The sequence below is a fragment of the Cupriavidus sp. SS-3 genome (genome assembly GCF_035818815.1).
Lineage (GTDB): Bacteria > Pseudomonadota > Gammaproteobacteria > Burkholderiales > Burkholderiaceae > Cupriavidus > Cupriavidus taiwanensis_C.
On sequence record NZ_JAYLVT010000012.1, the window covers coordinates 169,058 to 212,738 of the forward strand.

The 43,681-nt window shown below is 63.6% G+C and carries 50 protein-coding genes and 4 tRNA genes (1 of these 54 only partly in view); 1 reads left to right on the forward strand and 53 read right to left on the reverse strand.

The window, feature by feature from the left end; translation table 11 throughout:
• The 34 genes from dsbD to U9J39_RS19705 form a co-directional block, all read right to left on the reverse strand.
• On the reverse strand, window positions 1-1,297 hold the 5' portion of the coding sequence (dsbD, locus tag U9J39_RS19540) for a protein-disulfide reductase DsbD (protein ID WP_326347810.1). It extends 620 nt beyond the left edge of the window; only the first 1,297 of its 1,917 coding nucleotides appear in the window; it begins with the start codon at window positions 1,295-1,297; the stop codon falls past the left edge of the window.
• A complete protein-coding gene (gene cutA / locus U9J39_RS19545; RefSeq protein WP_116313196.1) occupies window positions 1,294-1,698 on the reverse strand; it encodes a divalent-cation tolerance protein CutA in 405 nt (134 codons plus the stop codon). The genes dsbD and cutA overlap by 4 nt, the downstream gene beginning before the upstream one ends.
• Before the next feature lie 124 nt (window positions 1,699-1,822).
• Window positions 1,823-2,218, reverse strand: a complete 396-nt coding sequence (rplQ, locus tag U9J39_RS19550; RefSeq protein WP_010812373.1) for a 50S ribosomal protein L17 — start codon at window positions 2,216-2,218, stop codon at window positions 1,823-1,825.
• A 135-nt stretch (window positions 2,219-2,353) separates the two neighbouring features.
• The gene (locus U9J39_RS19555; protein WP_010812374.1) at window positions 2,354-3,334 is read right to left on the reverse strand and encodes a DNA-directed RNA polymerase subunit alpha; all 981 of its coding nucleotides are present in this window, start codon (window positions 3,332-3,334) and stop codon (window positions 2,354-2,356) included.
• Between the two features lie 165 nt (window positions 3,335-3,499).
• Window positions 3,500-4,123, reverse strand: a complete 624-nt coding sequence (gene rpsD / locus U9J39_RS19560; RefSeq protein ID WP_063241270.1) for a 30S ribosomal protein S4 — start codon at window positions 4,121-4,123, stop codon at window positions 3,500-3,502.
• A 303-nt stretch (window positions 4,124-4,426) separates the two neighbouring features.
• Window positions 4,427-4,825 carry a 30S ribosomal protein S11 gene (gene rpsK / locus U9J39_RS19565; RefSeq protein WP_010812376.1) on the reverse strand — a complete coding sequence of 133 codons (399 nt, stop codon included), beginning with the start codon at window positions 4,823-4,825 and terminating at the stop codon, window positions 4,427-4,429.
• Between the two features lie 24 nt (window positions 4,826-4,849).
• Window positions 4,850-5,215 (reverse strand): 30S ribosomal protein S13, encoded by a 366-nt coding sequence (rpsM, locus tag U9J39_RS19570; protein ID WP_010812377.1) that lies wholly within the window; start codon window positions 5,213-5,215, stop codon window positions 4,850-4,852.
• A 19-nt stretch (window positions 5,216-5,234) separates the two neighbouring features.
• Complete coding sequence (rpmJ, locus tag U9J39_RS19575) at window positions 5,235-5,351, reverse strand: 50S ribosomal protein L36 (protein WP_008642959.1); 117 nt, start codon at window positions 5,349-5,351, stop codon at window positions 5,235-5,237.
• Between the two features lie 30 nt (window positions 5,352-5,381).
• The gene (gene infA / locus U9J39_RS19580) at window positions 5,382-5,600 is read right to left on the reverse strand and encodes a translation initiation factor IF-1 (RefSeq protein WP_010812378.1); all 219 of its coding nucleotides are present in this window, start codon (window positions 5,598-5,600) and stop codon (window positions 5,382-5,384) included.
• Window positions 5,601-5,623: 23 nt separating this feature from the next.
• The gene (gene secY, locus U9J39_RS19585) at window positions 5,624-6,967 is read right to left on the reverse strand and encodes a preprotein translocase subunit SecY (protein ID WP_062801963.1); all 1,344 of its coding nucleotides are present in this window, start codon (window positions 6,965-6,967) and stop codon (window positions 5,624-5,626) included.
• Between the two features lie 47 nt (window positions 6,968-7,014).
• Window positions 7,015-7,449 carry a 50S ribosomal protein L15 gene (gene rplO, locus U9J39_RS19590; protein WP_012354135.1) on the reverse strand — a complete coding sequence of 145 codons (435 nt, stop codon included), beginning with the start codon at window positions 7,447-7,449 and terminating at the stop codon, window positions 7,015-7,017.
• A gap of 19 nt (window positions 7,450-7,468) precedes the next feature.
• Window positions 7,469-7,651, reverse strand: coding sequence for a 50S ribosomal protein L30 (rpmD, locus tag U9J39_RS19595; RefSeq protein ID WP_010812381.1), 183 nt, complete (start codon window positions 7,649-7,651; stop codon window positions 7,469-7,471).
• 10 nt (window positions 7,652-7,661) lie between these two features.
• The gene (rpsE, locus tag U9J39_RS19600) at window positions 7,662-8,180 is read right to left on the reverse strand and encodes a 30S ribosomal protein S5 (RefSeq protein WP_006160449.1); all 519 of its coding nucleotides are present in this window, start codon (window positions 8,178-8,180) and stop codon (window positions 7,662-7,664) included.
• A 21-nt stretch (window positions 8,181-8,201) separates the two neighbouring features.
• Window positions 8,202-8,558, reverse strand: coding sequence for a 50S ribosomal protein L18 (gene rplR / locus U9J39_RS19605; RefSeq protein ID WP_026164029.1), 357 nt, complete (start codon window positions 8,556-8,558; stop codon window positions 8,202-8,204).
• An 11-nt stretch (window positions 8,559-8,569) separates the two neighbouring features.
• The gene (rplF, locus tag U9J39_RS19610) at window positions 8,570-9,103 is read right to left on the reverse strand and encodes a 50S ribosomal protein L6 (RefSeq protein WP_012354137.1); all 534 of its coding nucleotides are present in this window, start codon (window positions 9,101-9,103) and stop codon (window positions 8,570-8,572) included.
• A 10-nt stretch (window positions 9,104-9,113) separates the two neighbouring features.
• Entirely contained in the window at window positions 9,114-9,509 is a 396-nt protein-coding gene (rpsH, locus tag U9J39_RS19615) for a 30S ribosomal protein S8 (RefSeq protein ID WP_010812384.1), read from the reverse strand.
• A gap of 27 nt (window positions 9,510-9,536) precedes the next feature.
• On the reverse strand, window positions 9,537-9,842 hold the full coding sequence (rpsN, locus tag U9J39_RS19620) for a 30S ribosomal protein S14 (RefSeq protein ID WP_010812385.1): 306 nt from the start codon (window positions 9,840-9,842) through the stop codon (window positions 9,537-9,539).
• Window positions 9,843-9,851: 9 nt separating this feature from the next.
• Complete coding sequence (gene rplE, locus U9J39_RS19625) at window positions 9,852-10,394, reverse strand: 50S ribosomal protein L5 (protein ID WP_010812386.1); 543 nt, start codon at window positions 10,392-10,394, stop codon at window positions 9,852-9,854.
• Between the two features lie 25 nt (window positions 10,395-10,419).
• Window positions 10,420-10,728 (reverse strand): 50S ribosomal protein L24, encoded by a 309-nt coding sequence (gene rplX, locus U9J39_RS19630; RefSeq protein ID WP_010812387.1) that lies wholly within the window; start codon window positions 10,726-10,728, stop codon window positions 10,420-10,422.
• Between the two features lie 9 nt (window positions 10,729-10,737).
• On the reverse strand, window positions 10,738-11,106 hold the full coding sequence (rplN, locus tag U9J39_RS19635; RefSeq protein ID WP_010812388.1) for a 50S ribosomal protein L14: 369 nt from the start codon (window positions 11,104-11,106) through the stop codon (window positions 10,738-10,740).
• Window positions 11,107-11,386: 280 nt separating this feature from the next.
• Entirely contained in the window at window positions 11,387-11,665 is a 279-nt protein-coding gene (gene rpsQ, locus U9J39_RS19640; protein WP_010812389.1) for a 30S ribosomal protein S17, read from the reverse strand.
• The gene (gene rpmC, locus U9J39_RS19645; RefSeq protein WP_008642937.1) at window positions 11,662-11,856 is read right to left on the reverse strand and encodes a 50S ribosomal protein L29; all 195 of its coding nucleotides are present in this window, start codon (window positions 11,854-11,856) and stop codon (window positions 11,662-11,664) included. The genes rpsQ and rpmC overlap by 4 nt, the downstream gene beginning before the upstream one ends.
• 11 nt (window positions 11,857-11,867) lie before the next feature.
• A complete protein-coding gene (rplP, locus tag U9J39_RS19650; protein WP_006576240.1) occupies window positions 11,868-12,284 on the reverse strand; it encodes a 50S ribosomal protein L16 in 417 nt (138 codons plus the stop codon).
• A 2-nt stretch (window positions 12,285-12,286) separates the two neighbouring features.
• A complete protein-coding gene (gene rpsC / locus U9J39_RS19655) occupies window positions 12,287-13,084 on the reverse strand; it encodes a 30S ribosomal protein S3 (protein ID WP_063241274.1) in 798 nt (265 codons plus the stop codon).
• A 9-nt stretch (window positions 13,085-13,093) separates the two neighbouring features.
• A complete protein-coding gene (rplV, locus tag U9J39_RS19660) occupies window positions 13,094-13,423 on the reverse strand; it encodes a 50S ribosomal protein L22 (protein ID WP_003271370.1) in 330 nt (109 codons plus the stop codon).
• A gap of 9 nt (window positions 13,424-13,432) precedes the next feature.
• Window positions 13,433-13,708, reverse strand: a complete 276-nt coding sequence (rpsS, locus tag U9J39_RS19665; RefSeq protein WP_012354138.1) for a 30S ribosomal protein S19 — start codon at window positions 13,706-13,708, stop codon at window positions 13,433-13,435.
• A 22-nt stretch (window positions 13,709-13,730) separates the two neighbouring features.
• A complete protein-coding gene (rplB, locus tag U9J39_RS19670; protein ID WP_115660935.1) occupies window positions 13,731-14,561 on the reverse strand; it encodes a 50S ribosomal protein L2 in 831 nt (276 codons plus the stop codon).
• Window positions 14,562-14,563: 2 nt separating this feature from the next.
• Window positions 14,564-14,878 (reverse strand): 50S ribosomal protein L23, encoded by a 315-nt coding sequence (rplW, locus tag U9J39_RS19675; protein WP_006576245.1) that lies wholly within the window; start codon window positions 14,876-14,878, stop codon window positions 14,564-14,566.
• Entirely contained in the window at window positions 14,875-15,495 is a 621-nt protein-coding gene (gene rplD / locus U9J39_RS19680; RefSeq protein WP_022536862.1) for a 50S ribosomal protein L4, read from the reverse strand. Before rplD ends, rplW begins: the two co-directional genes overlap by 4 nt.
• 12 nt (window positions 15,496-15,507) lie before the next feature.
• Window positions 15,508-16,158: a 50S ribosomal protein L3 gene (rplC, locus tag U9J39_RS19685; protein WP_010812397.1), complete on the reverse strand. Its 651-nt coding sequence runs from the start codon at window positions 16,156-16,158 to the stop codon at window positions 15,508-15,510.
• 289 nt (window positions 16,159-16,447) lie between these two features.
• Window positions 16,448-16,948, reverse strand: coding sequence for a flavin reductase family protein (locus U9J39_RS19690; RefSeq protein WP_326347817.1), 501 nt, complete (start codon window positions 16,946-16,948; stop codon window positions 16,448-16,450).
• Between the two features lies 1 nt (window position 16,949).
• The gene (locus U9J39_RS19695; RefSeq protein WP_326347819.1) at window positions 16,950-18,191 is read right to left on the reverse strand and encodes a styrene monooxygenase/indole monooxygenase family protein; all 1,242 of its coding nucleotides are present in this window, start codon (window positions 18,189-18,191) and stop codon (window positions 16,950-16,952) included.
• Between the two features lie 33 nt (window positions 18,192-18,224).
• Window positions 18,225-19,013 carry an SDR family oxidoreductase gene (locus U9J39_RS19700; RefSeq protein ID WP_115711148.1) on the reverse strand — a complete coding sequence of 263 codons (789 nt, stop codon included), beginning with the start codon at window positions 19,011-19,013 and terminating at the stop codon, window positions 18,225-18,227.
• Window positions 19,014-19,103: 90 nt separating this feature from the next.
• Window positions 19,104-20,333, reverse strand: coding sequence for a dienelactone hydrolase family protein (locus U9J39_RS19705; RefSeq protein WP_326347821.1), 1,230 nt, complete (start codon window positions 20,331-20,333; stop codon window positions 19,104-19,106).
• 281 nt (window positions 20,334-20,614) lie between these two features.
• On the opposite strand from U9J39_RS19705, the gene U9J39_RS19710 reads away from it, so the two are divergent.
• Complete coding sequence (locus U9J39_RS19710; RefSeq protein WP_326347823.1) at window positions 20,615-21,628, forward strand: AraC family transcriptional regulator; 1,014 nt, start codon at window positions 20,615-20,617, stop codon at window positions 21,626-21,628.
• Window positions 21,629-21,730: 102 nt separating this feature from the next.
• Here the strand turns inward: U9J39_RS19710 and rpsJ are convergent, their stop codons facing one another.
• The 19 genes from rpsJ to U9J39_RS19805 all read right to left on the reverse strand — a co-directional run bounded on the left by rpsJ (window position 21,731) and on the right by U9J39_RS19805 (window position 43,364).
• Window positions 21,731-22,039 (reverse strand): 30S ribosomal protein S10, encoded by a 309-nt coding sequence (gene rpsJ, locus U9J39_RS19715; RefSeq protein WP_006160488.1) that lies wholly within the window; start codon window positions 22,037-22,039, stop codon window positions 21,731-21,733.
• Between the two features lie 77 nt (window positions 22,040-22,116).
• A complete protein-coding gene (gene tuf / locus U9J39_RS19720) occupies window positions 22,117-23,307 on the reverse strand; it encodes an elongation factor Tu (protein ID WP_062801974.1) in 1,191 nt (396 codons plus the stop codon).
• An 82-nt stretch (window positions 23,308-23,389) separates the two neighbouring features.
• Entirely contained in the window at window positions 23,390-25,498 is a 2,109-nt protein-coding gene (gene fusA / locus U9J39_RS19725) for an elongation factor G (protein WP_115711154.1), read from the reverse strand.
• Between the two features lie 117 nt (window positions 25,499-25,615).
• On the reverse strand, window positions 25,616-26,086 hold the full coding sequence (gene rpsG / locus U9J39_RS19730) for a 30S ribosomal protein S7 (RefSeq protein ID WP_012354147.1): 471 nt from the start codon (window positions 26,084-26,086) through the stop codon (window positions 25,616-25,618).
• 224 nt (window positions 26,087-26,310) lie between these two features.
• Window positions 26,311-26,688 (reverse strand): 30S ribosomal protein S12, encoded by a 378-nt coding sequence (gene rpsL / locus U9J39_RS19735; protein WP_006576501.1) that lies wholly within the window; start codon window positions 26,686-26,688, stop codon window positions 26,311-26,313.
• A 335-nt stretch (window positions 26,689-27,023) separates the two neighbouring features.
• Window positions 27,024-28,871 (reverse strand): DNA helicase RecQ, encoded by a 1,848-nt coding sequence (recQ, locus tag U9J39_RS19740; protein WP_115711156.1) that lies wholly within the window; start codon window positions 28,869-28,871, stop codon window positions 27,024-27,026.
• 184 nt (window positions 28,872-29,055) lie between these two features.
• On the reverse strand, window positions 29,056-33,297 hold the full coding sequence (gene rpoC, locus U9J39_RS19745; RefSeq protein ID WP_115711158.1) for a DNA-directed RNA polymerase subunit beta': 4,242 nt from the start codon (window positions 33,295-33,297) through the stop codon (window positions 29,056-29,058).
• 114 nt (window positions 33,298-33,411) lie between these two features.
• On the reverse strand, window positions 33,412-37,518 hold the full coding sequence (gene rpoB / locus U9J39_RS19750; RefSeq protein ID WP_115681338.1) for a DNA-directed RNA polymerase subunit beta: 4,107 nt from the start codon (window positions 37,516-37,518) through the stop codon (window positions 33,412-33,414).
• 428 nt (window positions 37,519-37,946) lie between these two features.
• Window positions 37,947-38,321, reverse strand: coding sequence for a 50S ribosomal protein L7/L12 (gene rplL, locus U9J39_RS19755; protein WP_012354151.1), 375 nt, complete (start codon window positions 38,319-38,321; stop codon window positions 37,947-37,949).
• Between the two features lie 69 nt (window positions 38,322-38,390).
• On the reverse strand, window positions 38,391-38,912 hold the full coding sequence (gene rplJ / locus U9J39_RS19760) for a 50S ribosomal protein L10 (protein WP_092317648.1): 522 nt from the start codon (window positions 38,910-38,912) through the stop codon (window positions 38,391-38,393).
• Between the two features lie 410 nt (window positions 38,913-39,322).
• Window positions 39,323-40,018: a 50S ribosomal protein L1 gene (gene rplA, locus U9J39_RS19765; RefSeq protein WP_115711160.1), complete on the reverse strand. Its 696-nt coding sequence runs from the start codon at window positions 40,016-40,018 to the stop codon at window positions 39,323-39,325.
• Entirely contained in the window at window positions 40,019-40,450 is a 432-nt protein-coding gene (gene rplK, locus U9J39_RS19770) for a 50S ribosomal protein L11 (RefSeq protein ID WP_010810467.1), read from the reverse strand.
• A 162-nt stretch (window positions 40,451-40,612) separates the two neighbouring features.
• A complete protein-coding gene (gene nusG / locus U9J39_RS19775) occupies window positions 40,613-41,194 on the reverse strand; it encodes a transcription termination/antitermination protein NusG (RefSeq protein WP_012354154.1) in 582 nt (193 codons plus the stop codon).
• A 10-nt stretch (window positions 41,195-41,204) separates the two neighbouring features.
• Complete coding sequence (secE, locus tag U9J39_RS19780; RefSeq protein ID WP_116313200.1) at window positions 41,205-41,585, reverse strand: preprotein translocase subunit SecE; 381 nt, start codon at window positions 41,583-41,585, stop codon at window positions 41,205-41,207.
• A gap of 59 nt (window positions 41,586-41,644) precedes the next feature.
• A tRNA-Trp gene (locus U9J39_RS19785) sits at window positions 41,645-41,720 on the reverse strand.
• Window positions 41,721-41,803: 83 nt separating this feature from the next.
• Window positions 41,804-42,994, reverse strand: coding sequence for an elongation factor Tu (gene tuf, locus U9J39_RS19790; RefSeq protein ID WP_062801974.1), 1,191 nt, complete (start codon window positions 42,992-42,994; stop codon window positions 41,804-41,806).
• A 45-nt stretch (window positions 42,995-43,039) separates the two neighbouring features.
• Window positions 43,040-43,114: transfer RNA gene (locus U9J39_RS19795), tRNA-Thr, on the reverse strand.
• Window positions 43,115-43,153: 39 nt separating this feature from the next.
• Window positions 43,154-43,227: transfer RNA gene (locus U9J39_RS19800), tRNA-Gly, on the reverse strand.
• Between the two features lie 51 nt (window positions 43,228-43,278).
• Window positions 43,279-43,364: transfer RNA gene (locus U9J39_RS19805), tRNA-Tyr, on the reverse strand.
• Window positions 43,365-43,681: the final 317 nt, after the last annotated feature.

The window sequence follows — 43,681 nt, forward strand, 5'->3', positions numbered from 1 at the left end:
ACGCCGGCAGCACCGGCCCCAGCATCCACAGCGCCACGCCCAGCAGCAGGAAGCCGAAGAAGCGCTTGGTCACCTCCATCCAGCGGCCGGCGCGCGGCAGCAGGTTGCCTGCACCCACGCCGACCAGCACCAGCGGCACGCCCATGCCCAGCGCCATCGCGAACAGCGCGGCCCCGCCGGTCACCGCGTCGCGGCTCTGTGCGATATAGGCCAGCGCGCCCGCCAGCGGCGCCGTCACGCACGGCCCGACGATCAGCGCGGAGATCGCCCCCATCGCCGCGGCGCCGGCCACTTGCCCGCCCTGGCGGCGGTTGGACGATTCCGTGAGCCGGGTCTGCCAGCGCTGCGGCAGCTGCAGCTCGTACAGGCCGAACATCGACAGCGCCAGCGCCACCATCAGCGCCGCGAAGGCACCGAGCACCCAGGGCTTCTGCAACGCGGCGGAGAGCCCCTCGCCCAGCAGCCCCGCGGCCACGCCAACCGCGGTGTACACCACCGCCATGCCTAGCACATAGGCCAGCGACACCACCAGCGCGCGGCTGCGCGTGACGTGCTCGCCGACCACGATCGATGACAGGATCGGCACCATCGGCAGCACGCACGGCGTAAAGGTAAGCAGCAGGCCCAGGCCGAAGAACAGCGCGGCGATCAGGCCCAGGTTGCGGCTCGCCAGCGCGCCGGCGATGCGGTCACTGTCGTCGGCGCGCAGGGTCGCGGCCGCGCCCGGCACGGCGGGTGTTGCCGGTGCGGGGGCCGGCGCGGCCGCGGGCGCATCGCTGCGGCCGCGCTTGCCGAACAGGTCGGCCAGGGCGCTGCCGCCCACCTTGTGGACGCTTTCCATCGGCGGATAGCACAGGCCCTTGTCGGCGCAGCCCTGGGAAGTCACCGTCAGCGTCCATTTGCCGTCGGCGGGCGCTGCCTCGACCGGGATGCGGATGACCACGCTGTCGCGGTAGGTCTCCATTTCCTTGCCAAAGGTCTCGTCGAACTTGACCTTGCCCTGCGGGTAGGCCGGCGCGCCCAGCTTCACTCCGGCCGGCTGCGCGGCGAAGGCGAAGCGTTCGCGGTACATGTAGTAGCCCGGCGCGACATCGAAGCGCACCTCGATGGTCTTGTCGTCTGGCTGGCTGGCGGCAAAGCGAAAGGCTTGCTCCGGCGGCAGGAAGTCGTCCTCGGTGGCGGCGTGAAGGCTGCCCGCCAGGCACAGCCACGCCAGCGCCGCCAGCAGCGCTGCGGCAATATGCCGCGCCCACATCTGCCCGGGCGTGCCCGCCCGCCGTGCCAAACCGATAGTCATGAAGCCGATTCCTGTCTGTTCTGATCCTGGGGTGCTGCCGTACCTGCTGCGGCGCTGGCGGTCTCGCCGCGAACCCATTCCAGGTAAGGCCCGTAGCCCGCTGACGCGGGCCACGCGAGCAGCTCCGGCACCTCATAGGGGTGATGTTGCCGGATCACGGCCTCGAGCGCAGCGTAGCGTGCGCGCGTGGTCTTGATCAGCAGCGGCCATTCCTGCGCCCGTTCGAGCTTGCCCTGCCACCAGTACTCGGATTCGACCGGCGCCAGACGGTTCACGCAGGCGGCGGCGCGCGCCTCCAGCACGGCCCGCGACAAGCGCGCCGCGGTGTCGGCATCGGGAGCATTGGTCATGGCGACGAGCACCTCGTCCGGGCCGGTAAATTGGTCAGTATGGCTTTGCATCGACACTCCCCCGCGGCCGGCCATCGCCGCCCCGCACAAAACAAAAGAGCCAGGCGGATGCCTGGCTCGATTGTAAGCGGTGCGCCCGGAACCGTCGCACGACGGCTGCGGGCAGGAAACGCACTTATTCCGCGGCTTCTTCGGCCGGGGCTTCGGTGATTTCCGGGCGATCCACCAGCTCGACCAGCGCCATCGGCGCGTTGTCGCCCTGACGGAAGCCGAACTTCAGGATGCGGGTGTAGCCGCCCGGACGGGTGGCGTAGCGCGGGCCCAGTTCGGTGAACAGCTTGGTGACCATGTCGCGGTCGCGCAGGCGGGCGAACGCCAGGCGGCGGTTGGCAACGGTGTCCTTCTTGGCCAGCGTGATCAGCGGCTCGACAACCTTGCGCAGTTCCTTGGCCTTGGGCACGGTGGTCTTGATCAGCTCGTGCTGGAACAGCGAGTTGGACATGTTGCGCAGCATCGCGAGACGGTGCGACGAGGTGCGGTTCAGTTTCCGCAGACCATGACGGTGACGCATGATGATTCCTTTCAGTTAAGTGTTTGACCAGCTCTTCTATCGTCCGATGCGGCGGGACGCGGGCCGGTAGTCATACATGCCCCGGCCACAGCCGGGGCGGTTGCTGCGATGCGGGACGGATGCCCCGCGCCACAATTACTTTTCCAGACCTGCGGGCGGCCAGTTCTCGAGCTTCATGCCGAGGGTCAGGCCGCGCGAGGCGAGGACTTCCTTGATCTCGTTGAGCGACTTGCGACCCAGGTTCGGGGTCTTGAGCAGCTCGTTCTCGGTACGCTGGATCAGGTCGCCGATGTAGTAGATGTTTTCGGCCTTCAGGCAGTTGGCCGAACGCACCGTCAGCTCCAGGTCGTCGACCGGGCGCAGCAGGATCGGGTCGATCTGCGGCGTGCGGCTCGAAGCGGCCTCGGCGGCGGACTCGGTGCCTTCCAGCGCGGCGAACACGGACAGCTGGTCGACCAGGATGCGGGCCGACTGGCGGATCGCTTCCTCGGGCGAGATCACGCCGTCGGTTTCGATGTTCATCACCAGCTTGTCGAGGTCGGTACGCTGTTCCACGCGAGCGGATTCAACCGCGTACGACACGCGGCGCACCGGCGAGAACGAAGCGTCCAGCACGATGCGGCCGATGACCTTGCCCGACTCGTCGCCGAACTTGCGCACGTTGCCCGGCACATAGCCGCGGCCTTGCTCGACCTTGATCTGCATGTCCAGCTTGCCGCCGGCCGACAGATGGGCGATCACGTGGTTCGGGTTGATGATCTCGACGTCGTGCGGCAGCTCGATATCGGCGGCCGTGACCACGCCTTCGCCATCCTTGCGCAGCGACACCGTGACTTCGTCGCGGTTGTGCAGCTTGAACACCACGCCCTTCAGGTTGAGCAGCAGGTTGACGACGTCTTCCTGCACGCCGTCGATGGTGGAATACTCGTGGACCACCCCAGCGATCGTGACTTCGGTCGGGGCATAACCGACCATCGACGACAGCAGCACGCGACGCAGGGCGTTACCGAGCGTATGGCCGTAGCCGCGCTCGAACGGCTCCATCACGACTTTGGCGTGATGGTCGCCCAGAGGCTCGACGGCGATGATTTTTGGCTTGAGGAGTGCTGTTTGCATTAGGTTGTCCTTTTCAATACCCTCGGCTCGTTACACCGATAAGGCTGACGTTTGGAACCTGGAAATCCCATCGTAACGATGGGCGAAGCCCGACGCGCGCCAGGCGCGTCGGGCTGAAGGAGAAGCTTTGCGACGAACGCAAGCTCTGGGCCGGCTGCTCGCGGATTAACGCGAGTACAGTTCGACGATCAGGCTTTCGTTGATGTCGCCCGAGATATCGGCGCGATCCGGGACTTGCTTGAAGGTGCCTTCGAACTTCTTGGCGTCCACGGCGACCCAGGTCGGGAAGCCCGACTGCTCGGCCAGCGACAGCGCTTCGGCGATACGGACCTGCTTCTTCGACTGCTCGCGGATGGTGATGATGTCGCCCGACTTGATCTGGGCCGACGGCACGTTCAGGGTCTGACCGTTCACCAGGATCGCCTTGTGCGACACCAGCTGGCGCGCTTCAGCGCGGGTCGAGCCAAAGCCCATGCGGTACACCACGTTGTCCAGGCGCGATTCCAGCAGTTGCAGCAGGTTTTCGCCGGTGTTGCCCTTGCGGCGGTCGGCTTCGGCGAAGTAGCGGCGGAACTGGCGCTCGAGCACGCCGTAGATGCGCTTGACCTTCTGCTTTTCACGCAGCTGGTTGCCGTAGTCGGAGGTGCGGGCACCCGAGGTGCGGCCATGCTGGCCCGGCTTGCTGTCCAGCTTGCACTTGTCGGCCAGCGAGCGGCGCGAGCTCTTCAGGAACAGGTCGGTGCCTTCACGGCGGGAAAGTTTGGCCTTCGGGCCGGTATAACGTGCCACGTTGTCTTCCTTTGATCGATCACGGCGCCTTCAGGACGCGCCGTGAGTCCGCCAACGCAGTGCCGGCGCGGTGCAACAGGGCACACGCCAGACCGTGACGGACGGTGGGCTTATTAAGCGCGCCCCGTTGGGGAGGCGTGCTGCAAGCAATTTACCAATACGCCGGCATCATAATGTGCCTTTTACGACACTGACGCGGCGCAAAACGAAAACCTGCCGCATAAAAATGCAGCAGGTCAACGCGCGATACTAGCATATCCGAAACCGGCAGGTAAACCCGCCGAGTTCGGACACGCCAACGCATCAGATGCGGCGGCGCTTCGGCGGACGGCAGCCGTTGTGCGGAATCGGCGTGACGTCTTCGATGATCGCGATCTTGATGCCCAGCGCGTTCAGCGCGCGGACAGCCGATTCACGACCCGGGCCGGGGCCCTTGATACGCACTTCCAGGTTCTTGATGCCCTGGTCTTGCGCCACGCGGCCGGCGTTCTCGGCAGCAACCTGGGCAGCGAACGGGGTCGACTTGCGCGAACCCTTGAAGCCCTGGCCACCGGCGGTCGCCCACGACAGGGCGTTGCCCTGGCGGTCGGTGATCGTGATGATGGTGTTGTTGAACGAGGCGTGGACGTGCGCAATGCCGTCGGCAACGTTCTTCTTGACCTTCTTACGCGCGCGAGCGGCGTTATTCGGACCTTTTGCCATTAGTTTCTTCCTCTGCCTTCGGCTTTACTTCTTCAGAGCCACGCCGGCCTTGCGCGGACCCTTGCGGGTACGGGCATTGGTCCGGGTACGCTGACCGCGCATGGGCAGGCCCTTGCGGTGACGCATGCCACGATAGCAACCAAGGTCCATCAGACGCTTGATGTTCATCGTGGTTTCACGACGCAGGTCACCCTCGACCGTGACCTTGCCCACTTCGTCACGAAGCTTTTCCAGGTCGGCGTCGGTCAGGTCCTTGACCTTCTTGTCAAACGGTACACCGGTGGCCTCGCAAATCTTGCGAGCGCGCGAGCGGCCGACACCATAAATGGCCGTCAGGCCGATTTCGGTGTGCTTGTGGTTCGGGATGTTAACCCCTGCGATACGTGCCATTCGTCAATCCTCTTTCCGATTAGCCTTGGCGTTGCTTGTGGCGGGGATCCGACGAGCAGATCACGCGCACGACACCGTTGCGCTTGATGATTTTGCAGTTGCGGCAAATGCGCTTAACAGAAGCCAGCACTTTCATAATTTTCCTCTTCCTTCAATTCCTGTTCGCTCACTTCGTCCGGAAGACGATTCGTGCGCGCGACAGATCATATGGGGTCAGTTCGACCGTCACCTTGTCACCCGGAAGGATCCGGATGTAGTTCATTCTCATCTTGCCGGAGATATGGCCCAGCACTACATGGCCATTCTCCAGCTTGACTCGGAACGTCGCATTGGGCAGGTTTTCCAGGACCTCGCCCTGCATCTGGATGACGTCGTCTTTAGCCATACCTAGCCTGTACCGATCCGAAGTCAGCGCAAGGTCAGATTGCCCTTGAAATTCGCCTTCTTCAGCAGCGACTCATACTGCTGCGACATGACATAGGACTGAACCTGGGCCATGAAGTCCATCGTGACGACCACGATGATCAGCAGGGAGGTTCCGCCAAAATAGAACGGAACGTTCCAGCGCAGCACCAGGAATTCCGGCAACAGGCAGACCAGTGTGATGTAGATCGCACCAGCCAACGTCAGACGCACCAGGATCTTGTCGATATAGCGCGTCGTCTGCTCGCCCGGACGAATGCCCGGAATGAAGGCACCGCTTTTCTTCAGGTTGTCTGCCACTTCACGGCTGTTGTACACCAGGGCCGTGTAGAAGAAGCAGAAAAATACAATCGCAGCAGCGTACAGCAGGATGTAGACCGGCTGGCCCGGCGACAGCGTGGCAGCCAGGTCCTTGATGAACCGGCCGACCGTGCCCGTCGAGTCAGACGTGAACCAGCCCGCGATCGTCGCCGGGAACAGGATGATCGACGATGCGAAGATCGGCGGAATCACCCCTGCCATGTTCAGCTTCAGCGGCAGGTGCGACGACTGGCCGCCGTACACCTTGTTGCCGACCTGACGCTTGGCATAGTTCACCAGGATCTTGCGCTGGCCACGCTCGACGAACACCACGGCGAAGGTCACACCGATCACGATCGCCACGATGAAGATCGCCGCGATGATGCTCATGGAACCCGTGCGGACCAGTTCGAACAGTCCGCCGATCGCGTTGGGCAGGCCCGCCGCGATACCGCCGAAGATGATGATCGAGATGCCGTTGCCAAGGCCCCGCTCGGTGATCTGCTCACCCAGCCACATCAGGAACATCGTGCCGGTCACCAGCGTGATCACCGCCGTGGCCCGGAACATCAGGCCCGGATCCAGCACCAGCCCCGGCTGCGACTCCAGCGCGACCGCGATCGACAGCGCCTGGAACGTGGCCAGGACCACGGTGCCGTAGCGCGTGTACTGCGTGATCTTGCGCTGCCCTGCCTGCCCTTCCTTCTTCAGCGACTCCAGCTGCGGCAGCACGATCGTCAGCAACTGCATGATGATCGACGCCGAGATGTACGGCATGATGCCGAGCGCGAAGACGGTAAAGCGCGACAGCGCCCCGCCCGAGAACAGGTTGAACATCCCGAGGATGCCACCCGACTGACTCTGGAAAAGCTTCGCAAGCTGCTCCGGATCGATACCGGGCACCGGAATATGAGCGCCGATGCGGTACACGATCAGGGCCAGCACCAGGAACATCAGCCGGCGCTTGAGGTCGCCGTACTTCGCCGTGTTCCTGGCTTGCGCGCTTGCATTGGGTTTCGCCGTGGCCAAACGATGCTCCGACTATGACTGCCTATGCTGCGATGAATGCTGCCGTATCAGGCTGCGATCTGGCCGCCGGCGGCTTCGATCGCGGCCTTGGCGCCAGCGGTGGCGCCCAGACCCTTGATCGTCACCTTGCGGGTCAGCTCGCCGGCCTTGATGACCTTGGCGCTCTTGACCAGGTCGCCGACCAGGCCAGCCTGCTTCAGGACCAGCAGGTCGACTTCGGCCGCTTCCAGGCGCTCGATGTCACGCAGCGTGACTTCGGCGGTGAACGCCTTGGTCAGCGAGGTGAAGCCGCGCTTGGGCAGGCGACGATACAGCGGCATTTGACCGCCTTCGAAGCCCACCTTGTGGAAGCCGCCCGAACGCGACTTCTGACCCTTGTGACCGCGACCGGCGGTCTTGCCCAGGCCGGAGCCGATACCGCGGCCGACGCGACGCTTGGCGTGCTTCGAACCGGCAGCCGGTTTCAGGTTGTTCAGTTGCATCTTGCTCTCCAAGTCCCGATCAGGCCAGAACCTTGACCAGGTACGAGACCTTGTTGATCATGCCGCGCACGGCGGGCGTGTCCTGCAGCTCCGACACCGAGTTGATGCGGCGCAGGCCCAGGCCACGAACGGTGGCGCGATGATCCTCGCGCGTGCCGATCAGGCTGCGCACGAGTTGCACTTTTACGGTTTTCTGCGACATTGCGTTCACCTTAACCCAGGATGTCTTCGACCGACTTGCCACGCTTGGCGGCGATTTCGCCCGGCGTGCTCATCTTCTGAAGGCCGTCCAGCGTGGCGCGAACCATGTTGTACGGGTTGGTGGAGCCGTGCGACTTGGTCACCACGTTGGTGACGCCCATCACTTCGAAGATCGCGCGCATCGGGCCGCCGGCGATCACGCCGGTACCTTCCTTGGCGGGCATCATCAGCACCTTGGCGGCGCCGTGCTTGCCAACGACTTCGTGTTGCAGCGTGCCGTTCTTCAGCGAGACCTTGACCATCTTGCGACGGGCTTCGTCCATTGCCTTCTGAACAGCAACCGGCACTTCCTTGGCCTTGCCCTTGCCCATGCCGATGCGGCCATCGCCGTCACCGACCACGGTCAGCGCAGCGAAACCGAGAATCCGGCCACCCTTCACCACCTTGGTGACACGGTTGACCGAGATCATCTTCTCGCGGAGGCCGTCGTCGCGTTCGTCCTGTTGGACTTTTGCTTGCATCTTTGCCATGACGTATCTCTCTCTATGCGCTTAGAACTTCAGGCCAGCTTCGCGGGCGGCGTCTGCCAGGGCCTTGACGCGGCCATGGAAACGGAAGCCGGCGCGGTCGAAGGCGACGGTTTCCACGCCGGCAGCCTTCGCCTTCTCGGCGATGCGCTTGCCCACGATGGTAGCGGCAGCGGCGGTAGCGCCCTTGCCTTCCAGTTCCTTGCGCACTTCTGCCTCGACGGTCGAAGCCGAAGCCAGCACCTTGGTGCCGCACTCGGAGAAGACCTGGGCGTAAATGTTCGAATTCGTACGGAACACGGTCAGACGATTGACTTTCATCTCCGCGATCTTGGCGCGGGTCTGACGTGCACGGCGCAAACGAGCGTCTTTCTTGTTCATCATTGCACCCCTTACTTCTTCTTGGTTTCCTTCAGGATGACGCGCTCGTCGCTGTAGCGCACACCCTTGCCCTTGTAGGGCTCGGGCGGGCGGTACGCGCGGACTTCCGCGGCAACCTGACCGACTTTCTGCTTGTCCGCACCCTTGATCAGGATTTCGGTCTGCGTCGGCGTTTCAGCCTTCACGCCTTCCGGCATCTCATGGATCACGTCGTGCGAGAAACCAAGCTGGAGCTTCAGCGCAGTGCCTTGCAGCTGGGCACGATAGCCCACGCCAACGAGGTTCAGCTTGCGCTCGAAACCGGTGGTCACGCCCTTGACCATGTTCGCCGCCAGGGCGCGCATGGTGCCTTGCAGGGCGTTTGCTTCACGCGACTCGTCAGCCGGCGCGAAGGTCAGCGTGTCGTTCTCGACATTGACCTTGACCAGGCTGTGAATCGGCTGCGACAGCGTACCCAGCGGACCCTTCACGGAGAGCACGCCAGCTGCCACGTTCACTTCCGCGCCCTTGGGGAGCGCGATGGGAGCCTTACCTACACGGGACATGGTTCTCTCCTTAAGCGACGTAGCAGAGAACTTCGCCGCCCACGCCGGTGGCGCGAGCCTTGCGGTCGGTCATCAGACCCTGCGGGGTCGAGATGATCGCCACACCGAGGCCGTTCATCACTTGCGGAATGTCGCTGCGGCCCTTGTACACGCGCAGGCCGGGCTTCGAGACGCGCTCGATGCGCTCGATCACCGGACGGCCGGCGTAGTACTTGAGACCGATGCTCAGTTGTGCCTTGCCGCCATCTTCCTGGACGGCGTAGTCGTCGATGTAGCCTTCGTCCTTCAGGACCTTGGCGATTGCCACTTTCAGCTTCGACGACGGCATGACAACCGACGCTTTCTGCACGCCCTGGGCGTTGCGGATGCGCGTCAGCATATCGGCGATAGGATCGCTCATGCTCATACTGTTTCTCCTGTAGCCTGTGCGTAATTACCAGCTGGCTTTCGTCAGACCCGGAATTTCGCCCTTGAAGGCGATTTCGCGGATCTTGTTACGCGCCAGGCCAAACTTGCGGAAGGTACCGCGGGGACGACCGGTGATCGCGCAGCGGTTACGCTGGCGGGTCGGGTTCGCGTTGCGCGGGAGCTGCTGCAGCTCGAGACGCGCGCTGTAACGCTCTTCTTCCGACTTTTCTTGGTCGTCGATAATGGCCTTGAGGTTGGCGCGCTTGGCGGCATACTTTGCCACCAGCTTGGCGCGCTTCTTCTCACGTTCAATCAGAGCCAGTTTAGCCACGGTTACCCCTTAATTGCGGAACGGGAACTTGAACGCACCGAGGAGGGCCTTGGCTTCCTCGTCGTTCTTTGCCGTCGTCGTGATGCTGATGTTCAGACCACGCAGTGCGTCGATCTTGTCGTACTCGATTTCGGGGAAAATGATCTGCTCTTTCACACCGATGTTGTAGTTGCCACGACCGTCGAACGACCGGCCCGACACACCACGGAAGTCACGCACGCGCGGCAGGGCCACGGTAACGAAACGATCGAGGAATTCGAACATGCGCTCGCCGCGCAGGGTCACCATCGCACCGATGGGATAGCCCTGACGGATCTTGAAGCCGGCGATGGCCTTCTTGGCCTTCGTCACGACCGGCTTCTGACCGGCGATCTTGGTCAGGTCGCCCACGGCGTTTTCAATGATCTTCTTGTCATTGATGGCTTCGCCAAGACCCATGTTCAGGGTGATCTTGGTGATGCGCGGCACTTCCATGACCGACTTGTAGCCGAACTGCTCGATCAGCTTCGGCACAACCTGTTCTTTGTAAAACTCTTGCAGACGTGCTGCCATGCTCAACTCCTATACGTGCCCAGAATCAAGCTGCCACGACGGCGCCGGTGGTCTTCAGCACGCGCACGCGCTTGCCGTCTTCCACCTTGATGCCGACGCGCGACGGCTTGCCATTGGCATCCACGAGCGCAACGTTGGAAATATGCAGCGGCATGACCTTGTCGACCACACCACCGGTAGTGCCCAGCATCGGGTTCGGGCGGGCATGCTTCTTGGCGATGTTCACGCCTTGCACCGCAACCTTGTCGCCGAGGACGGCTTGCACGGTACCGCGCTTGCCCTTGTCCTTGCCGGTCAGCACGATGACTTCGTCGCCTTTGCGAATCTTGTTCATGGCGGCTCCTTACAGCACTTCCGGAGCGAGCGACACGATCTTCATGAAGCGCTCGGTACGGAGTTCACGAGTCACCGGCCCGAAGATACGGGTGCCGATCGGCTCGAGCTTGTTGTTCAGCAGGACGGCGGCGTTGCCGTCGAACTTGATCAGCGAACCGTCAGCGCGGCGCACGCCCTTGGCGGTACGCACGACGACGGCGTTGTAGATGTCGCCCTTCTTGACGCGACCGCGCGGCGCTGCGTCCTTGACGGTCACCTTGATGATGTCGCCAACGCTTGCGTAGCGGCGCTTGGAGCCACCCAGCACCTTGATGCACAGCACTTCGCGCGCACCAGTGTTATCGGCCACTTCGAGCCGGCTTTCTGTCTGAATCATGGTGTTTGTCTTCCCAACTTAATCCGCCAGGTGCGATAGCGCCCGTCGGTCAGTCTTGGTCCCGTCGGTTCCGGCCTTGCGCCAGCACCGTATGGGTTGATCAACTTTGAAGTCGGTAGGAACCTGGCAATCCGACTGAAAAACATCGGAGCCGCCTGGCCCTGGCTCGCTCAACAGGTCCGCCCGGGTGGTACAGCTAAGGCGAACGCAATAAAGCGGAAGTCCAGGATTATAGCTACATAATCCTGGACTTGCAAGTCAAGCTAAGAACGTGTTGTTCTTAGATGACGCGTGCAGCCTCTACCAGCCGGGAAACCACCCAGGACTTGGTCCGCGACAGCGGACGGCCTTCCTGGATTTCGACCTTGTCGCCTTCCTTGTACTGGTTGGCTTCGTCGTGTGCGTGGTACTTCTTGGAACGCAGCACGTACTTGCCGTACAGGGGATGCTTGACGCGGTTTTCCACCAAGACCGTAACGGTCTTGTCCATCTTGTCGCTCACGACACGGCCGACCAGGGTGCGGCGAAGCGACTTTTCCGTTTGTGCAGCTTCAGTCATTTCGCGTTCGCCTTTTCAGTCAGCACGGTTTGCACGCGCGCGATGTCCTTGCGAACCTTCTTCAGCTGGCTGGTGTTCTGCAGCTGTTGGGTTGCCTTTTGCATGCGCAGGCTAAATTGGGCCTTCAGCAGCTCGGAGAGCTCCTGGTTCAGGCCTGCGGCGTCCTTGCCGCGAAGTTCGGATGCTTTCATCCCTGCTCTCCTTACGTCCCGACCTGGCGCACCACGAAATTGGTGGCGATCGGCAGCTTGGCCGCTGCGAGGCGGAACGCCTCACGCGCCAGCTCTTCGCTCACGCCATCCATTTCGTACAGCATCTTGCCCGGCTGGATTTCAGCCACGTAGTATTCCGGATTGCCCTTGCCGTTACCCATACGGACTTCGGCGGGCTTCTTCGAGATCGGCTTGTCCGGGAAGATCCGGATCCAGATGCGGCCGCCACGCTTGATGTGACGGGTCATCGCACGACGTGCCGACTCGATCTGACGAGCGGTCAGACGGCCACGGCCCATTGCCTTCAGGCCGAATTCGCCGAAAGACACGGCGTTGCCACGGGTAGCCTTACCCGTGTTGCGGCCTTTCTGCTCCTTGCGGTATTTTCTGCGCTTAGGTTGCAGCATCGTTATTCTCCACTCTTCCCATCTGCGCCAGGCGCAGCGCGACGACCGGCACCGGCACCGCCGCGGCGGTTGCCACCCGGACGGCCTTCGCCTTCACGACGGCGGCCTTCCGGACGACCCGGGCGACGACGACGGTCGTCTTGCGGCTCTTCCACCACCGGCGCGTCATTGCGGCCGAGGTGATCCCCCTTGTAGACCCACACCTTGACACCGATGATGCCGTAGGTGGTTTCTGCTTCGGAGAAGCCGTAGTCGATGTCGGCGCGCAGGGTGTGCAGGGGCACACGGCCTTCGCGGTACCACTCGGTACGTGCGATTTCGATACCGTTCAGACGGCCGGCGCTCATGATCTTGATACCCTGGGCGCCCAGGCGCATCGCGTTCTGCATGGCGCGCTTCATGGCGCGGCGGAACATGATGCGGCGCTCGAGCTGCTGGGTGATCGAGTCGGCGATCAGCTGAGCATCGGTTTCCGGCTTGCGGATTTCCTCGATGTTCACGTGCACGGGCACGCCCATGCGACGCTGCAGTTCGGCCTTCAGCAGTTCGATGTCCTCACCCTTCTTGCCGATCACCACGCCCGGACGCGAGCTGTAAATGGTGATGCGGGCATTGCGGGCGGGGCGCTCGATCACGACGCGGCCAACCGATGCGTTCTTCAGCTTCTTCTTCAGGAAGTCGCGAACTTCGATGTCTTCCTTCAGCATGCCGGCGAACTTCGTGTTGCTGGCGTACCAGCGCGAAGCCCAGTTACGGCTGACAGCCAGACGGAAGCCAGTCGGATGAATCTTCTGTCCCATCGTGACTCCTTAGTTGCCGAGCGTCACAGTGATGTGACAGGTTTGTTTCTCGATGCGGTTGCCGCGGCCCTTTGCCCGTGCCGTGAAGCGCTTGAGCGAGGTTGCCTTGTCGACGTAGATCGATTTGACCTTGAGTTCGTCGATGTCGGCGCCTTCGTTGTGCTCGGCGTTGGCGATGGCCGATTCGACCACCTTCTTCACGATCCCGGCAGCCTTTTTCGGGCTGAACGTCAGGACGTTGAGCGCGCGCTCGATCGGCAGACCACGGATCTGGTCAGCGACCAGGCGCGTCTTCTGGGCGGAGATGCGGGCACCGCGATGAATCGCTTTCACTTCCATGATGGCACCTTACCTCTTCGCTTTCTTGTCAGCCGCGTGGCCCTTGAACGTGCGGGTGATCGCAAATTCGCCGAGCTTGTGGCCAACCATGTTTTCCGTAACGTACACCGGCACGTGTTGACGGCCGTTGTGAACGGCGATCGTCAGGCCGATGAACTCCGGCAGAATGGTCGAGCGGCGCGACCACGTCTTGATGGGCTTCTTGTCCTTGCCGCTCGTTGCAACTTCCACCTTCTTCAGCAGGTGGGCGTCGCAGAACGGACCCTTTTTAGCGGAACGAGTCATATCTTTAGCTCCTACCTACCGATTAACGCTTGTGGCGCTTCTGGACGATCATGCTGTCCGTGCGCTTGTTGCTGCGGGTACGGTAACCCTTGGTCGGGGTACCCCACGGCGACACCGGATCGCGGCCAGCAGCGGTCTTGCCCTCGCCACCACCGTGCGGGTGGTCGACCGGGTTCATCACCACGCCGCGGACCGTCGGGCGGATACCGCGCCAACGGGTCGCACCGGCCTTGCCGATGACGCGCAGGCTGTGCTCTTCGTTGCCCACTTCACCGACGGTGGCGCGGCACTCGATATGCACGCGACGCACTTCGCCGGAGCGCAGGCGAACCTGGGCGTACAGGCCTTCACGGGCCAGCAGCACGGCGGAACCGCCAGCGGCGCGGGCGATCTGGGCGCCCTTGCCCGGCAGCATTTCCACGTTGTTGATCGTGGTACCGACCGGAATGTTTCGGATCGGCAGGTTGTTACCGGCCTTGATCGGCGCTTCCGAGCCATTCAGCAGCGCTTGGCCGGCAACCATGCCCTTGGTGGCGATGATGTAGCGGCGCTCGCCGTCGGCGAACACGACCAGCGCGATGTTGGCGCTGCGGTTCGGATCGTATTCCAGGCGCTCGACCTTGGCGGGGATGCCGTCCTTGTCGTTGCGCTTGAAATCGACCACGCGGTAGTGGTGCTTATGACCACCGCCCTTGTGGCGGGTGGTGATATGACCATTGTTGTTACGGCCCGACTTCTGGAATTGCTTTTCCAGCAGCGGAGCGTGCGGGGCGCCCTTGTGAAGGTCCTTGTTGACGACCTTCACCATCGAGCGACGACCCGGGGAAGTCGGCTTGGTCTTGACGAGTGCCATGATTACTTGGCCTCCGCTTCAAAATTGATTTCCTGACCCGGCTTCAGCGACACGTAAGCTTTCTTCACGTGGTTGCGACGGCCCATGAAACGGCCGAAGCGCTTCTGCTTGCCCTTCTGGTTCAGGATCTGAACGGACTGCACCTCGACCTTGAACAGCAGTTCGACGGCGGCCTTCACTTCTGCCTTGTTGGCATCGCGAGCCACTTCGAACACGACTTGTTCATTCTTGTCGGCGACCAGGGTTGCCTTTTCGGAAACCACCGGCGCGAGCAGCACCTGCATCAAACGATGATCGTTCTTGGCTACTTGCGTCATTTCAGCAACTCCTCGATCTGCGCGACGGCTGCCTTGGTCACCAGCACCTTCTTGTAGTGCACGAGCGACAGCGGATCAGCCTGGCGCGGCTCGACAACTGCCACGTGCGGCAGGTTGCGCGAAGCCAGGTAGAGGTTTTCGTCGAGGCTGTCGGTGATGATCAGCACCGAGTCCAGGCCCATGGCCTTGAACTTGTCGGCCAAGAGCTTGGTCTTGGGCGCGTCGACGGTGAAACCGTCCACCACATTGATACGACCTTCACGTGCGAGCTGCGAGTAGATCGAGCGCATGCCGGCACGGAACATCTTCTTGTTGACCTTCTGGCTGAAGTTCTCTTCCGGCGAATTCGGGAAGATACGGCCGCCCCCGCGCCACAGCGGCGAGGAAGACATACCGGCACGAGCACGGCCCGTACCCTTCTGGCGCCACGGCTTCTTGGTCGTGTGCTTGACCTCTTCACGATCCTTCTGCTTGCGGTTACCGCTGCGCGCGTTGGCCTGGTAAGCGACGACGATCTGGTGAACGAGGGCTTCGTTGTAGTCACGGCCGAACACTTCGGGCGACGCGTCAACGCCGGCGCCGATCTGGCCATTGTCCTGGAGGAGCTTGAGTTCCATTACATGCGCTCCTTAAGCTTTGGCTTTGGCCTTGACGGCCGGGGTAACGATGACCTTGCCGTTCTTGGAGCCGGGAATGGCGCCCTTGACCAGCAGCAGCTTGCGCTCTGCGTCGATCTTGGCGATCTCCAGGTTCTGCACGGTGCGGGTGACATCGCCCAGGTGACCGGTCATGCGCTTGCCGGGGAACACGCGGCCCGGATCCTGCGCCATACCGATCGAGCCCGGCACGTTGTGCGAGCGCGAGTTACCGTGGGTGGCACGGCCGGAGGCGAAGTGGTAGCGCTTGATGGTACCGGCGTAGCCCTTACCGATGGTCACGCCCTGCACGTCGATCTTCTGACCGACTTCGAACAGGTCGACCGACAGCGAACCGCCAGCTTGCAGTTCGGCAGCCTTGGCTGCATCGATACGGAATTCGCGGATGATTTCGCCGGCTTCCACGCCGGCTTTGGCGAGGTGACCCGCCAGCGGCTTGGTGACGCGGCTTGCGCGTCGTGCGCCGAAGGTGACTTGAACCGCGGTGTAACCGTCGGTCTCGTCCGTCTTGATTTGCGTCACGCGGTTGTCGCCGACCTCGACCACGGTCACGGGAATTGCTTCACCGTCGTCCGTGAAAATACGGGTCATGCCAACCTTGCGACCTACAAGGCCAAGGCTCATGGTTTGCTCCATTCCCAGCTGCGATTGGCCGGGGCTGATTGATACACGAAAACTGTGTTTGCGCTTGTGCGCGGATGGGCTGCGCTAAAGAGGACTGCGCCTGGCCAAAACGGCCAACCCACTACCCGGAGACACGGGTAGCCTTACACTATAACCCTTCCCCAAGGAAAGGGCAATAAGCAATTGCGTTTCGCCGAGGGTGTTGTAGGAAGGATTCACGCAGATGTGCGCAAAAGCTGGCACGAAGGCGGCGCAAGGGCGGCAGGCGCCGCCCCCCGGCATGTAGAAGTCAGGCCGCGACACGCACGAAGCCGCCACCATAGAAGACCAGCGGGTCGCCCTCGTGCGCCGAGATGGATTCCACCGCGCCCACGATCAGAAGGTGGTCGCCCACGGGATCGGCCCGTTCGACGCGACACGCCAGTGTGGCCAGCGCCTCGTCCAGGTACGGCACGCCCTGGGGGCAGCGCGTGTGGCGCACGCCGGCAAACTTGTCCGCGGCGGGGGTGGCGAAGCGGCGCGCCAGGTCGCCGTACCCCGCGCGCAGGATGCTGACGCCGAACGGCCGGCCCGGCTCGAACAGCCCGGCGTTGGGCGAGTGCGACGCCAGGCTCCAAAGGATCAGCGGCGGCGCCAGCGACAGCGACGCGAACGAGTTGACGGTGATGCCGACCGGCCGCTGTTGCGCCGTGCAGGCACCAATGACCGCCACGCCGGTCGCGTAGCGGCCGCAAACCCGACGCAATTCGCGCGGATCGAGCGCGGGGGCGGCATGGCTTGAGGTGTCCATGTCAGGCGGCCTGCGGCAGGTGATGATCGATCAGCTGATGGCACGCCTGCGGGTCCATCCACCACGGGAAGTAGTCCTGCGGATTATCGAAGCCGTTGGCGATGCGGGCCGCCAGCGCCGGCGATTCCCCCGCCGCTCCCAGCAGCGCCAGGATGTGCGGCGGCGGCGGGGTCAGCAGCGAGTTGGTCCACGCCACCACATCGCCGGCGTATTGCCAGTAACTGGCGAAGGTCTGCGCCATCCAGTCACCGTCGAACGGCCGCTCGCCATGGGCGAGGATGGCGTCGAGGTAGACCTTGCAGCATTTGGCGGCATTGTTGGAGCCTTGCCCGGTAATCGGATCGTTGACCACCACGGCATCGGCCATGCCGAATACCAGCCGGCCCGACGGCAGCGTCAGCACCGGCTTGCGCACCGTCGGCGCGAAGCGGCCCGACAGGATGCCGTTGTCGTCGGTCAGCGCCACCCGCTCGCAGCGCTCGGCTTCCCATGGCGCATAGGTGCGCAGGATGCGCAGGCTTTCCGCGAGGTGGTGGTCGGGCGTGCGCGCCTCGGCCCAGCGGTCCATCGGGCCGCCGGGGATGCCCTCGAACACCATGATCTCGCACGGCCCCGACAGCGTCAGCGCGGGGAAAACGAAGTATTCGCCGACGCCCGGGATCAGGTTAAAGCACACCCGCGAGTACGGCTCGCGCGGCAGCATGCCGGTCACATAGGTCAGCGCCAGGGCGCGCTGGGGACGGTCAAACGGGCTGCGCGACGCATCGCGCTCGAAGCGGCTGACGATCTCGCCCTTGCCGGCGGCCAGCAGCACCAGGTCATGCTCGCGGGCCAGGTCCTCCAGTTCGTCAACGCCGACATCGACAATGCGCAGGTCGCCGCCGCGCGCCACAAAGGCCTCCATCCACGCCGGCATCTTCAGGCGCTGGTCGACCGCCTGCGCCGGGCGCTCCAGCGGCGCGGCCCAGTCGATGGCTTTCGCGCCGGGCAGCTCGGGATGCGGCACCGCCAGGCCGATGCCCTGCACCGGCGGGCACGTATCGTCCCACCAGTTCAGGCCGAGTTCGCGCTCGGTCTGCAGCGCGCGGTCGAACATGCACTGGCTGGACATGACCTTGCCGGCGCGAACCTGTTCCGGCGTGCGGTTGGACAGCAACGTGACGCGGTAGCCGTGGGCTTGCAGCCCGAGGGCCATTTGCAGGCCCGACTGGCCCGCTCCGACGATGGCGATGCGTTGGCGCATGACGTGGTCTCCTGAAGGATCGTTGTGGGGTTTTCAGCCGGCCAGCTTGCCGATGGCAGGCAAGTTCTGCTCCGGACCCATGGCGGAGTAGCCACCGTCGACGGCATAGTCCGCGCCGGTGACGAAGCTCGCGTGATCGGAGCAGAGGAAGAGCACCACCTGCGCTACCTCGTCCGGCTCGCCGACGCGCCCGAGCAGGTGGAACGGCGCGGCCACCGCATCGGTCCGGGCACGGTTGCCGCCGCTGACCTCGTCCATCAGCCGGCACCAGGTCCAGCCGGGCGATACCGAGTTCACGCGGATGCGGTCCGGCGCCAGATCCATCGCCATGCTCCGAGTCAGCTGCGCGATGGCCGCCTTCGACACCGGATAGAGCCAGCGCCCGGTCTGCGCCACGCTGGCCGAGATGCTGGTGAAATTGACGATGGCGCCGCCGCCGCGCGCGCGCATATGCGGATGCACCGCTTGCGCCAGCATCACGCCCGAGACCACGTTGACGTCGAGCGCCGCCAGCCAGTCGGCGCGATTCGAGCGCAAGCCATCGTCGAGATAGGTGCAGGCGAGGTTGACCAGGAAATCGACGCCTCCGAAGTGCTGGGCGACCTGGCCGACCGCATCGCGGACCTGCTCGTCCCGCGTGATGTCCGCCGCGATGAAGAGCGCGTCCTGGCCCAGTTCCGCGGCAACGCGCTCGCCATTGGCGGCGTCGATATCGAAGATCGCCACGCGCGCGCCAGCCTCGACGAAGGCCCGTGCCACCCCCGCGCCGATCAGCGTGGCGCCGCCGGTGACGATGGCCACCTTGTCCTGCAATCCCTTCATGGTTGTCTCCCTGTTGGTCTCCGGCTCGGTCACCGTTGTCCGGTACGGGGCCGGCCTCTGCGGGCCCGCTCCCGTTCCGTGCCGCCTGGCTTACTTGCCTTCGCTCTGCTGCCAGCGCGCCATCAGCGTGTTCGACGGCAAGGTCTCCTCCAGCAGCTTGCGCGCGGTTTCCACGCCCGCCACCGGCAAACCCGCCGGGTCCAGCTTGCCGATCTGCACCAGCACGCTGGCCTGGTCCCAGTAGATGTGCTCGTGGTAGAGCTTGTCGCCGCGGAACTTGACGATGGCGATCAGCGGGATCTCCACGCGCTTGCCGGTGGGCGGCACGCCGGGCAGCATCCAGTCGATCTCGCAGGTATGGGTGAAGCAGAACAGCATCTCGTCGACGATCTGCGTGGCGCCGACCGTGCGCGACAGCGGGATCAGCGTCGTGTCCGGCGGATTGCTGTGCACGAAGTGGTGCTGGTAGAAGCGGCGCAGCTGCGCGTGGCCGACACCGCCGGTCATGGTCGGGATATGGTTCACATAAGGCTGCGCCACCATCGTCGCCATGGTTGCATCGACATCGCGGGTGGCGAATTCATACTCGCAGTGCTTGTCCCACAGTGCCGAGAAGTCGTAGTGCGGCCCCATCTCGCGGCGCAGCGCGGCGATCGAGCGCTGGTGCGCCATCAGCGCCGAGGGCTTGTCGAAATGCTCGCCGCCGGCGCGCGCAAAGGCATGGTCGACGCCGGGATAGACGTACACCTCGATGTGGTCCCGGCCGGCCAGCGCCTCGCGGATCGCCGCCTGCGCCTGCGGCGGACAGAAGCCGTCCTGCTCCGCGATATGCAGCACCAGGCGGCCACGCACGTTGGCGGCCTCGCCCAGCGCGTGCTCGATACCCACGCCATAGTAGGACACCGCGCAGGCCACATCGGGCAGCCGGCAGGCCGCCAGGTAGGCCAGCTTGCCGCCCAGGCAGTAGCCCAGCACGCCGGCCTGGCCGACGCATTCGGGCCGCGCGCCCAACGTCGCCAACGCCGCGCCCACATCCTGCACGCCCCTGGCTTCGTCGAACTGCTGATAGAGGCCGAGCGCGCGCTGGAAGTCCTCGCCACGGTCGGTCAGCTCGATGCCGGGCGCGATCCGCCAGAACAGGTCGGGCACCAGCACCGTATAGCCCTCCTCGGCGTAGTAATCGGCCACCTGGCGCATGGTGGCATTGACGCCGAAGATCTCCTGGCACAGCACGATGCCGGGGCCCTTGCCCGCCGCCGGGGTGGCGAGATAGCCGCTGAAACTGCCTTCGGGGGTCTGGATCTGGATGGTCTGGCCCATGGCCTGCGCTCCTTGTCGTTCTCTGTTGGCTGACAGCTGGTGGAGGGTCGCGCTGCCGTGCTGGATCCCATGATGGTGGCTCCGCACCGCAGCAAACTAGCCGCTGGCTGCAGCGGCTATCCGATTAGTGCAGGAAAGTTCGGCTTCGGTCAACGCAACGCCGGGGGCGAGCGGGTCGATCCGCTATAGTGGTTGCGTGGACCATGCGGAGCGCATGGCGCCCCGGGCCGCGCTGCCGTGGACGCCAGCCAGCCCCGCGGCCACGCCAGAGGAGCGAGACCATGTTGCAGCTGCCCCCGACTGCCCGCGCGCCGGCGCCGCTGGCCCACGCCCTGCTGCACGATGCCGGGCGGCAGGTGTTCGCCTCGACCGACCTCGGGCAGACGCGCGCGGCGGTTGGCCGGGTCTTCAAGCCACACCAGCTCGATATCCGCGGGACCAGCCTGTCGGCGCGCATGCATCACGCCCCGCTTGGCGCGGTGTCGCTGAACCGGCTCGCCTACGGCGCCGATGTCACCATCGACCCGGGGCCGCTCGGAGACTTCCTGCTGGTGCAGATGCCGCTCAGCGGCCAGGCGGAGATCCGTTGCGGCGCGCAGCAGATCGTGTCGACGCCCGACTGCGCTTCGGTGCTGACACCCAGCGATCCGCTGCTGATGCGCTGGAGCGCGGACAACGACCAGCTCATCGTGCGTGTCGAGCGCAGCGCGCTGGAGCGCGTGTGCGCCGCCTATCTCGGGCATCGCCCGTACCCGCCGCTGCGCTTCCAGCTCGGCATGGCCTGGCGCAGCGCCGGCTGGTATCCATTGATGGAGTATCTGGCGCAGATGCTGTCGGTGGCGCCGGAAGCGGCTCGCCATCCGCTCACGGCATGCCAGCTCGAGCAACTGGTGATCGGCGCGCTGCTGACGCTGCAGCCGCACAGCCTGTCGGAGGCGCTGCAGCGGCATGGCAAGCCGCTGGCGCCGCGCCACGTGAAAGTGGTCGAGGAGTATATCCACGCGCATGCCGCCGCCGCGCTGACGCCGGCGCTGCTGGCCGAAATCGCGGGGGTCAGCCTGCGCAGCCTGTATGCGGGCTTCCGCGAGCATCGCGGGCTGAGCCCGATGGCCTACCTGCGCACGGTCCGGCTGGACCGGGTACGGCAAGACCTTCTCAACGATGCGGCGCTGTCGTCGGTGACCGGCGCCGCGCTGCGCTGGGGCTTTACCCACCTGGGACGCTTCAGCGCCGAATACCGGCGCGCGTTCGGCGAGTGCCCGGCCGAGACGCTGCGCCGGCGCGGCAGCGTGTAAGTGCCTGTGTGGCGCTGCCGTGCGGCGCGCCACCAAACAAAAACGGCGAACCGAGGTTCGCCGTTTTGCTGCAGCAGGCTGCGCAAGCAGCCCGAAGCATGATTACACCTTGATCTCGACGTCCACGCCGGCCGGCAGGTCGAGCTTCATCAGCGCGTCAACCGTCTTGTCGGTCGGGTCGACGATGTCCATCAGGCGCTGGTGAGTGCGGATCTCGAACTGATCGCGGCTGGTCTTGTTGACGTGCGGCGAACGCAGGATGTCGAAGCGCTGGATGCGGGTCGGCAGGGGCACCGGGCCCTTGACGATCGCGCCGGTACGCTTGGCGGTATCCACGATTTCGGCGGCCGACTGGTCGATCAGGCGATAGTCGAAAGCCTTCAGGCGGATACGGATCTTCTGGTTCTGCATGATATTTCCTTAAAAGAGCGATTGGGCAAGCTGCCCGTTGAATGGGGACATGCCCGCGGGCATGTCCCAGGAAGTGCTTAGTCGAGGATCTTTGCCACGACGCCGGCGCCGACGGTACGGCCACCTTCGCGGATGGCGAAGCGCAGGCCTTCTTCCATGGCGATCGGGGCGATCAGCTTGACGGTGATCGACACGTTGTCACCCGGCATGACCATTTCCTTGTCCTTCGGCAGCTCGATCGAGCCGGTCACGTCGGTGGTACGGAAGTAGAACTGCGGGCGATAGTTGTTGAAGAACGGGGTGTGACGGCCGCCTTCGTCCTTCGACAGGATGTACACCTCGCCGGTGAAGTGGGTGTGCGGCTTGATCGAACCCGGCTTGCACAGCACCTGGCCGCGCTCGACGTCTTCACGCTTGGTGCCGCGCAGCAGCAGACCGACGTTGTCGCCAGCCTGGCCCTGGTCCAGCAGCTTGCGGAACATTTCCACGCCGGTGCAGGTGGTCTTCACCGTCGGCTTGATACCGACGATTTCGATTTCTTCGCCGACCTTGATGATGCCGCGCTCGATACGGCCGGTCACCACGGTGCCGCGACCCGAGATCGAGAACACGTCTTCCACCGGCATCAGGAAGGTACCGTCAACGGCACGCTCCGGCGTCGGGATGTAGGTGTCCAGCGCGTCGGCCAGGCGCATGATGGCTTCTTCGCCCAGGTCGCCCTTGTCGCCTTCCAGCGCCAGCTTGGCCGAACCCTTGATGATCGGGGTGTCGTCGCCGGGGAATTCGTACTTCGACAGCAGTTCGCGAACTTCCATCTCGACCAGCTCGAGCAGTTCGGCGTCGTCCACCATGTCGCACTTGTTCAGGAACACGATGATGTACGGCACGCCAACCTGACGGGCCAGCAGGATGTGCTCGCGGGTCTGCGGCATCGGGCCGTCAGCGGCCGAGCACACCAGGATCGCGCCGTCCATCTGGGCGGCACCCGTGATCATGTTCTTCACGTAGTCGGCGTGGCCCGGGCAGTCAACGTGCGCGTAGTGGCGGTTGGCCGTCTCGTATTCGACGTGGGCGGTATTGATGGTAATACCGCGAGCCTTTTCTTCCGGCGCTGCGTCGATTTCGTCGTACTTCTTGGCGGCACCGCCGAACTTCGCTGCCAGCACCGTGGCGATCGCTGCGGTCAGCGTGGTCTTGCCATGGTCAACGTGACCAATCGTACCAACGTTCACGTGCGGCTTGGTCCGCTCGAACTTTTCCTTTGCCATTTTTTTAGCTCCTAATGGAATGCAGTCTTGTCGATTCATCACGCCGCCGCGCCCGGGTGGGTCGCGGCGGCATACAGCTTATTTACTTGCCCTTGGCCGCCATCACTGCTTCGGCGATGTTCTTCGGTGCCTCGGCGTAGTGCTTGAATTCCATGGTGTAGGTGGCGCGGCCTTGCGTGGCCGAGCGCAGCGCGGTCGAATAACCGAACATTTCCGACAGCGGGACTTCGGCCTTGATGATCTTGCCGCCGCCCACCATGTCGTCCATGCCCTGCACGATGCCGCGGCGGGACGACAGGTCGCCCATCACGGTACCGGTGTAGTCTTCCGGCGTTTCCACTTCCACGGCCATCATCGGCTCGAGCAGAACCGGGCTGGCCTTGCGCATGGCTTCCTTGAAAGCCATCGAGCCGGCCATGCGGAACGCGTTTTCGTTCGAGTCCACGTCGTGGTACGAACCGAAGGTCAGCGTGACCTTCACGTCCACCACCGGGAAGCCAGCCAGGATACCGGCCGTCAGGGTGTCGACGATACCCTTTTCGACCGCCGGGATGTATTCGCGAGGAATCACACCGCCCTTGATGGCGTCGATGAACTCGAAGCCCTTGCCCGGTTCTTGCGGTTCCAGCGTGATCACGGCGTGACCGTACTGGCCGCGGCCGCCCGACTGCTTGACGAACTTGCCTTCGACGTCCTCGGCCTTCTTGCGGATGGTTTCGCGGTAGGCCACCTGCGGCGCGCCGATGTTGGCTTCCACGCCGAATTCGCGCTTCATGCGGTCGACCAGAATTTCGAGGTGGAGCTCGCCCATGCCCGAAATGATGGTCTGGCCCGATTCTTCATCGGTGCGCACGCGGAACGACGGATCTTCAGCGGCCAGGCGGTTCAGGGCGATGCCCATCTTTTCCTGGTCAGCCTTGGTCTTCGGCTCGACAGCCTGCGAGATCACCGGCTCCGGGAACACCATGCGCTCGAGCACGATCGGTGCAGCCGGATCGCACAGCGTATCGCCCGTGGTGGCATCCTTCAGGCCCACCGCGGCGGCGATGTCGCCGGCCAGCACTTCCTTGATTTCTTCGCGCTGGTTGGCGTGCATCTGCAGAATACGGCCCAGACGCTCCTTCTTCTGCTTCACCGGGTTGTACACGGTGTCGCCCGAATTGATCTTGCCCGAATACACGCGGAAGAAGATCAGCTGGCCAACGAACGGGTCGGTCATGATCTTGAACGCCAGTGCCGAGAACTTTTCGTTGTCGTCGGCCTTGCGCTCGAGCTTCTTCTCGCTGTCGTCCTCGTCCGTGCCCGTAACCGGCGGAATGTCGACCGGCGACGGCAGGAAGTCGATCACGGCGTCGAGCATGCGCTGCACGCCCTTGTTCTTGAACGCGGTGCCGCACAGCATCGGCTGGATTTCGCAGGCGATGGTACGGTCACGCAGCGCCTTGACGATCTCGGCGCGGGTCAGCTCTTCGCCGCCCAGGTACTTTTCCATCAGCTCTTCGCTGGCTTCGGCGGCCGACTCGACCATCTTCTCGCGCCATTCGTCAGCGGTGGCTTGCAGTTCGGCCGGAATGTCCTGGTATTCGAACTTCACGCCCTGGCTGGCTTCGTCCCAAACGATCGCCTTCATTTCCAACAGATCGACGACGCCCTGGAAGCCGTCTTCAGCGCCGATCGGCACCACGACGGGCACCGGGTTGGCCTTCAGGCGGGTCTTCAGCTGGTCGTAGACCTTGAAGAAGTTCGCGCCGGTACGGTCCATCTTGTTGACGAATGCCAGACGCGGAACCCTGTACTTGTTGGCCTGACGCCAGACGGTTTCGGACTGCGGCTGCACGCCACCCACGGCGCAGTACACCATGCACGCGCCGTCCAGCACGCGCATGGAACGCTCCACCTCGATGGTGAAGTCCACGTGGCCCGGGGTGTCGATGATGTTGAAGCGGTGCTCGGGGTAGTTGCCGGCCATGCCCTTCCAGAAGGCGGTGGTGGCAGCGGAGGTGATGGTGATGCCACGCTCCTGTTCCTGCTCCATCCAGTCCATGGTGGCGGCGCCGTCGTGCACTTCACCGATCTTGTGGTTCACACCGGTGTAGAACAGGATGCGCTCGGTCGTGGTGGTTTTACCCGCGTCAATGTGAGCCGAAATACCGATGTTACGGTAACGCTCGATGGGAGTCTTACGAGCCACTTTAATCCTCTATTCGTCCGTGAGGCGCCGGCATCTCATGGCCCGCGCCCCTAACACAAACGGGCGAGATGTGTAAAAACACAGCCCGCCCGGCAACCAACAATGTTTTCGCTCGCTTTAGAAGCGGAAGTGCGAGAACGCCTTGTTGGCTTCGGCCATGCGGTGCACTTCGTCGCGCTTCTTCATCGCGCCACCACGGCCTTCAGCAGCTTCCAGCAGCTCACCTGCCAGGCGCAGCGCCATCGACTTCTCGCTGCGTTTTTTCGCGGCCTCACGCAGCCAGCGCATCGCCAATGCCAAACGACGCGACGGACGGACTTCGACCGGAACCTGATAGTTGGCGCCGCCCACGCGACGGCTCTTCACTTCCACCACCGGCTTCACGTTGTTGATCGCAACGGAGAACACTTCGATGGGGGCCTTGCCTGCCTTCTTTTCGATCTGGTCGAACGCGCCGTACACGATGCGTTCGGCAACCGACTTCTTGCCATCCAGCATCAGCACGTTCATGAACTTGGCAACTTCAACGTTACCGAACTTCGGATCAGGCAGAACGTCCCGCTTCGGGACTTCACGACGACGTGGCATCTTCTTTCCTTTAGATTCAGTTGAGAGCGCGGTCAGAGTTTCCCGCTCTCCGGCCACCAACTAGCTTGCATGCAAAGACAGCAAATTCGCCGGGTGACCACTTACTCGACGGCACGGTTGCCAAAAAGGCGCTCCGTTGTACCGCCGCCTGGTGACAGCACCATGACTTGCGCCACAGGCTATCGTTTGTTGCTTCGGGCCTTGCTGGCCCAGGCTGCCTGAACTTAGGCTGCCTTCGGACGCTTCGCGCCGTACTTCGAACGGGCCTGCTTGCGGTCCTTCACGCCTTGCAGGTCCAGCGAACCACGGACGATGTGGTAACGCACACCCGGCAGATCCTTCACACGGCCGCCGCGGATCAGCACGACCGAGTGTTCCTGCAGGTTGTGGCCTTCACCGCCGATGTACGAAATGACTTCGAAACCGTTGGTCAGGCGCACCTTGGCGACCTTACGCAGTGCCGAGTTCGGCTTCTTCGGCGTCGTGGTGTACACACGGGTGCACACGCCACGGCGCTGGGGGCAGTTCTCAAGCGCCGGGCTCTTGCTCTTGATGACTTCCGAGACGCGCGGCTTGCGAACCAGTTGGTTGATAGTTGGCATTGTTCAATCCAGCTTGGTTTGACGAAAAACGCCCCTCGTGCCGGCATGCGCCAGGCTGGAGAGGCAACTACGGGTTTTGGGCGGGAGAGGTGAGCGGGCGCTCTGGAGACGGGACTGTGCGGTAACAGCATGCCAAAGAGCGCGAGCCGGCACCCGGATCCCGCGTCTGCCGCCACCCGTCCATGGAAACCCAGTCCGGTAGGCTTGCCGGCAGCGACCTGAGGGCCACTTATCCGACGGGCGAGCGAAATCCAAAGCCAAAAACTCGAATCTGGCATCCTAGCAGCGGAATCGTATACCGTCAAGCCGTATACCCGACTGGCAGACCCGGGCGGCTAGGCCCCGCGCAGCGTGTCGAGGATGCCCTGCCCGTAGCGCTCCAGCTTGGAGGCGCCAATCCCGGGAATGCCTTGCATCGCCGAGAGCGAACCCGGCGCGGTGCGCGCCAGTTCGGCCAGCGTGGCGTCATGGAAGATCACGTAGGCCGGTACGCCATGCTCGCGCGCGGCCTCGGTGCGCCAGCGGCGCAGCGCCTCCCAGTTGGCCAGCGTATCGGCGTCCATGTCGGCGGTATGGTCGATGCGCGTGCCGCGCGCCGCGCGCTCGCCGGACTTGCCTGGCCTGGCAGCCTGGCGGCGCAGGATGATCTGGCGCTCGCCCTTGAGCACCGCGCGGGCGTCTTCGCCCAGCAGCAGCGCGCCATGGCCGCCATGGTCGATGGTCAGCAAGCCTTGCGCGATCAGTTGGCGGAACACCGTGTGCCACTCATGCACCGACCGGTCCTTGCCGATGCCGAAGGTCGAGACCTTGTCATGGCCCCATTGCTTGATCTTTTCCGAGGCATTGCCGCGCAGCACGTCGATCAGGTGGGTCGCACCGAAGTGGATGCGGCTTGCCTGCGCGGTGCGGTACACGCATGACAGCGCCATCTGCGCCTCGCGCGTGCCGTCCCAGGTGGCCGGCGGCTCGAGGCAGGTATCGCAGTTGCCGCAGGGCTCGCTGGCTTCGTTGAAATACGCCAGGATGCGCACGCGCCGGCAACCCGCGGTTTCGCAAAGCCCCAGCAGCGCATCGAGCTTGGCCGACGACACGCGCTTGAAGGCCTCGTCCGCTTCGGATTCGTCGATCATGCGCTTCTGCTGCACCACGTCGCCCAGGCCGTAGGCCATCCAGGCATTGGCGGGCAGCCCGTCGCGGCCGGCGCGGCCGGTTTCCTGGTAATAGCCCTCCATGCTCTTGGGCAGGTCCAGGTGGGCGACAAAGCGGACGTCGGGCTTGTCGATGCCCATGCCGAAGGCGATCGTCGCCACCATCACCAGACCTTCCTCTTCGCGGAAACGCGCCTGGTGGTGCTGCCGCACCTGGGCATCCATGCCGGCATGGTAGGCGAGCGCGTTGATGCCCTGCCCGCTGAGCCACTGCGCGGTGTCCTCGACCTTCTTGCGCGACAGGCAATAGACGATGCCGCTGTCGTGGGTGCCATCGGCCGCGGTATGTTCCGCCTTGATAAAGGCCAGCAGCTGCTGGCGCGCATTGTCCTTCTCGACGATGCGGTAGCGGATGTTGGGCCGGTCGAAGCTGGAAATGAAGATGCGCGCATCGTGCAGCGCCAGCCGCTCGACGATCTCTTCGCGCGTCAGCGCGTCGGCGGTCGCGGTCAGCGCGATGCGCGGCACGTACGGGAAGCGCTCGTGCAGCACCGACAGCTGGATGTACTCCGGCCGGAAGTCATGGCCCCATTGCGACACGCAGTGGGCTTCGTCGATGGCGAACAGCCCGACGCGGGTGCGCTCGAGCAGGTCGAGGAAGCGCGGCGTCATCAGCCGTTCCGGCGCCACGTAGAGAATTTCGATGCGTCCGGCCAGCAGGTCGCGCTCGACCGCCGAGGCCTCGGCGCCGGTCAGCGTCGAGTTGAGCACCGCGGCGCGCACGCCGGCCTCGGTCAGCGCCGCGACCTGGTCCTGCATCAGCGCGATCAGCGGCGACACCACGATGCCGACGCCGTCGCCGGCGCGCTGGCGCAGCAGCGCCGGGATCTGGTAGCACAGCGACTTGCCGCCGCCGGTCGGCATCAGCACCAGGCAATCGCCGCCCGCGGCGACGTGGTCGATGATCTCGGCCTGGCGCCCGCGGAAGGCGTGGTAGCCGAAGACATCCTTGAGGATCGCCAGTGCTTGCGACATGGACAACGGAAATGCTGGAGCCGGAAAAGCCGTAACCTTACCACTAAGGGGGCCGGCCGCCGCGCCCGCGCGGCAAACTCTCCGATCTTTCTCACGAAAGGCCGCGCCGCGCGCGGACAAAAAAAAGCCCGGCTGGATCAGCCGGGCTTTGGTCCGCCTTGCGGCGGTTATCACTGCAACGAGATCAGGCGTTGTCGCCTTCGCCCTCGGTCGCCTGCACCACCGGCGGCTCGATGAAGAGCGACTGCTCTTCTTCGGCGATCGCCTGGGCGCGTTCGCGCTCGGAGGCCTCGCGCGCCTTGCGGGCACGGTGGTAGGCCAAGCCGGTACCGGCCGGGATCAGGCGGCCGACGATCACGTTTTCCTTCAGGCCACGCAGGTCGTCGGTCTTGCCCATGATCGCGGCTTCGGTCAGCACGCGCGTGGTTTCCTGGAACGATGCCGCCGAGATGAAGCTGTCGGTCGACAGCGACGCCTTGGTAATACCCAGCAGCAGGTTCTCGTAGGTCGCCGGACGCTTGCCTTCGGCGATCACGCGGTCGTTCTCGTCGAGCAGTTCCGAACGCTCCACCTGTTCACCCGGGATGAACTTGGTGTCGCCCACGTCGACGATCTGAACCCGACGCAGCATCTGGCGAACGATCACCTCGATGTGCTTGTCGTTGATCTTCACGCCCTGCAGACGGTACACGTCCTGGACTTCGTCGACGATGTAGTGCGCCAGCTCTTCGATGCCCTTCAGGCGCAGGATGTCGTGCGGGTCCGCCGGACCTTCCACGATCATTTCGCCCTTGTTCACCACCTGGCCGTCGTGCACCAGCACCTGCTTTTCCTTCGCGATCAGGAACTCGTGGGCATTGCCGTCCAGGTCGGTGATGACCAGGCGCTGCTTGCCCTTGGTGTCCTTGCCGAACGAAGTCGTGCCGGTGACTTCCGCCAGCACGGCGGCATCCTTCGGCGAACGCGCTTCGAACAGCTCGGCCACGCGCGGCAGACCACCGGTAATGTCGCGGGTCTTCTGCGACTCGGTCGGGATACGCGCGAGCACTTCACCCACGTGCACCTGCTGGCCGTCCTTCACGGTAATCAGCGCGCCGACCTGGAAGCCGATGGTCACGGAATGGTCCGTGCCCGGGATCTTCACTTCCTGGCCGTTGGCGTCGAGCAGCTTCACCTGCGGGCGGATGCCCTTGGTTGCGGCCGTGCGGCGCTTGGCGTCGATCACCACCAGGGTCGACAGGCCCGTCACTTCGTCCATCTGCTTGGCGACGGTCACGCCTTCTTCGACGTTCTCGAACTTGATCGTACCGGTGTATTCCGACACGATCGGGCGAGTCAGCGCGTCCCACGTGGCCAGCTGCGTGCCAGCCTTGATGGCCTGGCCGTCCTGCACCAGCAGCGTGGCGCCGTACGGGATCTTGTGGCGCTCACGCTCGCGGCCGTGGTCGTCGGTGATCAGCGCCTCGCCCGAACGCGAGATGACGATCAGCTCGCCCTTCGCATTGGTGACATAACGCATGGTCGCCGTGAAACGCACGGTACCGGTTGCCTTGGCTTCCACGCTCGATGCCACTGCCGCACGCGATGCCGCACCACCGATGTGGAACGTACGCATGGTCAGCTGCGTGCCCGGCTCACCGATCGACTGGGCGGCAATCACGCCCACCGCTTCGCCCGAGTTCACCAGCACGCCGCGGCCCAGGTCGCGGCCGTAGCACTTGGCGCACAGGCCGTAGCGCGTGTCGCACGACAGCGGGGTGCGAACCTTGACCTCGTCCACGCCGATGTTGTCGATCAGCTCGACCAGGTCTTCGTCCAGCAGCGTGCCGGATTCGATCGCGGTTTCCTGGGTTTCCGGGTTGACCACGTCAGCCACGGTCACGCGGCCGAGGATACGGTCACGCAGGGCTTCGATCACTTCACCGCCTTCGACCAGGGCCTTCATGGCCACGCCGTTGGAGGTGCCGCAATCGTCTTCCACCACGACCAGATCCTGCGTCACGTCGACCAGACGACGGGTCAGGTAACCCGAGTTCGCGGTCTTCAGTGCGGTATCGGCCAGGCCCTTACGGGCGCCGTGGGTCGAGATGAAGTACTGCAGAACGTTCAGGCCTTCACGGAAGTTCGCCGTAATCGGCGTTTCAATGATCGAGCCATCCGGCTTGGCCATCAGGCCGCGCATGCCAGCCAGCTGGCGGATCTGCGCGGCGGAACCCCGTGCGCCCGAGTCGGCCATCATGTAGATGGAGTTGAACGACTCCTGCTTCACGGTCTTGCCTTCGCGGTCGACCACGTCCTCGTGCTGGAGCTGCTCCATCATCGCCTTGCCCACCTGGTCGCCGGCGGCGCCCCAGATGTCCACGACGTTGTTGTAGCGCTCCTGGTCGGTCACCAGGCCCGACATGTACTGCTTGTCGTATTCCTTCACCTTGGCCGAGGCCTCGGCGATGATCTTTTCCTTCGCCGGCGGCACCAGCATATCGTCGATCGCGATCGAGATACCGGCGCGGGTCGCCAGGCGGAAGCCCGACTGCAGCAGCTTGTCGGCAAAGATCACGGTCTCGCGCAGGCCGCAGCGGCGGAACGCCGTGTTGATCAGGCGCGAGATTTCCTTCTTCTTCAGCGGCTTGTTCAGCACCGAGAACGGCAGGCCCTTGGGCAGGATCTCGGACAGGATCGCGCGGCCGACCGTGGTGGCCTGCAGCGTGATCTTGGGCGCGAAACGCGCGTCGCCCTCGGCATCCTTGTCGACCAGCTCATACTCGGTGATACGCACGTTCACGCGCGAAGCCAGTTCGACTTCCTTGTTCTCGTAGGCGCGGATCACTTCGCTGATGTCGGCGAAGGTCATGCCTTCGCCCTTGCCGTTGATCTTGTCGCGGGTCGTGTAGTACAGGCCCAGCACCACGTCCTGCGACGGCACGATCGACGGGTCGCCGTTGGCCGGGAACAGCACGTTGTTGGAGGCCAGCATCAGGGTGCGGGCTTCCATCTGCGCTTCCAGCGACAGCGGCACGTGGACAGCCATCTGGTCACCGTCGAAGTCGGCGTTGAACGCCGCGCAGACGAGCGGGTGCAGCTGGATGGCCTTGCCTTCGATCAGCACCGGCTCGAACGCCTGGATACCCAGGCGGTGCAGCGTCGGCGCACGGTTCAGCATCACCGGGTGCTCGCGGATCACCTCTTCGAGGATGTCCCACACCACCGGGGTCTGGCTTTCGACTTCCTTCTTCGCCGCCTTGATGGTGGTGGCGATGCCCATCGTTTCCAGCTTGTGGAAGATGAACGGCTTGAACAGCTCGAGCGCCATCAGCTTGGGCAGGCCGCACTGGTGCAGCTTGAGCGTCGGGCCCACCACGATGACCGAACGGCCCGAGTAGTCGACGCGCTTGCCCAGCAGGTTCTGACGGAAACGGCCGCCCTTGCCCTTGATCATTTCGGCCAGCGACTTCAGCGGACGCTTGTTGGCGCCGGTCATCGCCTTGCCGCGACGGCCGTTGTCCAGCAGCGAGTCAACCGCTTCCTGCAGCATGCGCTTTTCGTTGCGCACGATGATCTCAGGGGCCTTCAGCTCCAGCAGGCGCTTGAGGCGGTTGTTACGGTTGATGACGCGGCGATACAGGTCGTTCAGGTCCGAGGTCGCGAAGCGACCGCCGTCCAGCGGCACCAGCGGGCGCAGCTCGGGCGGCAGCACCGGCAGCACTTCGAGGATCATCCACTCGGGCTTGATGCCCGAACGCTGGAAGGCCTCGAGCACCTTCAGGCGCTTGGCGAACTTCTTGATCTTGGCTTCGGAGCCGGTGGCCTGCAGTTCGGCGCGGATCTGTTCGATCTGCTTCTCGATGTCGATGCCGCGCAGCAGCTCACGGATGCCCTCGGCACCCATCATGGCGACGAATTCGCCCTCGCCGTACTCGTCGCACTTCGCCAGGTAGTCGTCTTCGGACATGATCTGGCTCTTCTTGAGCGGGGTCATGCCGGGTTCGATCACCACGAACGCTTCGAAGTACAGCACGCGCTCGATGTCGCGCAGCGTCATGTCCAGGACCATGCCCAGGCGCGACGGCAGCGACTTCAGGAACCAGATGTGCGCGGTCGGCGCGGCCAGTTCGATATGGCCCATGCGCTCGCGGCGCACCTTGGCCAGCGTCACTTCAACGCCGCACTTCTCGCAGATCACGCCGCGGTGCTTCAGGCGCTTGTACTTGCCGCACAGGCACTCGTAGTCCTTGATCGGGCCAAAGATCTTGGCGCAGAACAGGCCGTCGCGTTCCGGCTTGAACGTACGGTAGTTGATCGTTTCCGGCTTCTTCACTTCGCCGTACGACCACGAACGGATCTTCTCGGGCGAGGCCAGGCCGATCTTGATCGCGTCGAACTGCTCTTCCTGCTGTACCTGCTTAAAGAGATCGAGCAATGCTTTCATTGCAACTCCTTGTTTCGCCACCGTCCCGGAGTCTGTCCGGGTCGATGGCATTCATCCTGTGGGAAATCCTTCGCTGGTGGGTGCCCGCCGTGGCCAGCACCCGCATCGTCTCGATCAGTAGCGATCGAGGTCGATGTCGATACCCAGCGAGCGGATTTCCTTCACCAGCACGTTGAACGATTCCGGCATGCCGGCGTCGATCGAGTGCTCGCCCTTGACGATGTTCTCGTACACCTTGGTACGGCCGTTCACGTCATCGGACTTGACCGTCAGCATTTCCTGCAGCACGTACGACGCGCCGTAGGCTTCCAGTGCCCACACTTCCATCTCACCGAAACGCTGGCCACCGAACTGGGCCTTGCCGCCCAGCGGCTGCTGCGTCACCAGCGAGTACGGGCCGGTGGAACGTGCGTGCATCTTGTCGTCGACCAGGTGGTGCAGCTTCAGCATGTGCATCACACCCAGCGTGACCGGACGCTCGAACGCTTCGCCGGTGCGGCCGTCGTGCAGCGTGACCTGCTGCTTGGAAGCCGTCAGGCCCTTCTCGGCGGCAATCTCGTCCGGGTAGGCCAGGTCGAGCATGCGCTTGATTTCCTTCTCGTGCGCACCATCGAACACCGGGGTCGCGAACGGCACACCCTTCTTCAGGTTGTGCGCCAGCTCCAGCACTTCGGCATCGCTCAGGCTGTCCAGGTCTTCCGGCTTGCCGCTCTCGTTGTAGATCTGCGAGAGCAGCGTGCGCAGTTCCTGCGCCTTGGCCGAAGCCTTGAGCATGTCGCCGATGCGCTGGCCCAGGCCGCGCGCGGCCCAGCCCAGGTGGGTTTCCAGGATCTGGCCCACGTTCATCCGCGACGGCACGCCCAGCGGGTTCAGCACGATGTCGGCCGGGGTACCGTCCGCCATGTACGGCATGTCTTCGATCGGCACGATCTTCGACACCACACCCTTGTTACCGTGACGGCCGGCCATCTTGTCGCCAGGCTGCAGGCGGCGCTTGACGGCCAGGTAGACCTTGACCATCTTGATCACGCCCGGCGGCAGTTCGTCGCCTTGCGTCAGCTTCTTGCGCTTCTCTTCGAAGGCCAGGTCGAATTCGTGGCGCTTCTGCTCGATGGCTTCCTTGACGGCTTCCAGCTGGGCGGCCAGTTCCTCGTCGGCCGGACGGATGTCGAACCAGTGGTACTTGTCGATGTCCGCCAGGTACTCCTTGGTGATCTTGGCACCCTTGGCCAGCTTCTTCGGACCGCCGTTGACGGTCTTGTCGACCAGCAGACGCTCCAGACGCTGGAACGCGTCGCCTTCCACGATACGCAGCTGGTCGTTCAGGTCCAGGCGGTAGCGCTTCAGTTCGTCGTCGATGATCGACTGGGCACGCTTGTCGCGCGTCACGCCTTCGCGGGTGAAGACCTGGACGTCGATCACGATGCCGCTCATGCCCGACGGCACGCGCAGCGAGGTGTCCTTCACGTCCGACGCCTTCTCGCCGAAGATCGCGCGCAGCAGCTTCTCTTCCGGCGTCAGCTGGGTCTCGCCCTTCGGCGTGACCTTGCCCACCAGCACGTCGCCGGCTTCAACCTCGGCACCGATGTAGGTGATGCCCGACTCGTCCAGGCGAGCCAGTTGGGCTTCGGCCAGGTTCGAGATATCGCGCGTGATTTCTTCCGGTCCCAGCTTGGTGTCGCGGGCGACGACCGACAGTTCCTCGATGTGGATCGAGGTATAGCGGTCTTCGGCCACCACACGCTCCGAGATCAGGATCGAATCCTCGAAGTTGTAGCCGTTCCACGGCATGAACGCCACCAGCATGTTCTGGCCCAGCGCCAGCTCGCCCAGGTCGGTCGAGGCGCCGTCGGCAATCACGTCGCCGCGGGCAACGTGGTCGCCAACCTTCACCATCGGACGCTGGTTGATGTTGGTGTTCTGGTTCGAGCGCGTGTACTTGATCAGGTTGTAGATGTCCACGCCGACTTCACCGGCGACGGCTTCGTCGTCGTTCACGCGGATCACGATACGCATCGCGTCGACGTAGTCGACCACGCCGCCACGCATCGCCTGCACGGCCGTACCCGAGTCGACCGCAACGGTGCGCTCGATGCCGGTGCCGACCAGCGGCTTGTCCGGACGCAGGCAAGGCACGGCCTGACGCTGCATGTTCGCGCCCATCAGTGCACGGTTCGCGTCATCGTGTTCCAGGAACGGCACCAGCGAGGCAGCGGCCGACACGATCTGCGACGGCGCCACGTCGATGTACTGCACGCGGTCCGGCGTCACCATACGGGTTTCACGCTCGGAGCCTTCGCGCGCCGACACCAGTTCGTCGGTCAGGTTGCCGTCGGCATCGACGGTCGCGTTGGCCTGCGCCACCACGTACTTGCCTTCCTCGATCGCCGACAGGTAGTCGACCTCGTCGGTCAGCTTGCTGTCGACCACCTTGCGGTACGGCGTTTCCAGGAAGCCGTATTCGTTCAGGCGGGCATACAGTGCCAGCGAGTTGATCAGACCAATGTTCGGACCTTCCGGCGTTTCGATCGGGCACACGCGGCCGTAGTGGGTCGGGTGCACGTCGCGGACTTCAAAGCCGGCGCGCTCGCGGGTCAGGCCGCCCGGGCCCAGTGCGGAGACACGGCGCTTGTGCGTGATCTCGGACAGCGGGTTGGTCTGGTCCATGAACTGCGACAGCTGCGACGAACCGAAGAACTCGCGGATCGCCGACGAGATCGGCTTGGAGTTGATCAGGTCGTGCGGCATCAGGTTCTCGGTCTCGGCCTGGCCCAGACGTTCCTTGACGGCACGCTCCACGCGCGACAGGCCGGCGCGGAACTGGTTCTCGGCCAGTTCGCCGACGCAACGCACGCGACGGTTGCCCAGGTGGTCGATGTCATCGACCTCGCCCTTGCCGTTGCGCAGGTTGACCAGGATCTTGATGGTCTCGAGGATGTCCTCGTCCTGCAGCACCATGGCGCCTTCGCCGCTGGGGCGGCCCAGGCGGCTGTTCACCTTCATGCGGCCAACGCGCGACAGGTCGTACGACTCTTCGCTGTAGAACAGGCGCTGGAACAGCGCTTCCACGGCTTCCTCGGTCGGCGGCTCGCCCGGGCGCATCATGCGGTAGATCGCGATACGCGCGGCGGTCTGGTCGACGGTCTCGTCCACGCGCAGGGTCTGCGACATGTACGGGCCCTGGTCCAGGTCGTTGGTGTACAAGGTCTGGATCTGCTTGACGCCGGCTTCGCGCAGGTTTTCCAGCAGCGCTTCGGTCAGCTCGTCGTTGGCGTTGGCGATCACCTCGCCGGTATCCGGGTCGATGATGTTCTTGGCCAGCACGCGGCCCAGCAGGTAGTCTTCCGGCACGCTGATCAGCTTGGTGCCGGCCGAGTCCAGGTCGCGGATGTGCTTGGCGTTGATCCGCTTGTCCTTCTCGACCACCACGCGGCCGTTCTTGTCGGCGATGTCGAAGCGCGCGACTTCACCGCGCAGGCGCTCGGGCACGAACTCCAGCTGCGCGCCTTCCGACTGCAGCGTGAAATTGTCGAACACGAAGAAGTGCGCCAGGATCTGTTCCGGGGTCAGGCCGATCGACTTCAGCAGGATCGTCACCGGCATCTTGCGGCGGCGGTCGACGCGGAAGTACAGGATGTCCTTCGGATCGAATTCGAAGTCCAGCCAGGAACCGCGGTAGGGGATGATGCGTGCCGAGAACAGCAGCTTGCCCGAGCTGTGGGTCTTGCCCTTGTCGTGCTCGAAGAACACGCCCGGCGAGCGGTGCAGCTGCGAGACGATGACACGCTCGGTGCCGTTGATGACGAACGAACCCGTGGAAGTCATGAGCGGAATCTCGCCCATGTAGACTTCCTGCTCCTTCACTTCCTTGACCTTGCCCGGGTTCTCGCGATCGTTGATGATCAGGCGAACCTTGGCGCGCAGCGCCGAGTGGAACGTCAGGCCACGCTGCTGGCATTCCTTGACGTCAAACGGCGGGTTGGACAGGTGATACGAGACGAACTCCATACGGGCAAGCCCGTTATGCGAGGAGATCGGGAAAATCGCGTTGAAAGCGGCCTGCAGGCCTTCGGTCTTGCGACGTGCGGGTGGCGTATCCGCTTGCAAGAACTGGGTGTAGGATTCAATCTGGGTGGCAAGCAGGAATGGAACCTGATGTACCGTCGCGCGCTTCGCAAAGCTTTTGCGAATGCGCTTCTTTTCGGTGAAGCTGTACGCCATGGGATCTCCGAATCATCGCAGGGCTGGCTGGACCTGGCCGGACCTGAGGTGTTCAGCGACTGGGAGGGGATTTGGCGGTTGGCCGCTACCAACCTCTGGCTGACGGTGTCCGCACGCTGCGGGCGGTGTGGTCGTCGCTTCAGCGCAACGCCTGTACTCGCCCGGGGGACACCCGACCAAACTTGTCTTCTGCAGTCGGTTCAGAAGACAAACATCAGCAGCAACCACTTAGTGTGCCACTGATGTTTGGCCTCTGCTGAATCGCAGGCAAATGCACCGTCGCCGCGAGTCGCAAAAATCACATTTACCGCGTTAGCGCTGTGCCGAGTGTTGACTAAAACACAAACGCACAAGCGCAAAAAGGCTGGCGCCGGGAATTTCCCTTTGCCAGCCCTGTTCGCGTGCCGCAGGGGCACGCGAGTACAGCATTACTTGACGTCGACCTTGGCGCCGGCGTCTTCCAGCTTCTTCTTGGCTTCGGCAGCAGCAGCCTTGTCCACGCCTTCCTTGACGGGCTTCGGTGCGCCATCGACCAGGTCCTTGGCTTCCTTCAGGCCCAGGCCGGTGATTTCGCGAACAGCCTTAATCACGCCAACCTTGTTGGCGCCGACTTCGGCCAGGATCACGTTGAATTCGGTCTGCTCTTCGGCAGCAGCAGCACCGGCAGCGCCCGGAGCAGCAGCCACGGCCATGGCAGCGGCCGACACGCCAAACTTCTCTTCGAACGCCTTGACCAGGTCGTTCAGTTCCATCACGGACATCGCGCCAACGGCTTCCAGGATGTCGTCTTTGGTGATTGCCATTTGAAATACTCCTACTAGATTTGATTCGGTATCGGTAATGCGATCTTGCGATGCGCGGCCTGGATTGCCTTAGGCGCCGGCAGCTTCCGCTTCCGCGGGAGCGCCTTCTGCCTTCTTGGCGGCCAGAGCAGCCAGCAGACGGGCGAAGCCCGACACCGGTGCCTGCATCACGCCCAGCAGCTGAGCAATCAGTTCGTCGCGGCTCGGGATCGAGGCCAGCGCCTTCACGGCGGCAGCGTCGAGAACCTTGCCGTCATACGACCCGGCGCGCAGGACCAGCTTGTCGTTGGTCTTGGCGAAGTCGTTCAGAACCTTGGCCGAGGCCACTGCATCTTCGGAAATACCGTAGATCAGCGGACCGGTCATCTGCTCTGCGAGGCCTGCAAACGGCGTACCTTCGACGGCACGGCGGGCCAGCGTGTTCTTCAGAACGCGCAGGTACACGCCTTGCTGGCGAGCGGCAGCACGCAGCTTGGTCAGATCGCCAACCGCAATGCCGCGATATTCGGCAACGACGATGGTCTGGGCCTTGGCGACTTGCGCCGAGACCTCAGCAACGACGGCCTTCTTATCTTCAATATTGAGTGGCACGGTTAAGCTCCAAAATGACGCTGGGTCTCCGGCAATACCGGAGCCTTCACGTCAGCACAAACGAACGGCGTCCGATTGGCCCGAATCATCCGGGTCGAGGCCCGGCTTCATCAATCCCTTCGGGTGCGCCATCTGCGCTGGCTGGCTGAAACGTCTGGCTCAGGCGTAAAGCCTTCGCTCGCGCTCCAACCGATTAAGCCCTTTCCGCCCTGCTGCCGCGGACAAAGGACACCAGCGGTCTTTGATAACCAGCGATGCCGGCCGATGCTTGCGCATCGAGCACAGCACCACTGCCCAAAGCCTTGCTCCCTTCCTTGCGGTCCGGAGACGACCCTCGCCACTGGCCAGGGTCTTCAATTCTTGCTTGCCGACCGGTGTTATCGGGTTCCGGTCAGCAATGTGCCGTCAGCTCAGGCTGCCAGCGTAGCCTGGTCCACACGCACGCCCACGCCCATGGTCGAAGAGACCGCGACCTTGCGCAGGTAGACGCCCTTGCTAGTGGCCGGCTTGGCCTTGACCAGCGCGTCCAGCAGCGCCGCCAGGTTGCTCTTCAGCGCGGCGTCTTCGAACGAACGGCGGCCGATGGTGGCGTGGATGATACCGGCCTTGTCGACACGGAACTGGACCTGACCGGCCTTGGCGTTCTTCACGGCCTGGGCCACATCGGGGGTCACGGTACCGACCTTCGGGTTCGGCATCAGGCCGCGCGGGCCCAGGATCTGGCCCAGCGTACCGACGACACGCATCGTGTCCGGCGAAGCGATCACGACGTCGAAGTTCAGGTTGCCGGCCTTGACTTGCTCGGCCAGGTCTTCCATGCCGACGATGTCAGCACCGGCGGCCTTGGCGGCCTCGGCCTTGTCGCCCTGGGCGAACACGGCCACGCGCACCGACTTGCCGGTACCGGCGGGCAGCACCACGGAACCACGCACCACCTGGTCCGACTTCTTGGCGTCGATGCCCAGCTGCACGGCCACGTCGATCGACTCGTCGAACTTCGCCGAGGCGCAGCCCTTCACCAGGCCCAGGGCCTCGTCGATCGGGTAGAACTTGGTACGCTCGATCTTCGCCTTGTTGGCGGCGACGCGCTTGGAAACCTTAGCCATTTACAGACCCTCCACGGTGATGCCCATCGAACGAGCCGAACCGGCGATGGTACGCACGGCGGCGTCCAGGTCGGCGGCGGTCAGGTCAGCGTTCTTGGCCTTGGCGATTTCTTCAGCCTGGGCGCGGGTGATCTTGCCAACCTTGTCGGTGTGGGGCTTCGGCGAACCCTTGGTGATGCCGGCTGCCTTCTTGATCAGCACGGTCGCCGGCGGCGACTTCATCACGAAGGTGAAGCTCTTGTCGGCGAAGGCGGTAATCACCACCGGCACCGGCAGACCGGGTTCCATACCCTGGGTCTGGGCGTTGAACGCCTTGCAGAACTCCATGATGTTCAGACCACGCTGACCCAGTGCGGGACCAACGGGCGGGGAGGGATTTGCCTTACCAGCCGGAATCTGCAGCTTGATAAAGCCAATGATCTTCTTGGCCATCTCTACTCCAATCCGGATCGCTCCACGCAGGGGTTGCGATCCTGTTGAGTCGTAACGCGCTGTCGCCGCACCGGTGGCACGGCCTCACGCTCCTCTTTGGCAGTGCCCTGGGGCACCGCCGCTGCCCGTTGCCGCCCTTTCGGCCGACAACCGGCAAATTCCTTAAACCTTCTCGACCTGGCCGAACTCGAGCTCGACCGGCGTTGCACGTCCGAAGATGGTGACCGAGACGCGCAGGCGCGACTTCTCGTAGTTCACTTCTTCCACGTTGCCGTTGAAGTCGGTGAACGGGCCGTCCTTGACGCGCACCATTTCGCCCACTTCAAACAGCGTCTTGGGACGCGGCTTCTCGACCCCTTCCTGCATCTGGGTCATGATTTTGTCGACTTCGCGCTGCGAAATCGGGCTCGGACGATTGCGGGCACCGCCCACGAAACCGGTAACCTTGCTGGTGTTCTTCACCAGGTGCCAGGTCTCGTCGGTCATTTCCATTTCCACCAGCACGTAGCCGGGGAAGAAACGACGCTCGGTGACCGACTTGTGGCCACCCTTGATTTCCACCACTTCTTCGGACGGCACCAGGATGCGGCCGAACTTGTCCTGCATCTCGGCGCGCTCGATGCGCTCCTGCAGCGCGCGTTGCACGCTCTTCTCCATGCCGGAGTAGGCATGCACCACATACCAGCGCTTCTTCGACGAAGGCGATTCCGGCGCGGCGGTTTCCTGCTGGGCGTTATCCGTCATGTGCTACCTCTTATTTCCAGCCCAGTACGAGTGAAAACACGATCCACTCGATGAGCTTGTCCGCCGACCACAGGAACAGTGCCATGATGACGACAAAAACGAAGACCAGCCCCGTCATCTGCCCGGATTCCTTGCGCGTCGGCCAGACGACCTTGCGAACTTCCCGATACGATTCCTTGGCGAACCCGATAAAGTCCTTGCCCGGTGCCGACACCAGCGCAACCACGATACCCAGTGCAATACCACCGAACAGTGCGGCGCCACGTACATAAGACGGTTGCTGTGCCAGTGCATAGAAACCGATGACGCCCGCAACCACCAGCAGCACCGCGACGCCAAGCATCCACTTGCCGCTGCTGGCGTTCACGGTTTCAACATTGGGATTGGCCATGTTTCGCAAACGAGACTAAGCCGCGTCACGATTGCTCCTCGCGACGCGGCTGATTGATTTGGCAGGGGCAGAGGGAATCGAACCCCCAACCTTCGGTTTTGGAGACCGACGCTCTGCCAGTTGAGCTATACCCCTAAAACAACTTCGGGGTCGACGCTTGCGCCAACCCCTCTGGCAACGAATGCGGCCGGTTGGTGCCGCATTCGCTATCGAACAGCTTAGTCGAGGATCTTTGCCACGACGCCGGCGCCGACGGTACGGCCACCTTCGCGGATGGCGAAGCGCAGGCCTTCTTCCATGGCGATCGGGGCGATCAGCTTGACGGTGATCGACACGTTGTCACCCGGCATGACCATTTCCTTGTCCTTCGGCAGCTCGATCGAGCCGGTCACGTCGGTGGTACGGAAGTAGAACTGCGGGCGATAGTTGTTGAAGAACGGGGTGTGACGGCCGCCTTCGTCCTTCGACAGGATGTACACCTCGCCGGTGAAGTGGGTGTGCGGCTTGATCGAACCCGGCTTGCACAGCACCTGGCCGCGCTCGACGTCTTCACGCTTGGTGCCGCGCAGCAGCAGACCGACGTTGTCGCCAGCCTGGCCCTGGTCCAGCAGCTTGCGGAACATTTCCACGCCGGTGCAGGTGGTCTTCACCGTCGGCTTGATACCGACGATTTCGATTTCTTCGCCGACCTTGATGATGCCGCGCTCGATACGGCCGGTCACCACGGTGCCGCGACCCGAGATCGAGAACACGTCTTCCACCGGCATCAGGAAGGTACCGTCAACGGCACGCTCCGGCGTCGGGATGTAGGTGTCCAGCGCGTCGGCCAGGCGCATGATGGCTTCTTCGCCCAGGTCGCCCTTGTCGCCTTCCAGCGCCAGCTTGGCCGAACCCTTGATGATCGGGGTGTCGTCGCCGGGGAATTCGTACTTCGACAGCAGTTCGCGAACTTCCATCTCGACCAGCTCGAGCAGTTCGGCGTCGTCCACCATGTCGCACTTGTTCAGGAACACGATGATGTACGGCACGCCAACCTGACGGGCCAGCAGGATGTGCTCGCGGGTCTGCGGCATCGGGCCGTCAGCGGCCGAGCACACCAGGATCGCGCCGTCCATCTGGGCGGCACCCGTGATCATGTTCTTCACGTAGTCGGCGTGGCCCGGGCAGTCAACGTGCGCGTAGTGGCGGTTGGCCGTCTCGTATTCGACGTGGGCGGTATTGATGGTAATACCGCGAGCCTTTTCTTCCGGCGCTGCGTCGATTTCGTCGTACTTCTTGGCCGCACCGCCGAACTTCGCTGCCAGCACCGTGGCGATCGCTGCGGTCAGCGTGGTCTTGCCATGGTCAACGTGACCAATCGTACCAACGTTCACGTGCGGCTTGGTCCGCTCGAACTTTTCCTTTGCCATTTCGCGACTCCTGTCTCGGTAGCGATATTGCCAGTGCGTGGTATTTGGTGCCCATGGGCAGGATCGAACTGCCGACCTCTCCCTTACCAAGGGAGTGCTCTACCACTGAGCCACATGGGCGAAACTAGACGTACTACTTTATGACAGCAACCGCGCGACTGGAGCGGGTGAAGGGAATCGAACCCTCGTCGTAAGCTTGGAAGGCTTCTGCTCTACCATTGAGCTACACCCGCCTGGGTCTTTCCTGCTTCTTCACCGGCGTTGCCGGCTGCTGTCTTGCATTCTGGTGGAGAGGGCTGGATTCGAACCAGCGTAGGCGTAAGCCAACAGATTTACAGTCTGCCCCCTTTAGCCACTCGGGCACCTCTCCGCAGAGAACTATCGATTATGGGCTTCCTCGCCGCTCCTGTCAAGCACTTTCCGTTGCGGATGCTGTGCTGGCATGGAATCGGGAGGGCGTTCCGGCGTGGCGTCTGGCGCTGCCTGACCGCTCCCACAAGCGCAGTTTAGATTTCTGCGTTCTCACCCTATAGGGGCTTCGCCGAACGGCTTCTGGCGGCTCTGGAGCGGCCAGGCGTCGCTGCGCGACAGCGTCGGACCGGGCGGGGGAAAAGCAAAAACCCCTCGCAGCACACGCTGTCGAGGGGTTTTGCACAATAAGAGCCTGGCGATGACCTACTTTCACAC

Excerpts from the sequence above, each read along its gene's own strand:
- cutA (WP_116313196.1), bottom strand. The coding sequence starts at position 1,698 with ATGCAAAGCCATACTGACCAATTTACCGGCCCGGACGAGGTGCTCGTC.
- rplQ (WP_010812373.1), bottom strand. The coding sequence starts at position 2,218 with ATGCGTCACCGTCATGGTCTGCGGAAACTGAACCGCACCTCGTCGCAC.
- U9J39_RS19555 (WP_010812374.1), bottom strand. The coding sequence starts at position 3,334 with ATGCAAACAGCACTCCTCAAGCCAAAAATCATCGCCGTCGAGCCTCTG.
- rpsK (WP_010812376.1), bottom strand. The coding sequence starts at position 4,825 with ATGGCAAAAGGTCCGAATAACGCCGCTCGCGCGCGTAAGAAGGTCAAG.
- rpsM (WP_010812377.1), bottom strand. The coding sequence starts at position 5,215 with ATGGCACGTATCGCAGGGGTTAACATCCCGAACCACAAGCACACCGAA.
- rpmJ (WP_008642959.1), bottom strand. The coding sequence starts at position 5,351 with ATGAAAGTGCTGGCTTCTGTTAAGCGCATTTGCCGCAACTGCAAAATC.
- infA (WP_010812378.1), bottom strand. The coding sequence starts at position 5,600 with ATGGCTAAAGACGACGTCATCCAGATGCAGGGCGAGGTCCTGGAAAAC.
- rplO (WP_012354135.1), bottom strand. The coding sequence starts at position 7,449 with ATGCAACTGAACAACCTGAAACCGGCTGCCGGTTCGAAGCACGCCAAG.
- rpmD (WP_010812381.1), bottom strand. The coding sequence starts at position 7,651 with ATGTCGCAGAAAACCGTAAAAGTGCAACTCGTGCGCAGCCTGATCGGC.
- rpsE (WP_006160449.1), bottom strand. The coding sequence starts at position 8,180 with ATGGCAAAGATGCAAGCAAAAGTCCAACAGGACGAACGCGACGACGGC.
- rplR (WP_026164029.1), bottom strand. The coding sequence starts at position 8,558 with ATGAACAAGAAAGACGCTCGTTTGCGCCGTGCACGTCAGACCCGCGCC.
- rplF (WP_012354137.1), bottom strand. The coding sequence starts at position 9,103 with ATGTCCCGTGTAGGTAAGGCTCCCATCGCGCTCCCCAAGGGCGCGGAA.
- rpsH (WP_010812384.1), bottom strand. The coding sequence starts at position 9,509 with ATGAGCATGAGCGATCCTATCGCCGATATGCTGACGCGCATCCGCAAC.
- rplE (WP_010812386.1), bottom strand. The coding sequence starts at position 10,394 with ATGGCAGCACGTCTGCAAGAGTTTTACAAAGAACAGGTTGTGCCGAAG.
- rplX (WP_010812387.1), bottom strand. The coding sequence starts at position 10,728 with ATGAACAAGATTCGCAAAGGCGACGAAGTCATCGTGCTGACCGGCAAG.
- rplN (WP_010812388.1), bottom strand. The coding sequence starts at position 11,106 with ATGATTCAGACAGAAAGCCGGCTCGAAGTGGCCGATAACACTGGTGCG.
- rpsQ (WP_010812389.1), bottom strand. The coding sequence starts at position 11,665 with ATGACTGAAGCTGCACAAACGGAAAAGTCGCTTCGCCGCACCCTGGTC.
- rpmC (WP_008642937.1), bottom strand. The coding sequence starts at position 11,856 with ATGAAAGCATCCGAACTTCGCGGCAAGGACGCCGCAGGCCTGAACCAG.
- rplP (WP_006576240.1), bottom strand. The coding sequence starts at position 12,284 with ATGCTGCAACCTAAGCGCAGAAAATACCGCAAGGAGCAGAAAGGCCGC.
- rpsC (WP_063241274.1), bottom strand. The coding sequence starts at position 13,084 with ATGGGACAGAAGATTCATCCGACTGGCTTCCGTCTGGCTGTCAGCCGT.
- rplV (WP_003271370.1), bottom strand. The coding sequence starts at position 13,423 with ATGGAAGTGAAAGCGATTCATCGCGGTGCCCGCATCTCCGCCCAGAAG.
- rpsS (WP_012354138.1), bottom strand. The coding sequence starts at position 13,708 with ATGACTCGTTCCGCTAAAAAGGGTCCGTTCTGCGACGCCCACCTGCTG.
- rplB (WP_115660935.1), bottom strand. The coding sequence starts at position 14,561 with ATGGCACTCGTCAAGACCAAGCCGACTTCCCCGGGTCGTCGCTCGATG.
- rplW (WP_006576245.1), bottom strand. The coding sequence starts at position 14,878 with ATGACGCAAGTAGCCAAGAACGATCATCGTTTGATGCAGGTGCTGCTC.
- rplD (WP_022536862.1), bottom strand. The coding sequence starts at position 15,495 with ATGGAACTCAAGCTCCTCCAGGACAATGGCCAGATCGGCGCCGGCGTT.
- rplC (WP_010812397.1), bottom strand. The coding sequence starts at position 16,158 with ATGAGCCTTGGCCTTGTAGGTCGCAAGGTTGGCATGACCCGTATTTTC.
- U9J39_RS19690 (WP_326347817.1), bottom strand. The coding sequence starts at position 16,948 with ATGGACACCTCAAGCCATGCCGCCCCCGCGCTCGATCCGCGCGAATTG.
- U9J39_RS19695 (WP_326347819.1), bottom strand. The coding sequence starts at position 18,191 with ATGCGCCAACGCATCGCCATCGTCGGAGCGGGCCAGTCGGGCCTGCAA.
- U9J39_RS19700 (WP_115711148.1), bottom strand. The coding sequence starts at position 19,013 with ATGAAGGGATTGCAGGACAAGGTGGCCATCGTCACCGGCGGCGCCACG.
- U9J39_RS19705 (WP_326347821.1), bottom strand. The coding sequence starts at position 20,333 with ATGGGCCAGACCATCCAGATCCAGACCCCCGAAGGCAGTTTCAGCGGC.
- U9J39_RS19710 (WP_326347823.1), top strand. The coding sequence starts at position 20,615 with ATGTTGCAGCTGCCCCCGACTGCCCGCGCGCCGGCGCCGCTGGCCCAC.
- rpsJ (WP_006160488.1), bottom strand. The coding sequence starts at position 22,039 with ATGCAGAACCAGAAGATCCGTATCCGCCTGAAGGCTTTCGACTATCGC.
- tuf (WP_062801974.1), bottom strand. The coding sequence starts at position 23,307 with ATGGCAAAGGAAAAGTTCGAGCGGACCAAGCCGCACGTGAACGTTGGT.
- rpsG (WP_012354147.1), bottom strand. The coding sequence starts at position 26,086 with ATGCCACGTCGTCGTGAAGTCCCGAAGCGGGACGTTCTGCCTGATCCG.
- rpsL (WP_006576501.1), bottom strand. The coding sequence starts at position 26,688 with ATGCCAACTATCAACCAACTGGTTCGCAAGCCGCGCGTCTCGGAAGTC.
- recQ (WP_115711156.1), bottom strand. The coding sequence starts at position 28,871 with ATGTCGCAAGCACTGGCGATCCTCAAGGATGTCTTCGGCTACCACGCC.
- rpoC (WP_115711158.1), bottom strand. The coding sequence starts at position 33,297 with ATGAAAGCATTGCTCGATCTCTTTAAGCAGGTACAGCAGGAAGAGCAG.
- rpoB (WP_115681338.1), bottom strand. The coding sequence starts at position 37,518 with ATGGCGTACAGCTTCACCGAAAAGAAGCGCATTCGCAAAAGCTTTGCG.
- rplL (WP_012354151.1), bottom strand. The coding sequence starts at position 38,321 with ATGGCAATCACCAAAGACGACATCCTGGAAGCCGTTGGCGCGATGTCC.
- rplA (WP_115711160.1), bottom strand. The coding sequence starts at position 40,018 with ATGGCTAAGGTTTCCAAGCGCGTCGCCGCCAACAAGGCGAAGATCGAG.
- rplK (WP_010810467.1), bottom strand. The coding sequence starts at position 40,450 with ATGGCCAAGAAGATCATTGGCTTTATCAAGCTGCAGATTCCGGCTGGT.
- nusG (WP_012354154.1), bottom strand. The coding sequence starts at position 41,194 with ATGACGGATAACGCCCAGCAGGAAACCGCCGCGCCGGAATCGCCTTCG.
- secE (WP_116313200.1), bottom strand. The coding sequence starts at position 41,585 with ATGGCCAATCCCAATGTTGAAACCGTGAACGCCAGCAGCGGCAAGTGG.
- tuf (WP_062801974.1), bottom strand. The coding sequence starts at position 42,994 with ATGGCAAAGGAAAAGTTCGAGCGGACCAAGCCGCACGTGAACGTTGGT.